Annotated in this window: 51 protein-coding genes and 1 pseudogene (2 of these 52 only partly in view); 34 read left to right on the top strand and 18 right to left on the bottom strand. The window is 60.9% G+C overall.

Annotated elements, in window-relative coordinates:
- A protein-coding gene (locus tag D109_RS0103015) for an FMN-dependent NADH-azoreductase (protein WP_017475620.1) crosses the window boundary here: on the bottom strand, positions 1 to 37 show its 5' end (the start). It extends 575 nt beyond the left edge of the window; only the first 37 of its 612 coding nucleotides appear in the window; it begins with the start codon at positions 35 to 37; its stop codon lies beyond the left edge, outside the window.
- Between the two features lie 120 nt (positions 38 to 157).
- A complete protein-coding gene (locus tag D109_RS0103010; protein ID WP_017475619.1) occupies positions 158 to 1,096 on the bottom strand; it encodes an AraC family transcriptional regulator in 939 nt (312 codons plus the stop codon).
- 157 nt (positions 1,097 to 1,253) lie between these two features.
- On the opposite strand from D109_RS0103010, the gene D109_RS0103005 reads away from it, so the two are divergent.
- Both D109_RS0103005 and D109_RS0103000 read left to right on the top strand, forming a co-directional pair.
- A complete protein-coding gene (locus tag D109_RS0103005; RefSeq protein ID WP_017475618.1) occupies positions 1,254 to 2,162 on the top strand; it encodes a LysR substrate-binding domain-containing protein in 909 nt (302 codons plus the stop codon).
- The gene (locus D109_RS0103000; RefSeq protein ID WP_026077748.1) at positions 2,159 to 2,521 is read left to right on the top strand and encodes an MmcQ/YjbR family DNA-binding protein; all 363 of its coding nucleotides are present in this window, start codon (positions 2,159 to 2,161) and stop codon (positions 2,519 to 2,521) included. The genes D109_RS0103005 and D109_RS0103000 overlap by 4 nt, the downstream gene beginning before the upstream one ends.
- On the opposite strand, the gene D109_RS0102995 is transcribed toward D109_RS0103000, so the two are convergent.
- Together D109_RS0102995 and D109_RS0102990 are read right to left on the bottom strand one after the other, a co-directional pair.
- Positions 2,504 to 2,887 (bottom strand): DUF1294 domain-containing protein, encoded by a 384-nt coding sequence (locus D109_RS0102995; protein WP_017475616.1) that lies wholly within the window; start codon positions 2,885 to 2,887, stop codon positions 2,504 to 2,506. The genes D109_RS0103000 and D109_RS0102995 overlap by 18 nt on opposite strands.
- The gene (locus D109_RS0102990) at positions 2,884 to 3,714 is read right to left on the bottom strand and encodes an undecaprenyl-diphosphate phosphatase (protein WP_017475615.1); all 831 of its coding nucleotides are present in this window, start codon (positions 3,712 to 3,714) and stop codon (positions 2,884 to 2,886) included. The genes D109_RS0102995 and D109_RS0102990 overlap by 4 nt, the downstream gene beginning before the upstream one ends.
- A gap of 229 nt (positions 3,715 to 3,943) precedes the next feature.
- Here D109_RS0102990 and D109_RS0102985 point away from each other — a divergent pair, with 229 nt between their 5' ends.
- From D109_RS0102985 to D109_RS0102970, 4 genes are all read left to right on the top strand, one after another.
- Complete coding sequence (locus tag D109_RS0102985) at positions 3,944 to 5,578, top strand: methyl-accepting chemotaxis protein (RefSeq protein WP_017475614.1); 1,635 nt, start codon at positions 3,944 to 3,946, stop codon at positions 5,576 to 5,578.
- A 176-nt stretch (positions 5,579 to 5,754) separates the two neighbouring features.
- The gene (gene pnuC, locus D109_RS0102980) at positions 5,755 to 6,318 is read left to right on the top strand and encodes a nicotinamide riboside transporter PnuC (RefSeq protein ID WP_017475613.1); all 564 of its coding nucleotides are present in this window, start codon (positions 5,755 to 5,757) and stop codon (positions 6,316 to 6,318) included.
- On the top strand, positions 6,315 to 6,836 hold the full coding sequence (locus tag D109_RS0102975) for an AAA family ATPase (RefSeq protein WP_017475612.1): 522 nt from the start codon (positions 6,315 to 6,317) through the stop codon (positions 6,834 to 6,836). The genes pnuC and D109_RS0102975 overlap by 4 nt, the downstream gene beginning before the upstream one ends.
- Positions 6,837 to 6,854: 18 nt before the next feature.
- Positions 6,855 to 8,015 (top strand): NAD(P)/FAD-dependent oxidoreductase, encoded by a 1,161-nt coding sequence (locus D109_RS0102970; protein ID WP_017475611.1) that lies wholly within the window; start codon positions 6,855 to 6,857, stop codon positions 8,013 to 8,015.
- Here D109_RS0102970 and ggt read toward each other — a convergent pair.
- Positions 8,009 to 9,733 (bottom strand): gamma-glutamyltransferase, encoded by a 1,725-nt coding sequence (gene ggt / locus D109_RS0102965; protein ID WP_017475610.1) that lies wholly within the window; start codon positions 9,731 to 9,733, stop codon positions 8,009 to 8,011. The genes D109_RS0102970 and ggt overlap by 7 nt on opposite strands.
- Before the next feature lie 153 nt (positions 9,734 to 9,886).
- On the opposite strand from ggt, the gene D109_RS0102960 reads away from it, so the two are divergent.
- Positions 9,887 to 10,543, top strand: coding sequence for a TetR/AcrR family transcriptional regulator (locus D109_RS0102960; protein ID WP_017475609.1), 657 nt, complete (start codon positions 9,887 to 9,889; stop codon positions 10,541 to 10,543).
- Between the two features lie 120 nt (positions 10,544 to 10,663).
- On the opposite strand, the gene D109_RS0102955 is transcribed toward D109_RS0102960, so the two are convergent.
- The 4 genes from D109_RS0102955 to D109_RS0102940 all read right to left on the bottom strand — a co-directional run bounded on the left by D109_RS0102955 (position 10,664) and on the right by D109_RS0102940 (position 16,625).
- Positions 10,664 to 14,200 (bottom strand): molybdopterin cofactor-binding domain-containing protein, encoded by a 3,537-nt coding sequence (locus D109_RS0102955; RefSeq protein WP_026077747.1) that lies wholly within the window; start codon positions 14,198 to 14,200, stop codon positions 10,664 to 10,666.
- A gap of 16 nt (positions 14,201 to 14,216) precedes the next feature.
- Complete coding sequence (locus tag D109_RS0102950; protein ID WP_017475607.1) at positions 14,217 to 14,693, bottom strand: (2Fe-2S)-binding protein; 477 nt, start codon at positions 14,691 to 14,693, stop codon at positions 14,217 to 14,219.
- Between the two features lie 255 nt (positions 14,694 to 14,948).
- Positions 14,949 to 15,383 (bottom strand): MarR family winged helix-turn-helix transcriptional regulator, encoded by a 435-nt coding sequence (locus tag D109_RS0102945; protein ID WP_017475606.1) that lies wholly within the window; start codon positions 15,381 to 15,383, stop codon positions 14,949 to 14,951.
- A gap of 189 nt (positions 15,384 to 15,572) precedes the next feature.
- Entirely contained in the window at positions 15,573 to 16,625 is a 1,053-nt protein-coding gene (locus D109_RS0102940) for a 2,5-dihydroxypyridine 5,6-dioxygenase (RefSeq protein WP_017475605.1), read from the bottom strand.
- Positions 16,626 to 16,933: 308 nt separating this feature from the next.
- Between D109_RS0102940 and D109_RS0102935 the strand changes: the two genes are divergently transcribed.
- From D109_RS0102935 to D109_RS0102865, 15 genes are all read left to right on the top strand, one after another.
- Positions 16,934 to 18,067 carry an FAD-dependent monooxygenase gene (locus D109_RS0102935; RefSeq protein WP_017475604.1) on the top strand — a complete coding sequence of 378 codons (1,134 nt, stop codon included), beginning with the start codon at positions 16,934 to 16,936 and terminating at the stop codon, positions 18,065 to 18,067.
- On the top strand, positions 18,064 to 18,873 hold the full coding sequence (locus D109_RS0102930) for an alpha/beta fold hydrolase (protein WP_017475603.1): 810 nt from the start codon (positions 18,064 to 18,066) through the stop codon (positions 18,871 to 18,873). Before D109_RS0102935 ends, D109_RS0102930 begins: the two co-directional genes overlap by 4 nt.
- 11 nt (positions 18,874 to 18,884) lie before the next feature.
- A complete protein-coding gene (locus D109_RS0102925; RefSeq protein ID WP_017475602.1) occupies positions 18,885 to 19,637 on the top strand; it encodes an Asp/Glu racemase in 753 nt (250 codons plus the stop codon).
- 137 nt (positions 19,638 to 19,774) lie between these two features.
- Complete coding sequence (locus tag D109_RS0102920) at positions 19,775 to 20,407, top strand: N-carbamoylsarcosine amidohydrolase (protein WP_003215327.1); 633 nt, start codon at positions 19,775 to 19,777, stop codon at positions 20,405 to 20,407.
- A 290-nt stretch (positions 20,408 to 20,697) separates the two neighbouring features.
- Positions 20,698 to 22,008, top strand: coding sequence for an MFS transporter (locus tag D109_RS0102915; protein WP_017475601.1), 1,311 nt, complete (start codon positions 20,698 to 20,700; stop codon positions 22,006 to 22,008).
- Between the two features lie 132 nt (positions 22,009 to 22,140).
- On the top strand, positions 22,141 to 26,778 hold the full coding sequence (locus tag D109_RS0102910; RefSeq protein ID WP_017475600.1) for a hypothetical protein: 4,638 nt from the start codon (positions 22,141 to 22,143) through the stop codon (positions 26,776 to 26,778).
- Between the two features lie 103 nt (positions 26,779 to 26,881).
- Complete coding sequence (locus tag D109_RS0102905; protein WP_017475599.1) at positions 26,882 to 28,165, top strand: glycosyltransferase; 1,284 nt, start codon at positions 26,882 to 26,884, stop codon at positions 28,163 to 28,165.
- Between the two features lie 72 nt (positions 28,166 to 28,237).
- A complete protein-coding gene (locus tag D109_RS0102900; protein ID WP_017475598.1) occupies positions 28,238 to 29,143 on the top strand; it encodes an AraC family transcriptional regulator in 906 nt (301 codons plus the stop codon).
- A 295-nt stretch (positions 29,144 to 29,438) separates the two neighbouring features.
- The gene (locus D109_RS0102895) at positions 29,439 to 30,749 is read left to right on the top strand and encodes a sugar ABC transporter substrate-binding protein (protein ID WP_017475597.1); all 1,311 of its coding nucleotides are present in this window, start codon (positions 29,439 to 29,441) and stop codon (positions 30,747 to 30,749) included.
- A gap of 176 nt (positions 30,750 to 30,925) precedes the next feature.
- A complete protein-coding gene (locus tag D109_RS0102890; RefSeq protein WP_017475596.1) occupies positions 30,926 to 31,852 on the top strand; it encodes a carbohydrate ABC transporter permease in 927 nt (308 codons plus the stop codon).
- A 10-nt stretch (positions 31,853 to 31,862) separates the two neighbouring features.
- Positions 31,863 to 32,693, top strand: coding sequence for a carbohydrate ABC transporter permease (locus tag D109_RS0102885; protein WP_003215312.1), 831 nt, complete (start codon positions 31,863 to 31,865; stop codon positions 32,691 to 32,693).
- Between the two features lie 37 nt (positions 32,694 to 32,730).
- Positions 32,731 to 33,834 carry an ABC transporter ATP-binding protein gene (locus D109_RS0102880; RefSeq protein WP_017475595.1) on the top strand — a complete coding sequence of 368 codons (1,104 nt, stop codon included), beginning with the start codon at positions 32,731 to 32,733 and terminating at the stop codon, positions 33,832 to 33,834.
- Between the two features lie 18 nt (positions 33,835 to 33,852).
- Complete coding sequence (locus D109_RS0102875) at positions 33,853 to 35,334, top strand: mannitol dehydrogenase family protein (protein WP_017475594.1); 1,482 nt, start codon at positions 33,853 to 33,855, stop codon at positions 35,332 to 35,334.
- 147 nt (positions 35,335 to 35,481) lie between these two features.
- Positions 35,482 to 36,963, top strand: a complete 1,482-nt coding sequence (xylB, locus tag D109_RS0102870; RefSeq protein ID WP_017475593.1) for a xylulokinase — start codon at positions 35,482 to 35,484, stop codon at positions 36,961 to 36,963.
- 12 nt (positions 36,964 to 36,975) lie between these two features.
- Complete coding sequence (locus D109_RS0102865; RefSeq protein ID WP_017475592.1) at positions 36,976 to 37,914, top strand: carbohydrate kinase; 939 nt, start codon at positions 36,976 to 36,978, stop codon at positions 37,912 to 37,914.
- A gap of 127 nt (positions 37,915 to 38,041) precedes the next feature.
- Here D109_RS0102865 and aqpZ read toward each other — a convergent pair whose 3' ends face one another.
- Entirely contained in the window at positions 38,042 to 38,734 is a 693-nt protein-coding gene (gene aqpZ, locus D109_RS0102860; protein WP_017475591.1) for an aquaporin Z, read from the bottom strand.
- Positions 38,735 to 39,014: 280 nt separating this feature from the next.
- Here aqpZ and D109_RS0102855 point away from each other — a divergent pair, with 280 nt between their 5' ends.
- Positions 39,015 to 39,275: a DUF2790 domain-containing protein gene (locus D109_RS0102855; protein ID WP_026077746.1), complete on the top strand. Its 261-nt coding sequence runs from the start codon at positions 39,015 to 39,017 to the stop codon at positions 39,273 to 39,275.
- Between the two features lie 90 nt (positions 39,276 to 39,365).
- Here the strand turns inward: D109_RS0102855 and D109_RS0102850 are convergent, their stop codons facing one another.
- Positions 39,366 to 39,635 (bottom strand): DUF1652 domain-containing protein, encoded by a 270-nt coding sequence (locus D109_RS0102850; RefSeq protein WP_017475589.1) that lies wholly within the window; start codon positions 39,633 to 39,635, stop codon positions 39,366 to 39,368.
- Positions 39,636 to 40,166: 531 nt separating this feature from the next.
- Positions 40,167 to 41,165: pseudogene (gene ilvA, locus D109_RS01000000131680) on the bottom strand (threonine ammonia-lyase, biosynthetic); the annotation flags it as partial.
- A 258-nt stretch (positions 41,166 to 41,423) separates the two neighbouring features.
- Between ilvA and D109_RS0102840 the strand changes: the two are divergent.
- Positions 41,424 to 41,627 carry a ParD-like family protein gene (locus tag D109_RS0102840; protein ID WP_017475587.1) on the top strand — a complete coding sequence of 68 codons (204 nt, stop codon included), beginning with the start codon at positions 41,424 to 41,426 and terminating at the stop codon, positions 41,625 to 41,627.
- Positions 41,624 to 42,379 carry a type I methionyl aminopeptidase gene (map, locus tag D109_RS0102835; protein ID WP_017475586.1) on the top strand — a complete coding sequence of 252 codons (756 nt, stop codon included), beginning with the start codon at positions 41,624 to 41,626 and terminating at the stop codon, positions 42,377 to 42,379. Before D109_RS0102840 ends, map begins: the two co-directional genes overlap by 4 nt.
- Before the next feature lie 135 nt (positions 42,380 to 42,514).
- Here the strand turns inward: map and D109_RS0102830 are convergent, their stop codons facing one another.
- On the bottom strand, positions 42,515 to 43,456 hold the full coding sequence (locus tag D109_RS0102830; protein WP_017475585.1) for a magnesium transporter CorA family protein: 942 nt from the start codon (positions 43,454 to 43,456) through the stop codon (positions 42,515 to 42,517).
- 6 nt (positions 43,457 to 43,462) lie between these two features.
- Positions 43,463 to 45,049, bottom strand: a complete 1,587-nt coding sequence (locus D109_RS0102825; RefSeq protein ID WP_026077745.1) for a RimK family protein — start codon at positions 45,047 to 45,049, stop codon at positions 43,463 to 43,465.
- Positions 45,050 to 45,143: 94 nt separating this feature from the next.
- Between D109_RS0102825 and D109_RS0102820 the strand changes: the two genes are divergently transcribed.
- Positions 45,144 to 46,244, top strand: a complete 1,101-nt coding sequence (locus tag D109_RS0102820) for a GNAT family N-acetyltransferase/peptidase C39 family protein (RefSeq protein WP_026077744.1) — start codon at positions 45,144 to 45,146, stop codon at positions 46,242 to 46,244.
- Here D109_RS0102820 and sfnG read toward each other — a convergent pair.
- Entirely contained in the window at positions 46,228 to 47,319 is a 1,092-nt protein-coding gene (gene sfnG / locus D109_RS0102815) for a dimethylsulfone monooxygenase SfnG (RefSeq protein ID WP_017475582.1), read from the bottom strand. The two genes, D109_RS0102820 and sfnG, sit on opposite strands and share 17 nt — an antisense overlap.
- A 263-nt stretch (positions 47,320 to 47,582) precedes the next feature.
- Between sfnG and D109_RS0102810 the strand changes: the two genes are divergently transcribed.
- Positions 47,583 to 48,818 carry an acyl-CoA dehydrogenase family protein gene (locus D109_RS0102810; protein ID WP_017475581.1) on the top strand — a complete coding sequence of 412 codons (1,236 nt, stop codon included), beginning with the start codon at positions 47,583 to 47,585 and terminating at the stop codon, positions 48,816 to 48,818.
- Here the strand turns inward: D109_RS0102810 and D109_RS0102805 are convergent.
- Positions 48,815 to 49,600 (bottom strand): sulfite exporter TauE/SafE family protein, encoded by a 786-nt coding sequence (locus D109_RS0102805; protein WP_017475580.1) that lies wholly within the window; start codon positions 49,598 to 49,600, stop codon positions 48,815 to 48,817. The genes D109_RS0102810 and D109_RS0102805 overlap by 4 nt on opposite strands.
- An 82-nt stretch (positions 49,601 to 49,682) precedes the next feature.
- A complete protein-coding gene (locus D109_RS0102800; protein WP_017475579.1) occupies positions 49,683 to 50,462 on the bottom strand; it encodes a class I SAM-dependent methyltransferase in 780 nt (259 codons plus the stop codon).
- A gap of 136 nt (positions 50,463 to 50,598) precedes the next feature.
- Between D109_RS0102800 and D109_RS0102795 the strand changes: the two genes are divergently transcribed.
- The 5 genes from D109_RS0102795 to D109_RS0102775 all read left to right on the top strand — a co-directional run bounded on the left by D109_RS0102795 (position 50,599) and on the right by D109_RS0102775 (position 54,408).
- A complete protein-coding gene (locus tag D109_RS0102795; protein ID WP_017475578.1) occupies positions 50,599 to 51,120 on the top strand; it encodes a DUF3455 domain-containing protein in 522 nt (173 codons plus the stop codon).
- 70 nt (positions 51,121 to 51,190) lie between these two features.
- Complete coding sequence (locus D109_RS0102790; RefSeq protein WP_017475577.1) at positions 51,191 to 51,718, top strand: sigma-70 family RNA polymerase sigma factor; 528 nt, start codon at positions 51,191 to 51,193, stop codon at positions 51,716 to 51,718.
- Positions 51,715 to 52,398: an anti-sigma factor domain-containing protein gene (locus D109_RS0102785; protein WP_017475576.1), complete on the top strand. Its 684-nt coding sequence runs from the start codon at positions 51,715 to 51,717 to the stop codon at positions 52,396 to 52,398. The genes D109_RS0102790 and D109_RS0102785 overlap by 4 nt, the downstream gene beginning before the upstream one ends.
- 114 nt (positions 52,399 to 52,512) lie before the next feature.
- A complete protein-coding gene (locus D109_RS0102780) occupies positions 52,513 to 53,766 on the top strand; it encodes a chloride channel protein (RefSeq protein ID WP_017475575.1) in 1,254 nt (417 codons plus the stop codon).
- Between the two features lie 87 nt (positions 53,767 to 53,853).
- Entirely contained in the window at positions 53,854 to 54,408 is a 555-nt protein-coding gene (locus tag D109_RS0102775; protein ID WP_017475574.1) for a UPF0149 family protein, read from the top strand.
- 147 nt (positions 54,409 to 54,555) lie between these two features.
- Here the strand turns inward: D109_RS0102775 and D109_RS0102770 are convergent, their stop codons facing one another.
- Positions 54,556 to 55,185 (bottom strand): lytic polysaccharide monooxygenase auxiliary activity family 9 protein, encoded by a 630-nt coding sequence (locus tag D109_RS0102770; RefSeq protein WP_017475573.1) that lies wholly within the window; start codon positions 55,183 to 55,185, stop codon positions 54,556 to 54,558.
- A 351-nt stretch (positions 55,186 to 55,536) separates the two neighbouring features.
- On the opposite strand from D109_RS0102770, the gene D109_RS0102765 reads away from it, so the two are divergent.
- Positions 55,537 to 56,337: an isocitrate lyase/phosphoenolpyruvate mutase family protein gene (locus D109_RS0102765; RefSeq protein WP_017475572.1), complete on the top strand. Its 801-nt coding sequence runs from the start codon at positions 55,537 to 55,539 to the stop codon at positions 56,335 to 56,337.
- Between the two features lie 100 nt (positions 56,338 to 56,437).
- Positions 56,438 to 57,531, top strand: the 5' portion of a protein-coding gene (gene aroA / locus D109_RS0102760; protein WP_017475571.1) for a 3-phosphoshikimate 1-carboxyvinyltransferase. Its footprint extends 163 nt past the window's final position; only the first 1,094 of its 1,257 coding nucleotides appear in the window; it begins with the start codon at positions 56,438 to 56,440; its stop codon lies beyond the right edge, outside the window.

The following is a 57,531-nucleotide window of genomic DNA, read 5'->3' as shown; positions in this document are numbered from 1 at the left end:
CGCCGAGGATGCTGGAATCGATATGCAACAGTTTCATGGTTCATCTCCAAGTAAGCATCGCCTTTGGCGACGGAATGGAACTAAGCCTACAGATGAATCCAATCAACGATTAGTCGGGCAGAATGCGATTGTTTGTCCCACTGACAGGACAGTGATCCTAATGTGACGAGACATAGATCGACCCGCTCGTGGGCGCCGGCAACGCGTAGGTACGCTTCATCCAGCCAATCTCTTCATGGGGCGTGCGGCCAAAAAACCGCTTGAACTCGCGGCTGAACTGCGAAGCGCTCTCATACCCGACCCTGGCGCAGGCCGTGGCGGCGCTGATGTCACTCCTCAGCATCAGTAACCGCGCCTGGTGCAAGCGTGTCGACTTCAGGTACTGCATCGGCGAGGTGTCGGTCACCGTACGAAAGTGCGCATGAAAACTCGGCACGCTCATCATTGCTTCCCTGGCCAACGTTTCCACGTCAAGGCGCTGCGCATAACACGCGTGGATCTTGCGAATCGCCCGGGCCACCTTGCCAAACTGCCCCTGGAGATTCAGTGCAGCCCGCATCGAACCGCCCTGCTCGCCCGTGATGATGCGGTAGTAGATTTCCCGCATCAGGGTCGGCCCGAGCACCCGCGCGTCCACTGGCACACTCATCGCCTCCAGAAAGCGCAGCAACGACTCACTGAGCTTGTCATCCATCGGCGAGGCGTACATGCCCTTGGGCCTGGCGTCGGGCTGCGGGGCCAACGCGTCGAGCTCCAGCATCAGCTCGGCGGCCAGGTTGAAATCCAGGCGCAAATACACCGCGAGCATCGGCTCTGCTTCACTGGCCTCGGTTTCCATGGTGAAGGGTACCGGCACCGACACCACCAGGTAGTGCTGGGCGTCGTAAACGTAGACGTCCTCGCCCAGGTAACCACGCTTGCGGCCCTGGCATACGATCACAATACCCGGGTCGTAAAGCACCGGAACCCGCGCCAGGGGCCGATTGGAGCGCAGGAAACGCACGTCATCCAGCGGCGTCAGGTTGTAACCCTCCACGGGCGCCAACTGTCCCATCAGCTCGACGATTCGGCGGGTACGTGGATGTTCGAGGCTCATTGGAATGCACTGTTCGGGGAAAACCAAAAGGTAACCCGTCGGTGCTTCACTGGCCAGGCAACCGTAGGCGCAAGCTTGCTCACCGCTGTATTTTGGGGTGGATTTGCCGACGTCAGGCGCGGATAGTTCGTCCCATTGACAGGACAATAGGCCGACCATGCAAGATCTGAATGACCTCTACTATTTCGCCAAGGTAGTGGAAGCCGGCGGTTTCGCCGCCGCCGGACGGCTGCTGGGGATTCCCAAGTCGCGGCTGTCGCGGCGCATCGCCGAACTGGAGGAGCGCCTCGGCGCCCGCTTGCTGCAACGCACCACCCGCCAACTGACCCTGACCGCCGTGGGTGAACGCTACCTGCGCCACTGCCAGGCGATGTTGCTGGAGGCGGAAATGGCCGATGAGGCGGTGGCCAGCATGTCCAGCGAACCCCGCGGCCGGCTGCGGGTCAGCAGCCCGGTGGGCCTGGCTCACCAATTCCTGCAGACCGTGGTGGCGGATTTTCTCACCGCCAACCCGCTGGTGCAGTTGGAGATGAGCCTGGTCAACCGCCGCGTCGACCTGGTGGCCGAAGGCATTGATGTGGCCTTGCGCGTGCGTGAGCTCGGGGATGAAGACCCGCTGCTGGTGACCAAGCGCCTGCGCCAGGCCCAGACGGCGATTGTCGCCAGCCCCGGTTTTGTGCGTGAGCGGCAAATCAACAGCCTGGAAGACCTCAAGCAATTGCCCGTGCTGGGCGCCCTGGAAGCAGACCGCATGGTGCACTTCCGCATGCTCAGTCCGGAGGGCAACAGCCACGACCTGGTCATGGAAGCACGGTTGGGCATCGACGATTTCCTGGTTCGCAAAGCCTGCGCCCTCGCCGGCCTGGGGTTTACCGTGCTGCCCATGATGTATTGCGAGGAAGAATTGGCCAGCGGCCAGTTGGTGCAGTTGTTGCCCGAATGGTCATTGCCGGGCGGCTGGTTGCAGGCGGTCTACCCACATCGGCGCGGCGTGTTGCCGGCCGTGCGGGCCTGGATCGACCATCTGGATAACGCCTTCAAGGAATGTGGAGACCGTTTGTTATGAGAATGACCGAAGCACAAGTCACCGAGTTTTGCCTGGGCTTGCCCGGTGCGCGGGAAGACTACAAATGGGGCGGCGTGCGGGTATTTTCGATTGCCGGCAACAAGATGTTTGCCTTGCAGAACCTGCGGGGTGACTCGCTGGCGTTCAAGGTCGACAAGGAGCTGTTCCTGGGCCATGTGGATCGCCCGGGCATCCACCCGGCGCCGTACCTGGCACGAGCGCAGTGGATCATCATGAACACGCCCTACCCGCTGGGCGCCGAAGAACTGCGTGGCCTGTTGCAACGTTCTCACCAGTTGGTGGTGAGCAAGCTGCCCAAGCGCACGCAGATCGGTTTGTTGCTAGAAGATCGAGAGTAGCGTGCCACCCAGGAACAACTGATCAATCCAGAACACCTGGTGCAGCAACACGATCAACCAGAACACCACCTGATAAGACACTTTGCGCGTCTTGTGGCGGAATACCTGCTGGGCAATCAACGCCCCCGGCCAACCGCCTGCCAGCTCAACGGCGTGCAGGACATTTTCCGGGGTGCGCCAGCTGTCTTCGCGGGCCTTGCGCTTGTCGCTCCAGTACAGCAGGAACGCCAGCACGCTGACCACGCCATAGGCCACCAGCGGGATCAGCGAAACCCCGCGATACCACAGCAGCGCCGAACCAAACAGCGGCGCGGCGCACAACAGTGCAAACACCAACGCCTTGAAGCGCGGATGCTGGAGGGTCATGGCTTGACGGCCGACCAGTCGATCCAGCCGAACTGCCAGGTGGCCAGGATCACCAGGCCGAAGGCGATCCGGTACCAGGCAAACGCCGCGTAGCTGTGGCTGGCGATGAACTTGAGCAGCGCCTTGACCGCGATCATCGCAAAGATGAACGAGGTGACGAACCCGATGGCAAACACAGGAAGGTCATCCGGCTGGAACAGGTGACGGTACTTGTAGCCCGAATACACCGCCGCACCGACCATGGTGGGCATCGCCAGGAAGAACGAGAACTCGGTGGCGGTCTTGCGTGACAAGCCGAACAACAGACCACCGATGATGGTGGCACCGGAGCGCGAGGTGCCCGGGATCATCGCCAGGCACTGGGCGAAGCCGACCTTGATGGCGTCCTTCCAGGTGATGTCGTCGACGGTTTCGGCGTGCACTTCATGCTGGCGGCGCTCGGCCCACAACATGATGACGCCGCCCACCACCAACGCCGCCGCAACGGTGATTGGGTTGAACAGGTAATGCTTGATCAGGTCGGCGAAAATCACCCCCAGCACCACTGCCGGCAACACGGCGATGATCAGGTTGCCGGTGAAGCGCTGGGCATTGCGCTGGGTCGGCAAGCCGATGACCACATCCAGGATCTTGCGTCGAAACTCCCACACCACCGCCAGGATCGCGCCCAGCTGGATGATGATATTGAACGCTTCAAAGCGCTCGCCACCGAAGTTGATCAGGTCGGCGACGATAATCTGGTGCCCGGTACTGGAGATCGGCAAAAACTCCGTCAGCCCTTCTACAACCCCGAGTATCAGTGCCTGTACGGCGGTCCAAAGATCCATCGATTCCCCCAAAGGTCATGCCCACGGCATGCCTCGTTGATATTTTTTAGACGTTCACTAACGAAGAGTGCGCTGCAAGCACAGCGCAAATAATCAAGGCCGAACTGCGAAAATTCCGTGAAAAATCAGGCAGGACTCAGGTTTTTTGATTCTGGGCCGAAAGCCTATCAGACAAGCCGGAAAAGTCGATGCAGCACCCAAAATTATAAGAACACGGAGTGACAGGACCATGAACAGTTTGCGCAATATGTCTATCAGCCGGCGACTCTGGCTGATCCTGATCGTCGCCGTGCTGATGCTGCTAACCCTCGGCCTGCTTATGCTCAGGCAGATTCATGGCGACCTGTACCAGGCCAAGAGCGAGCAGACCCAGCGTGTGGTGCAAACCGCCAGCGGGATCCTGACTTATTATCACAGCCTCGAAACCAGTGGCGTCCTGACCCGTGAAGCGGCGCAGAAGCAAGCCTTGAGCGCGGTACGTGGCCTGCGCTACGGGAAGGATGATTACTTCTGGATCAATGACCTCACCCCCGTGATGATCATGCACGCGGCCAACCCCAAGCTCGACGGCCAGAACCTGTCGGCCATCCGCGACCCGGACGGTTTTGCGGTGTTCAACGAGTTCGTGATCCTGGCCAAGGCCAAAGGCGCCGGGATGGTGAATTACCGCTGGCCCAAGCCCGGGGCGGATGCGCCGGTGGCCAAGACCTCGTATATCCAGCTGTTTGAACCCTGGGGCTGGATCATCGGCTCCGGCGTGTATGTCGATGACGTGCAAGGCGAGTTCCGGGGCCAGGTGTGGAAAGCCTCAATGGTCGGCCTGGTGATTGCCGTGATCATGGCCCTGCTGGTGGTGCTGATTGCCCGCAGCATCGTGCGTCCGCTGCAACAGGCGGTGAATGCGATGGCCAATATCGCCAGTGGCGAAAGCGACCTGACCCGCACCCTCGACACCCACGGCCAGGACGAAGTCACCCAATTGTCCCGCCACTTCAACGGCTTTACCGCCAAGTTGCGGCAAGTAGTCGGCCAGTTGCAGACCTGCGCCAACGCGCTGGGCCAGTCGTCCACCGAGCTGGGCAGCAACGCCAGCGACGCCCATGACCGCAGCCAGCAGCAATCGCAGCAAATGGAACTGGTGGCAACCGCGATCAACGAAGTCACCTATGGTGTGCAGGATGTGGCCAAGAACGCCGAGCACGCCGCCAGTGAAATGCGCGATGCCCAGGTGCAGGCCGAACAGGGCCAGCTCAATATCGACGGCAGCCTGCAACGAATCGACCAGCTCTCCAGCACCATCAGCCAGGCGGTGGAGGTGATCCGCACCCTGTCGACTGAAAGCACGCAGATTGGCGGGGTACTGGAAGTGATCCGTTCCATCGCCGACCAGACCAACCTGCTGGCCCTCAACGCCGCCATCGAAGCAGCCCGTGCCGGGGAGCAAGGCCGTGGGTTTGCGGTGGTGGCCGATGAAGTGCGGCTGCTGGCCCAGCGTACGCAAAAATCCACCGCTGAGATCCAGGCCATGATCGAGCGCCTGCAAGGCCATTCGGAAGCGGCGGTCAAGGTCATCAGCGACAGCCACCAGGCGTCGCAACTGACCATTGAACAAGCGGGCCAGGCCGGCGCAAGCCTCACTGCCATCGGGCAAGCGCTGCGCAATCTCAATGGTTTGAACGCCTCGATTGCCAGCGCCACGTTGCAGCAGGCGCATGTGGTGGAAGACATCAATCAGAACGTCACCCAGGCGGCCGGTTTGTCCCACAGCACGGCACTGGCGGCGCAGCAGTCCAGCGCGGCGAGTGCACACTTGAAGGTCCTGAGCGAACAGCTCGACAGCCTTCTACACCAATTCAAGGTCTAACCCAGGACTAGATCGTTCCCACGCTCCGCGTGGGAACGCATCCTGTGACGCTCTGCGTCACCATTGCGCAGAGCGTCCGTAACTGCATTCCCACCCAGAGCGTGGCAACGATCTACCCCCGCGCCCACCACTCTGGTTACAATCACCGCCCTCTTCGACTCCCCCAAGGAACCGCCATGTCCGGGCTTGAACTGTTTGCCGCCGCCCTGGGGGTGATCGCTGTGTGGTTGACGGTTAAACAGAATCCGTGGTGCTGGCCCATCGGCCTGGTGATGGTGCTGCTGTACACCTGGATCTTCTTCGATGTGAAGCTCTACTCCGACATGCTCCTGCAAGTCATCTACGCGGCCCTGCAGCTCTACGGCTGGTGGCAGTGGACCCGCGCCGGCGAGGTCAAGCAAGGCCGGCAAGTCACCAGCCTGGGCCTGCAACCGATCCTCCAAGGCCTGGCCGTGGGTGCCCTGGGCAGCCTGTTGCTGGGCGCCGCCATGGCCCACTGGACCGACGCCGCCCAACCCTGGCTGGACGCGGCCCTGACTGGCTTCAGCCTGGTGGCGCAAATGTGGATGGCGCAAAAACGCGTGCAGTGCTGGCCGTTGTGGATCACCGTGGATGTGATCTTTGTCGGCCTGTTCCTCTATAAAGGCCTGTACCTCACCGCCGCGCTCTATGCCTTGTTCACCGTGATCGCCGTTCAAGGCTGGCGCGAATGGCGCGCCGACCCGGCGTTGCACGCATGAAAGTCGTGGTATTGGCCGGCCCGGAATCCAGCGGTAAAAGCTGGCTGGCCACGCAGTTGCAGGCGTATTTTGGCGGGGTGATGGTGGGCGAATACGTGCGCCATTTCATCGACCATCACCAGCGCGATACCAGCCTGGCCGATATCCCGGCCATCGCCCGTGGCCAACTGGCCTGGGAAGACGCCGCCCGCGCCGCGCAGCCCGCGTTGCTGATCCTGGACACCAATCTGCTGACCAACAAGCTGTGGAGCCAGACCCTGTTTGGCGACTGCCCGGCCTGGCTCGACAGCGAACTGCTCGCCCGCCACTACGACCTGCACCTGCTGCTGTCGCCGGAGGACGTGGAATGGACCGCCGATGGCCAGCGCTGCCAGCCGGAGTTTGCCGACCGCCTGGCGTTTTTCCAGGCCAGCCTTGACTGGCTGGAGCAACATCATCAGCCGTTACGGATCATTCGTGGGGATTGGCAAGCACGCCAGGACCAGGCCTTTTCAGCTGTGGCACAACTGCTGGATTAACCGGCGAGGACAGTGTTCATGAACCGCTCGTTACGCATTGCCATTGTCGGTGGCGGCCCCGCCGGGCTGACCCTGGCGCGGATTCTCAAGGTCAACGGTTTTGCCATCAGCGTGTTCGAGCGCGAGCGCGGACCGCTGGAACGCCCTCAGGGCGGCACCCTGGATTTACATGTGGGATCCGGCCAGCTGGCGCTCAAAAAAGCCGGCCTTGAAGATGCCTTCCGCACCATCGCCCGTTATGAAGACCAAGGCTCGCGCCTGATGGACAAACACGCGCAACTGCTGTTTGAAGACCCCAGTCCAGCCGCCGGCGACCGTCCGGAAGTCGACCGCACCGCCTTGCGGCAAGTCCTCCTGGATTCGTTGCCTGCTGATTGCGTGAAATGGGACGTCAACGTCAGCGAGATCCGCCAGGCCGGCGACACGTGCTGGACCGTGCATCAGGGCGACACCGTCCACGGCCCGTTTGACCTGGTCGTCGGTGCCGACGGTGCCTGGTCGAAAGTGCGCCCCTTGCTGTCGCGCTATCAACCGCAATACAGCGGGCTGACGTTTATCGAGTTCGGGATTGATGACGTCGACCGCCGCCACCCGGCTCTCGCCAGACTCGTCGGCAAAGGCAAGCTGGACGTTTCCGGAGACGCCAGGTTGCTGGTCGTGCAGCGCAATGCCAATGCGCACCTGCGCGGCTATGCGATCTTCCGCGTCCCTACCGACTGGGCAGCGCAACAACTCGACTGGTCGACGCCACACGCGACCCGCCAATCGCTGCTGGCGCAGTTCGAAGGTTGGCACCCGGACATCCTGGCGCTGCTGCACGCCTCAGACGAGCGCTTTGTGTCCCGGGCCATTTACGCGCTGCCCGTCGGGCATCATTGGGCACACCGCCCAGGCCTGACCCTGATCGGCGATGCCGCACACCTGATGTCACCGTTTGGTGGCGAAGGCGTCAATGCGGCGATGCTCGATGCTGCGGAGTTGGCTCGGCATTTGATTGAGAACACCTCATGCTCCGCGGCGGTGAAAGCCTATGAAGCCGAGATGTTCGAGCGCATTGAACCCATCGCCCGTGACAGCGCCGAAGCGGCCGCCACCCAACTCTCCCATGATGATATCGCCCTCTCCCTGGCGCACTTTCGCAGCCACCAGGAAGAGTACGACGGGTTGACGCCTCAGTAGCCCAACGACAAACCGGTGTTGCGCCGTGGGTCGTTGGCCCCGTAGAAGCGGTTGTTGCCCACTGGCTTGCCATCCAGGGACGGCGCGCCTACCAGGATCGCCGCCAGGTGGTTGGCGTCCTGCGGGCCGGCAAACTTGTGGCCCCAGCCTTCGAGGATTTTCTGGGTGTCCGGGCTCAGGGCAAAGCGCTCGATATTGGTCGACTCCGGCAGCCATTGCTGGTGGAAACGCGGCGCGTCCACGGCTTCCTGAATGTTCATCTTGTAGTCGATCACATTGAGGATGGTCAGCAAGGTGGCCGTGATGATGCGGCTGCCACCCGGCGTCCCCACCACCATCACCGCCTTGCCATCCTTGGTGACGATGGTCGGGCTCATGGACGACAGCGGCGTCTTGCCCGGGGCGATGGCGTTGGCTTCGCCCTGGACCAGGCCGTACATGTTCGGCACGCCGATCTTGGAGGTGAAGTCGTCCATTTCATCGTTGAGGATCACCCCGGTCTTGCTCGCCATCACGCCGGCGCCGAACCAGTCGTTGAGGGTGTAAGTCACCGAGACCGCGTTGCCCCACTTGTCGACGATGGAGTAGTGGGTGGTGTTATTGCCTTCGTGGGGCGAAACTCCGGGTTTGATGTCCTGGGAGATCCCGGCTTTCTGTGGGTCGATGGCAGCGCGCAGTTTGGCGGCGTAGTCCTTGTCCAGCAGGTGCTCCACCGGGTTCTGCACGAAGTCCGGGTCGCCGAGGTAGCTGTTGCGGTCGACGTAGGCGTGGCGCATGGCTTCGATCTGGTAGTGCAGGCCCTGGGCCGAGTGATAGCCAAGATCGGCCATCGGGTAGCCTTCAAGGATGTTCATGATTTCGCAGATGACCACCCCACCGGAGCTGGGTGGTGGCGCGGACACCACGTGATAGCCACGGTAGTCACACTCGATGGGTGCCAGTTCGCGGGTCTTGTATTTGTCCAGGTCGGCCTGGGTGATGATGCCTTTGCCCGACTGGCTGGAGTCGACAATGGCCTTGGCTACCCAGCCCTTGTAGAAGCCGTCGGTGCCCTTGGCGGAGATTTCCCGCAGGGTTTTCGCCAGGTCTTTCTGCACCAGCTTCTGGCCCACCAGCATCGGCTCGCCACCGTGCAGGAAGATGCCGCGCAGGTCTTTGTCTTTCTTGAATTCGTCGGTAGCGGTGTGCAGCAGGTCGACATCGCCCTGCTCCAGGGCAAACCCGTCTTCAGCCAGCTTGATCGCCGGGGCGATCACCTGGGCACGCTTGAGGGTGCCGTATTTGCTCAACGCCAGTTCCATACCCGATACGGTGCCGGGTACGCCGACTGCAAGGTGGCCCTTGGAACTGAGGTCCGGAACGACGTTGCCATCCTTGTCCAGGTACATGTCGGCAGTCGCCGCCAGCGGGGCTTTTTCGCGGAAATCGAGGAACGTCTTGCGTCCGTCGGCCAGTTGCACAGTCATGAAGCCTCCGCCGCCCAGGTTGCCGGCCGCCGGGTAGACCACGGCCAGGGCGTAGCCCACCGCCACCGCCGCATCCACGGCATTGCCACCGGCCTTGAGCACGTCCACGCCCACATGGGTGGCGAGATGCTGGGCCGTGACCACCATGCCATTTTCGCCAGCCACCGGGGCCTGGGAGGCCGCCTGTACACCGCTGACGGTCAGCACCAACGCGGTGGCAATCAAAGTTCGGGTAAACGGTTGGTATTTCATCCCTGCATACTCTGTTTATTAGAAGAACTAGAAAGTAATACGTTTCGGATCCAGGCCCCAGTGTTTTGCCGCGTTTGTGACAGAGCCTGTCGGTAACGGAATAATGCCCATGCTATATTCCGGGCCTTTACGCTGCGCAGCAGAGGCTTTTCGATGGTGATCAAGAAGACCGGTATCCGCGCCCAGCAGGCCGACCAGACCCGCGCGCGGATTCTCCAGGCGGCGGTCAAGGTCTTCACCCGCGACGGCTATTCCGGCGGCCGCGTCGAAAGCATCTCGCGGGAGGCCGACTCCAACGACCGCATGTTGTATTACTACTTCGGCAGCAAGGAGCATCTGTTTGTGTGTGTGCTGGAGCACACCTACGAGCAGTTCAATAAAGCCGAAAGCAAACTCAAGCTCGACCTGAGTGCGCCGGTGCAAGCGTTGCAGGCGTTGGTGGGGTTTATCTGGAATTACTACGTCAAGCATCCCGAGTTTGTGGCGATCCTGAGTATCGAGAACCTGCACAAGGGCAAGCATGCGAAGCAGTCCGGGGAGCTGCGGCGGTTGTCCGGGGAGGCGGTTGGGGTGTTGCGGCCGATCATTGAAGCAGGTCAGGCCCAGGGGCTGTTTCGTGAGGATGTGGACATCAAGCATGTGTACTTGATGATTGCTTCGTTGTGCTACTTCTATAACTCCAACCAGCACACGCTGAGTTCGTTTCTGGGGGAGGATCTGGCGGACAAGGGACAGCAGCGAGATTGGCTGGGGTTTATCAGTGATCTGGTGTTGCGTGGTGTATGCCTGACACCGCCCATCCAACGGTAGAACCTAGATCTAAATGTGAGAGCGGGCTTGCTCGCGAATGCGGTGTATCAATCAGTACATTTGGCGACTGACGGACCGCTTTCGCGAGCAAGCCCGCTCCCACATTCTTGACCGTGTGAATCAATGGGTGCCCGGGTTGGCTCTTAGGTGAGCGACTTTTTGCTCCAAGCTGTCCCATTGCGGTGCATTGGGTGCAAAGCGCCCGCGTAGGTAGGCGGCCAGCTCTGCCACTTGGGTATTGGACAGACTGTCCTTGAAAGCCGGCATGTAACCCAGGTCCTTGGTCGCCGGAGTACTGATCCCTTGCAAAATCACTTTGATCAGATTGTCCGGTTGATCACTGTGCACGTTGGTATTGGTCGCCAGTGACGGGCTGACCCCGAACAGCTTCGGCCCCTGCCCGTCGGCATGGCAGGCCTTGCACGAGCCTTCGAATACCCGCCGCCCGTTGGCATTGGGCATCGTCGCCGTCGCCACGACCTGCGCTTCGGCCTCTGCGCTGTCATTCAGTGAAGCCAGGTACACCGCCATCGCACGGATGTCGGTCTTGGGCAATTTCGCCAGTTCGGTCACCACCGGCCCCATCGGCCCTGTCGCTACGCCGTGGGCATCGGAATAACCGGTGCTCAGATAGGTGAACAATTGGTCCTCGGTCCACGGCGTCGGCGCCTTGGACAAGCCATTCAACGCCGGCGCGTCCCAACCATCCACCACGCCGCCCGCGAGGAACGCTTTGCCGCCCTTCTCCGCCCCCATCAGGTTGCGCGGCGAGTGGCACGCCGCGCAGTGCCCCAAACCGTTGACCAGATAGGCGCCGCGATTCCATTGCTCACTTCTTTGGGGCTGCACGCTGATTTCCCCTCGGCGCAAAAACAGTGCATTCCAGCCGGCCATCAACGGCCGGATATTGAATGGAAAACTCATCGCATTCGGCACCGGCGCCTGGCTCACCGGCGCCTGGGACATCAGGTAGGCGTACAGCGCCTGCATGTCCGCATCGTTGATATTGCGAAACGCGGTATAGGGAAACGCCGGGTACAGGTTGCGCCCGTCACGGCCGATGCCGTCGCGCATCGCCCGCTCGAACGCCGGGTACGACCAGCCGCCAATCCCGGTCTTCTCATCCGGGGTGATGTTGCTGCTGTACAGCGTGCCGAACGGCGTGTGCATGGCCAGCCCGCCGGCATTGGTGGCGCCACCCGGCGCGGTGTGGCACACCGCGCAATCCCCCACGGCGGCCAGCAAACGCCCGCGCTCCAGGGTGGCCTTGGACCAGGTGCCGGCGCTGGGCGGCGCGATCGGGGCGATTTCGCTGTGAAACGGCCACGCGGTGGCGGCCATGCCCAGCACCGCGCCAAACGCCGCGAACAGCGAGCCGAACAACCATTTGCGGCGCTTCTCCGGGGACTTCGCCGGCTCGCCCAATGTGCCTGCATTCAGCGCCGCCAATACCCGCTCGGGAGTAATCGGCAGCTCGCGAAAACGAATCCCGGTGGCGTCGTAGATCGCGTTGGCAATCGCTGCCGCGCTGGGCACCGAGGCGGATTCACCGGCGCCCATCGGTGGCTGGTCCTGGCGCGGCATCATCAGCACGTCGATCTGCGGCACTTCAGGGAAGGTCAGGATCGGATAACCGCCCCACTCCTTGCTCGCCACCGTGGACTCTTCAAAGGTCACGCGCTCCTTGAGCACGCGGCTGGTGGACTGGATCACATTGCCGTGGATCTGATGCTGCACCCCCGCCGGGTTGATCATCATCCCCGAGTCGTGCCCGATCACCACCCGGGTCACCGAGACATCGCCGGTCTGTTTGTCGATGGCCACATCCGCCACCCACGCCGCCCACGCCGCGCCGAAGCCGGGGAACTTGCTGTGGATATAGCGCGCGTAGGCAAAGCCCCGGCCTCGCAGCAGGTGGTCTTCGTTGGCGGTTTGCATCGGCGCGGTGCGCGGTGCCCAGTTGGCCCGCTCGGCCGTGGATTTCACCAGGTCGATGGCGCGCTCGTCCTTCAGGTAACGCAGGCGGTATTCCACCGGATCCACGCCGGCGGCGAACGCCAATTCGTCGATATAGGATTCATGGGCGAAGGTGTTGGGCAACGCCGACACGCCGCGCATCCACGAGGCGCGGACGATCGGCGCCATGTCGTTGATGGTGACGCGCATGTGGTCGATGTCATAGGGCGGAATCGAGGTGCGGTCGCCCATTTCGAACATCGCCGCCACGGGCTCGACCCGGCCAGTCAGCAGCAGCGCAAGGGTGGGCGCGCCGTTGGACGGGTAGCTGGTTTCAAAGTCATAGGCGGCGATGCTGCCGTCGGCGTTCAGGCCGCCGTCGACCTCCATCAGTTGCGCGGTGCCCTTGGGCTCCCACAGGTGTTCTTGCTCACGGGTTAGTTGCACCCGCACCGGTTTGCCCACGGCACGGGACAGTAGCAAGGCGTCGGCGCACACGTCATCGGCGCAGTTGCGGCCGTAGCAGCCGGCGGCCTCCATGCGGATCACGTCGATGGACTCTTCCGGGCATTCCAGCAACCAGGCCAGATCAGCCCGCAGCAAGTGCGGGTTCTGGCTGCCGGACCAGACCCGACTGACCCCGGACTGATAATCCGCCACGCCGCAGGATGGGCCAATGGAACCGTGCATCTGGTACGGCCACAGGTAGGTGCGCGGCATGCGCTGGCTGGCGGCGGCCAGGGCTGCGTCGACGTTGCCCTGGTCGAGCACGGTTCGGCGTACCCGTGGGTTATCGCGAATCGCCTGCTCCACGTCGCTCATGTCCGGCAGCTGGTTATTCCAGGGTTTCCAGTGCACCCGCAGTTCCTGGGCGGCCTTGATGGCCTGTTCTTCACGCAAGGCGACCACACCGACAAAATCACGGATCACCACCACGGCGACAATGCCCGGGATATGGGCAATGGATGATTCGTCGACGCTCAACAAGCTTTTGCCGACAAAGTCGCCGCAATCCAGCCCCGCATACGGCGGGCGGATTACCCGGCCGTGGAGCATGTCGGGCACGCGCATGTCGTGGACGTAGGTCAGCTCTCCGGTGGCTTTGCCTGGGATATCCACCCGGGCCGCGCCCTTGCCCACCAGGCGGTAATCAGCGGTGGCTTTAAGCGGTGCATCGCCGCTGATGCGCAGTTCGTCGTGCTCCCCCGTGACCAGTTCGCCATAGGTGGTGGTGCGTCCGTCTCCGGCGGTAATCACGCCCGCGTCGACCTTCAGGCTCTGTGCACTGACCGACCAACGTTGCGCCGCCCGCATCAGCAGGAAACGCCGGGCTTCGGCGGCGGCGTTGCGCAACGGGATTGCGGAGATCTGCAACGTTGCGCTGGCAATGGTCGCGCCCTGGTTCGGCGCCCGTTCGGTGTCGCCCAGCACCATGCGCACCTGCTCCATGGTCAGGTCCAGTTCTTCGGCGACGATCTGCGCCAGGGAAGTGCGAATGCCGGTGCCCAGGTCCACATGCCCGTTGAAGGCATACACCAGCCCGTCATCGTTCACCGCGATAAACAGCCCCAGTTCCTTGGGTTTCACCGTCGGTGTACCGCCCTTGGCCACTGGCCCCGAGGGCGGCAGCACATCGTCGACGATCAGCAGGACGCCGGCCTTGGCCAGCCATTGGTCGCGGGAAGGGATTGCGTCAGTCATGGTCATCGATCCACGTTCAAGGCGTTTGGCGGGCGGCTCGCAGCACCGCGCGGAGGATTTCGATATGGGTGCCGCAGCGGCAGAGATTGCCCGACAGCTCAGTGCGCACTTCGGCTTCGCTGGGGTTGGGATTACGGTCGAGCAAGGCCTTGGCGGTCATGATCATGCCGTTGAGGCAGTAGCCGCACTGGGCGGCCTGCTCGTCGATAAAGGCCTGCTGCACCGGGTGCGGGGTTTCTCGGGTACCGAGGCCTTCGAGGGTGACGATGTCGCGGCCCACGGCGCCCGACAGTGGGAAGACGCAGGAGCGTGCAGCCACGCCGTCGATGATTACCGTGCAGGCGCCGCACTCCCCCAGGCCGCAGCCGTATTTGGGGCCGTTGAGTTGCAGGTCATTGCGAAGGATCAGCAACAGCGGGGTGTCGGCCATTGCGCTGACTTCGCGGGGGTGGCCGTTGACCTCAAGCGTTACCGTGATGTTCTGGCTGATCATTCGCTTCGCCCGTTGGTTTTGGTGAAGTGCCCACTACATCAAGCAGTCAAAAAAAAGCGTCGCGTACCTGGGGTCTCGCGACACACTTGAATGGTGAAGTGGTTACTACATCAACGTAGAGCAAAAACGGTGCCAGAAGATGGATGAATACCTGTGGCGAGGGAGCTTGCTCCCGCTGGACTGCGCAGCAGGCCCATCGTTTGGGGTCGCTTCGCAACCCAGCGGGAGCAAGCTCCCTCGCCACAGGGAATCGGGTCAGTTTTGGGGGTCGTCGATCATTTTGCGTAGCAGGAACAGTACGGCGACGCGTTCGGCGGGGTTGAGGTTGCTCAGGGTCAGTTCGGTGATGGTAGCGGCGCAAGGCACGGTTTGCTGCACCAGGGCGGCGCCGGAGTCGGACAGGTTGACCACGACTTTGCGTTTGTCCTGGGGATCGGGTTCGAGGGTGATCAGTTCGCGGGCCTTGAGGCGTTCGACGATGCCGCGGATGGTCGCCTGGTCGACGGCGGTGGCCTTGACCAGTTCGGTGAGCGAACTTGCACCGTGATCGCGCAGGGCGCACAGGGTGACGAACTGCACGGCGGTGAGCTGGGAGTCGCCGACATTCTGCTGGAAGATCGCCAGGTGGCGCTGGTAGGCCTTGCGCAACAGGTGGCCGACTTGCTCGGAGAAAACGTAGGAATCAGGCACGGCGGGCTCGGGAAGGCGGTGGTCGATGGGGTGGCATGATGGCGGGGTTGTGGAAATGACTCAAGGATCTCATTGCCGGAACGCAGTTGAAATGTGGGAGCGGGCTTGCTCGCGAATACGGTGTGTCAGGTGGCGCATGTGTGACTGACATACCGCATTCGCGAGCAAGCCCGCTCCCACATTGGATTTTTAGTGGGCCAGGGAGGCCTTGGGGGCTACGACGTCGCCGGCGATGACCACGGCTTGGTCATCGAGGTAGACATCGCAATTGCGCAGCGGGATGTCCATGTGGCACGGGGTCTTGCGGGTGCCGCCAACTTCGGTGTTCGGGCCGGTGGAGAACAGGAAGTTGCCGTAGAACGCCCGGGCGTCCATGCACATGCCGTCGTTCTTGTCATGCAGGCCCATCGCGGTCCATTGCGCCCGTGGCTGCAGGCCCCAGCCGATGTGGGAGATGCCGTACACCTCGGGGTCGTTGAAGTATTTCATGTAGTCGCGCAGGTATTCGGCTTCGAAACCGCCGTGGATTTTGGTGATGAAACCCTTCTCGATCTCCAGGGTGATTTTCTCCCGAGTGTAGGTCTTGAACGGCAGTAGGATGTCGCCGATGTCCAGCACCAGCACGCCTTCGGCGGTTTCTTCGTTGGGCCAGGAGAACAGGAAGCCGCTGGGCCAGTGATCCCAGCGTCCCGGCTCGTCAGCAAAACCATATTCGGTAACGGACGGGTATTGCCCCAGCGCTGCACGGAAATCACTGCCGGCGCGGGATTTGACGTGGATCGAGCGGGCCTTTTTCAGCAGCGCTTCAGCGGCCAGCACCCGCACTTTGTCTTCTTCGGTGGGCAGCATGCGCGCCAGTACTTCCGGGGGTTCTACCGCCAGCAGGATGCGTGTGCCGGTCTTGAGGATCTGTTCCTGCTCCGGCGAGTGCAGCAGCATCATGGTGTCGACGATCAGGTCCGCCGCTTCCAGCGCCCGCTGGGCCGCGATATTCCCGGTCAGCGCGGTGTCGCCGCAGTAGGCGGTCATGTCATTGCCCATCGCCCGGGGATGGTTGAACGATGGCAACTCCACCGCATACACCTTGGCCCCCAGGCGCTGCGCCGCATCCATCGCGGCGCGCACGGTGCGTGGGTCGGAGTAATGGCTCTTGAGCACGGCGACGCTCTGGGTCGGGTCGACCTTCGAGAGCTTCAACACGTGTTCAAACATCTGGGTCAGTTCGCAATCACTTACCGGCATTTCCTGTCTCCTCAACTGTTGCACCAAGATCTGGCAGCGCGCTTCACTCCAGTGCATTTTTATAGCGTATACGCCAATTAAACACGATAAGAACTGATTTCAGCATGGACTGCAAGCACCACGCCGAAACGTTACGACTCCACACAACACCAATGAAATATGGCGATTTACGGTTACATGGGATCGATATGGCCAAAAAAATAATTTTTCAGGCGTGGGCTTTTCATTTGAAAAAATGAGCGTATACACTTTAAAAACCTTGCGGACTGACGCCGCCGGCCATCATTCGAAAAAGAGGACCACGCCCCATGGGAAGCACACAAAAAATCGCAATCGTCGGCGCCGGCCTTGGCGGTGCCGCCGCTGCCACCCTGTTGCAACAAGCGGGGTTTGACGTGGATATCTACGAGCAGGCGCCGGAGTTTTCCCGTCTCGGTGCCGGGATACACATGGGCCCCAACATCATGAAAATCTTCCGGCGCATGGGCATTGAAAAGCAGCTGGACCTGATGGGCTCGCACCCCGAGCACTGGTTCAGCCGCGACGGTGAGACCGGTGATTACCTGTCCCGCATTCCTCTCACCGGCTACGGCGCGTCCTACATCACCGTGCACCGTGGCGACTTGCACGCGCTGCAGATGTCCACCCTCAAGCCCGGCACCCTGCACTTCAACAAACGCCTGGAAACCCTCGAGGAAACCGACACCCAGGTGCGCCTGACCTTCGCCGACGGCGAGGTGACCTACGCCGACATCGTGATCGGTGCCGACGGCATCAACTCGCGTATTCGCGAAGAACTGCTGGGCGCGGAAAAACCGCTGTACAGCGGCTGGGTCGCCCACCGCGCGCTGATCCCGGGCGATCAACTGGCCAAGTACGACCTCAAGTTTGAAGACTGCATCAAGTGGTGGACCGAGGACCGGCACATGATGGTCTACTACACCACCGGCAAGCGCGACGAGTACTACTACGTCACCGGCGTGCCGCACCCGGAATGGGACTTCCAGGGCGCCTTCGTCGACAGCAGCCGCGAAGAGATGTTCGACGCCTTCAAGGGCTACCACCCCACCGTCCAGGCCCTGATCGAATCCACCGAAAGCGTGACCAAATGGCCGTTGCGCAACCGCAACCCGCTGCCGCTGTGGAGCCGCGGCCGCCTGGTATTGCTGGGGGATGCCTGCCATCCGATGAAGCCGCACATGGCCCAGGGCGCCGGCATGGCCATCGAAGACGCCGCGATGCTCACACGCTGCCTGCAGGAAACCGGCATCAGTGACTACCGCACCGCCTTCGAACTGTATGAAGCCAACCGCAAGGAACGGGCGTCACGGGTACAGGCCGTGTCCAACGCCAACACCTGGCTGCGCACCCAGGAAGATCCGGACTGGGTCTACGGCTATGACCTCTACGCCCAGCAACTGAAATCGGGGGTGGCCGCGTGAGCAGCTTTCTCTACGGCGGCAACGTCCAGGCCAACGGCATTCGCCAGCATTACCTGCGCTATGGCGGCAAGGGTCCGGTGCTGATCCTGATTCCCGGCATCACTAGCCCGGCGATTACCTGGGGTTTTGTTGCGGAACGCCTGGGCCTGCATTTCGATACGTATGTGCTGGATGTGCGCGGGCGTGGCCTGTCATCCACCGGCCCGGAACTGGACTACAGCGCCGACACCTGCGCCGATGACATCGGCGCCTTTGCCGATGCCCTCAAGCTCGACAGCTATCACCTGGTAGGCCATTCCATGGGCGCGCGATTTGCCGTGCGCAGCGCGGTGCGCCATCCACGAGGGGTCAACCGTGTGGTGCTGATCGACCCGCCGGTGTCCGGCCCCGGTCGCCGTGAATACCCGAGCAAACTGCCGTGGTACGTCGATTCAATTCGCCAGTCGCTGGTGGGCATGGACGCTGAAGCAATGCGCGCCTTCTGCGCCACCTGGACCGACGAACAACTGCAACTGCGCGCCGAATGGCTGCACACCTGCTACGAGCCGGCCATCGTTCGCGCCTTCAACGACTTCCATACCGTCGATTTCCATCAGGATCTGCCGCACCTGAAGGCCCCTGCCCTGTTAATTGTTGCCGGACGCGGCGGTGTTATTCAGCCGGAAGATGTCGCGCAAGTCCGGCAGTTACAGCCAGGCCTGCAGGTCGCCCATGTGCCGAATGCCGGACACATGATCCCTTGGGACGACCTTGAGGGTTTTTTCAGCGCCTTCGGCGACTTCCTCGGCCAGCCCCTGACTGCATAATGGAGACCACCATGCTCAAGCCTTACCGCATCGGCCAGATCGTGCCGAGTTCCAACACCACCATGGAAACCGAGATCCCGGCGATGCTTAACGCCCGCCAGGCGATCCGTCCGGAACGTTTCACCTTTCACTCCAGCCGCATGCGCATGAAGCAAGTGCGCAAGGAAGAGCTGGCCGCGATGGACGGCGAGTCCGACCGTTGCGCCATCGAGCTGTCCGACGCCAAGGTCGACGTGCTGGGCTACGCCTGCCTGGTGGCGATCATGGCCATGGGGTTGGGTTACCACCGTAACTCCGAGCAACGCCTGCGCAAGGCCACCGCCGACAACGACGCCAACGCCCCGGTGATCACCAGTGCCGGCGCTTTGATCGAAGGCCTGAAAGTGATGGGCGCCAAGCGCATCGCCATTGTCGCGCCGTACATGAAACCCCTCACTGAGCTGGTGGTGAACTACATCCGCGAAGAAGGCTTTGACGTGGTGGACTGGCGCGCCCTGGAGATTCCCGACAACCTCGAAGTGGCCCGCCACGACCCGGCCAACCTGCCGGCCATCGTCGACGGGATGAACCTGGAAGGCGTCGACGTGATCGTGCTGTCGGCCTGCGTACAAATGCAGTCGCTGCCGGTAGTGGCCAAGGTCGAAGCGCAAACCGGCCTGCCGGTACTCACCGCCGCCATCGCCACCACCTACGCCATGCTCAAGGCCCTGGACCTGGAACCCATCGTCCCCGGCGCCGGCGCCCTACTCTCCGGCGCCTACTAAAAACGCTTTTGTGGCGAGGGAGCTTGCTCCCGCTGGGGTGCGAAGCGCCCCCAAAAAACAGGCCTGCTACGCAGTCCAACGGGAGCAAGCTCCCTGGCCACAAGGTATGTGCACTGTCCATTACCGAGGACTGAAAGATGAGCGAACAATCCGCCGACGCCAACTACCAGGGCGTCTGGGGCAACCGAATCGGCTTCGGCAAAAAATCCGCCCTGCTGATGATCGACTTCATGCAGGGCTATACCACCGAAGGCGCCCCGCTGTTTGCCCCCGAAGTGCGCATCGCCGTGGCCGAAAGCGTCGAGCTGCTGGCCTGCGCCAGGCGTCACGGAATCAGCGTGGTGCACACCAATATCCGCTACCATCCCGGCCATTTCGCCGACGGCGGTATCTGGGTCAAAAAGGCCCCGGTGATGAAAGACATGGTGGAGGGCAATCCCCTCGCCGCCTTTTGCACCGAGGTCTTGCCCCTGGCCAATGAAGTGGTGATCACCAAACAATACGCCAGTGCGTTTTTCGGCAGCAGCCTGGCCCCGATGCTGCACGCCCAGGGCATCGACACCGTTGTGCTCGCCGGCTGCTCCACCAGCGGCTGCATCCGCGCCACGGCGGTGGATGCGGTGCAACATGGCTTTCGCACCATCGTCGTGCGCGAATGCGTCGGCGACCGTCACCCGGCGCCCCATGAGGCGAACTTGTTTGATATCGACAGCAAGTACGGCGACGTGGTCAGCAAGCAGGAGGCCATGAGCAAGTTCAAGGAGCAATAACGCGCCAACAGGAACCACGACAAAGAGCGTGGTCCGGAAAAAACTGAGCGCCCACGCTGGAATGCAGTCGAATGTGGGAGCGGGCTTGCTCGCGAAAGCGGTGTATCAGGTGTAGTCCATGCAACTGACACACCGCTTTCGCGAGCAAGCCCGCTCCCACACTTGATCACCTCCAACAGGGCCACCTCAGTCTTCTGACACTGCCTTTGGACGTCGCTTTCACAGCACTCCGAAGTGCTGAAAAAAAGCGGCTGTATAAAAACCATAAGTCACCGCCAGGAGACACCCCAATGCCCATTGCGAATGCAACGCCCGCGACTACGGTCGCCGATCCGGTCAACACGCTCTACCACAAGATCACCTGGAAGCTGATTCCGTTCCTGTGTTTCTGCTACCTCGCGGCCTACCTGGACCGCATCAATATCGGCTTCGCCAAACTGCAGATGCTCGACCAGTTGCACTTCAGCGAAACCGCGTTCGGCCTCGGCGCCGGGCTGTTTTTTGTCGGCTATATCCTCTTCGAAGTGCCGAGCAACCTGATCCTGGAAAGGGTCGGCGCGAAGATCTGGATCGCCCGCATCATGATCACCTGGGGCCTGCTCTCGGCCTGCACCATGCTGGTCACCTCCACCACCCAGTTCTACATCCTGCGGTTCCTGCTGGGCGCCGCCGAAGCCGGGTTCCTGCCGGGCGTGCTGTATTACCTCACCACCTGGTTTCCCACCCATCGCCGGGGGCGGATCATCGCCCTGTTCATGATCGGCCTGCCGCTGTCCAGCGTGATCGGCGGCCCGTTGTCCGGCTGGATCATGGGCCACTTCGACAACATGGGTGGCCTGCGCGGCTGGCAGTGGCTGTTCCTGATCGAAGCGGTGCCCAGCGTGCTGCTCGGCGTGTGGACCTTCTGGGCATTGCCCAATACCTATCAGCAAGCCAAGTGGCTGTCGCCGGAAGAAAAGACCCTGCTGGAAAGCGAGCTGCGCAAGGACGACGCCGACGGTGCCGACAGCAAGCACAGCTTCCGCGACGGGTTCTTCAACCTCAAGGTATGGATGCTCGGCGGTATCGACTTCTCGATCCTGCTCAGCGCCTATGCCATGGGGTTCTGGATGCCGACCTTTATCCGCAACGCCGGCATCACCGACACCTTCCACATCGGCATCCTCACCGCCTTGCCCAGCGTGGCGGCGCTGCTGGGCATGCTGCTGATCGGCGCCAGCTCCGATAAACACCGCGAACGCCGCTGGCACATCATCGTGCCGTTTTTCATCGGCGCGGCGGCGATGGCCACCAGCACCTTCTTCACCCATAACGTGGTCGCCACTGTGGCCTTGTTTGCGATTGCCTCCGCGGCAATCATCGGTGCGGTGCCGGTGTTTTTCAGCCTGCCGGCGACCTTTCTCAAGGGCACCGCCGCGGCCACCGGGTTTGCCCTGGCCTGCTCACTGGCGAACATTGCAGGCCTGGTGAGCAACTCGTTGATGGGGGTGGCGATCGACGTCACCGGCAGCAGTGCAGGCGCCTTATGGTTTTTCGCCGGCTGCCTGATTCTCAGCAGCTTCCTGGTGATCGCCTTGCCGGCGAAACTGGTCAACCGTTAACGCAACACACAGTCGCAATATGCGTCATTGCAGGCTGGAATCAACCAACCGGGTTTCACTACATAGTCAACACCACCGAGCGTTAACCGCAATCAGTGGATATGCCTATAACCCTATTCGGAAGTTCCATCAATGACGCTTTCAACCAGCAACCTGACCAACGCCGGGGCCCCGGCGATCACACCGCCCTCTGCCAACCCAACCCCACCCGTTGCCAGCCTTCCACCAGTGAACCTGCCCGCTGGCAACACCCGTGCCGAGGGCGACCGGGTGCTGGCGCGAAACCTGTGCGACGCCTCAAAGAGCGGCTTCAAGTTCGACCGAAAAATCACCGTCCCACCGAACTCGACCATGGGCCAGTGGCAAGCGCAACTGAACAGTGCACTGAAGAATCCGGATTTTCGCAACTGGCTGGCAACCCAAGGCATTCATCCGCGGTCGATCACGATTTACCCGGATGTAGGCCAACTGAGGGTGAACAACGACCAAAAAGTCTTCACGCTGGACGATCTATCCGGCTGGCGCCACGTCGCCGGCCCGATTCTGGCTGCCGGGAAGATCTTCGCTGGCGGCAACAATATGAGTGTTCAAGGGGACACTATTGAAAATGACCAAGTGCCGTACTGGATGGTCGCGAACTTCTACAGGCAGGGCACTGATCGGACCAGCATCGCGGAGTTGGCGAGCACTTACACCTTTGCCCCTCTCCCGCAAAGCGTTGCCGCATCCCGTAGCGAAGAGGCCTTGCAAACTCAGCGTGCGGTGGTGGGGGATATCAACGACCGCGATGCCCTTTGGCAAAAGATAGCTGTCAGGGTCTACTTGCCCCCGCAGTTGAGTGGCTTCGTGGTCGACCCAAACTCCTCGCACCAGCCCAAGGGATTTACTCGCGCCGAGGATTTCATCACAAGCAAAGGTTGGAGACTGCCGACCACAGACGAGGGATTCGCCAACCTGATGAAGGTATTGCGCGCACCTGTTCCACAAAGCCCGCCGCTGGGGGATCTCTGGGGTTTTCTATCCACACCGGTGCCCTTGAACACCGCACAAAAAAATCAACTGCGCGCCCTTGCACGAGCGTCAAAAGCCCCCGGCCAGGCAACCCTGCTTAGCACCCTCGCCAGGCCTGGAAACACCGGGTCACCCCGGGAACAGCTCTTACAGCTGCTCGATCAGCCCGCAGCCCAGGCGCTGGGGGAAAAGCTGGAGGCAGCACTGGGCGTGCTGCCTACCCCCACCAGTCGCCGTGAACTGTTGCTGGCAGCCATGGTGCTGCAGCTGGACGCCGATGCCGGCGACCCCCGTAACCAGGTGGCGGGATACCAAGTTGATCATCCCAGTAACTGGGGGAAGAAACCGGCGGAGATTGTTCGCGCTGTCGGCGACCGTCTACATGAAAGGGTTGGTGTGCAACCCGAGCACAAAGATGTCGCCGCCTACCTGATGTTGTCTCACATAGCGCCGGCACTTCTGGTCGAGGGCTTGCCCGCCGAACTGGGATACCAAACCCTTGAGTGGCCGGCATTCGCCCACGCCGTGTCAAAAATCGAGCACCTGACGCCTGGCGCAAGCACCACCATGAGCTACTCGCAGATCCTCGACTTCGCAACACGAGATCCGATTACCGACGATGAAGAACAGTTGGACCGATACACCCAGCGCGTGTCAATCATCGATTGGGCGGTAACCAACGGCTACTTGTCGAAAAAAGACCATGGCATTTACTTGGCGGACGAAATCAACGCCGCGAAAGCCGCCTACCAAAAGGTGTTTTCGGACCTGGCCTTTGCTGGTAAGCATTTGCTCAAGCCCTTGCCCACCCGCAGGCAAGTGGCGCTCGATGATTTGAAACGCGTGTTTGAACCACAGTACGGCAAAGATTCAATCGATTTTAACGCGCCCAAATTACAAAGTATCGACGGTAGCCAGAATCACTTTTTCAGCCTACTCGAAGCCCACATGGACGGCTTGCTGGTCAAAGGGGAATGGAAGAGCATCAACAAAGGCGTGCTCGACCTCCAAAAACTTGAGCCAGATTTTCACCTGCTCAGAAGCATGCCAGGCCACTTCAAGTCTGAATCCAATGAACATCATGAAAAGCTTCAGCAGTCCCAGACCATTCTGGTCAAACACCTCCTCTCGCAATTGCCTGACGCGGATCGGCAGCACCTCCAACTCGGCACACAGAAGTTTTACTGGCTGAGAAAGGCTATGAGCGGCACGTCACATATGGTCACCACGAATCGGGATGGGCTCGAAAATGCCAAAGGACGCCATGGCATCATTATTCGATCAGAACACGACAAAGACGTGCGCTACTACGAAGTGTTCCCCGGTCTGAACAAAATCGTCGTACGCACCGACCTGCCGGACCACCTGAATGTAGGAAGCAATATCAAGCCCTTCTCCAACTTTGAATCCAACGAGAGCCAGCGCTTCGACTGGAACGCCTATCGCAATGGCACCGAACCTGTGCGCGGAGCAGAGTCGGACCTGATCATTGAAGAACTGACCCCCGAGACGACCTGGACTCCCCAACCCAACGAGAAGGCTCCCGCCCTGTCTTACTCAAACAGCAAGACCGAGTATCTGGCCTCTGTCGCCGCGAAACAGCATTTTGTTTTGCCCCTCGACCTGTACACCCGTATCAACAGCGGCGAAAGCGCCATCCAGCAGCAGAGGCGCTACGCCGAGGCCGGTGCGGCCGCCACACTGAATCTCATCCCTTTTGCCAACACCATAAAACATGCCATTGAAGGCAACGCCGCAGAAGCGATCGGCAGCTTTTTGATCGATGCGACCACCCTGGTGCTGCCCGCTCCCAAAGGCCTGGGGTCAGCCCTGCGCCATGGCGCCAAATCGCTGAACACCTTGAGAGTGATGCTGAGCAAAGCCACACCCTATACCGACGACCTGGTGGGATTGGTGGCGGGGTCCGGCAAAAACGCCAAGTCGTTTTATTCGACCATTCCGCCCTTCGGGCATAAATTTTCCGTGTCCAAAACCTTGCACAAGGAAGCCAACGTCGCCAAAGGCACGATGAGATCGATCCGTGACAGCACTGAAAGAACTGCGGTGCTGGCGAAATACGAGGGGGATAAATGGTATGCGGTCAACCCCAACTCCGGCACAGCCTACGGCACGCCGCTGCAGGACTTTCGCAGCGACACTTCGGTCCCCCTGCTGCGGGAAACCTTGCCTGACGGCACAAGGGTGCAGTTTTCAGAAAAGACCCTTTCCAAAGATACTTACATCATTAACCGGTCAAATGGCTACGATCTGGTTGAGGGCGATAAGGTTTACCGCTACGACCCTGCCCATCCTGATCGATTAACCGACCTGAAATCGGCCGAGCATTATAAGGAACTGGATAACTTCGAAGCTTATTGCCCCGCGCCATCCACGGGAGGACGAGTCAGGCGCGGCTTCAATGATCTTTGCTTTCCAAAAATCATTAAACAGAAACTGTCCAACCCGGCGCAGGTATCCCAAGCGCTGGAACACCAACGTTTATTCCCCGCGCCGATCAGATATAACGGCACTCGAACCGTGGTCTACGAGGGCCGTCTTTTTAATGTTGTGGACGATAAACTGATACCCCACCCTTTCACGACCCCCATACAGTACAAGCCGGCCATATCGGGAACCATTGTCAATGACAAGTTCTTCGGGTTCCCCGATAGCAACTTCTCGAACGAGCTAAATGCTGATAGCCGAGTTATCAAATTTGATGCCATCTCTGACATCAGTAATGACAAGCGCGAATTAAGAGGACTGATCGTACCCTCAGGGGGTAAAAAATACCTTGTCGTAGAAGTTGATCCGGGGCGGTTCTATTGTCGCGATCTTGATCGTGATACGGACCTGTTTACCAAAATAGAATTTGGAAAGAGCCCTAACGACCACCTGATTTACGGCTACGAAAACATCAAAGCAAAATATCTATCAAAGCATTCAACGTCAGCTGCCGACTTTATAAGCTTGCCTCCCATCGATTCCATTTACATAAGCCTGAAGAGCAAGGGATACTCCCTTGATAAGATGAATAAATTGAAGGCCGGCGTCGCGACCATGACACCTGAAAGGCAACGTGAATTCATATTTAATATGTGGAATAAAGGGAGCGTTCGCGACATTGAGATAGCGTTGGCGTCTGTGCGTCTTCCCACGTTAAAGAAACCGGCAGACTTCAACACATTGACCATCCCAGAGAAAAATGGTTTTTTTGCTCGCGAAGCCAAAAATGAAGTGGACAAACAAATTGCCACCACCGGCGTAGGCCCCGCCAACTTGCATTTAACTGGCGACATTGCGGACGCACAAAGGGTCAAAACTTCCAAATCGCTCACGGCATGGCTATATGAGAAATTTGACCCATCGAATGATGCTTTCTTTAATACCATCCTCAAAACGGGCGCAGGAAACTGCGACCATATGGCCCATACCGCGGCAAAAATCATTCAAATGAATGGGGGTAAAGCACGGGTTATGGGGATGCCTGATAAACATGCGTTTACCGTTGTAGGAGATATCAGTCCTAATGTAAAAACGGTTGATTTCTCGGAACCTGCCTGGAAGGACATATGGATTTCTGACCCATGGGCAGAAATAGAATGCCCAGCGCCCGAATACATGAAGAAATTCAAGGATAAAATGCTCGAGTGGAAAGCAAAAGGCCAGGCTATTCGCGGCAATGACGGTGTCTGGATCAATGCCGATGACCCAGCTTGGCTAAAAGGCACTATCGACGCAGTCAAAACCTTTGATTGAGAGAATCACACCAGCCAGGATGCGCGCAATATCGCAGCAGTGCCTGCATACGCCTGGCTGTGATTAAATCGGGGCTTTTTGCGCCTACAGGAACATTTTGCTCATGAGTCCATCCGCCACCCACGTCTTGGTCATCGGCTACGTCTGGCCAGAACCCCGTTCTTCGGCGGCGGGTGGGCACATGATGCAGATCCTCGACAGCTTCCTGGCCCGAGGCTGGGCAGTGACCTTCGCCAGCCCCGCCGCTGCCGGCGAGCACAAGGCCGACCTGCCCACCCTCGGCATTCGCGAATGTGCGATTGAATTGAACAACAGCAGCTTCGATGACTTTATCCGGGAACTGTCCCCGGACATCGTGCTGTTCGACCGTTTCATGATGGAAGAACAGTTCGGCTGGCGCGTAGAGAAATGCTGCCCGAATGCCCTTCGCGTACTGGAAAGCTCGGACCTGCAAAGCCTGCGGGACGCCCGTCAACAGCGCCTCAAGGACTTCCTGAAGACGCAACCGGAGGCTGACGACTTCAGCCCTTTGTTCAGCCCGGACCTCGCCGCCGAATTCGCTTACATGGCCGACACCGACCTCGCCAAGCGGGAGATCGCCGCGATCTACCGCTGCGACATCAGCCTGATGATCTCCGATGTGGAGATCCGGTTGCTGACCAAACACTTCAAAGTGCCCGCCGCCCTGCTCCACTGGTGCCCGTTGATGGTCGACCCGCCAGCCGTTGACTTCGCCCCGTTTGAAGACCGAGCGCACTTTTTGAGTATCGGTAACTTCCGCCACGCGCCGAACTGGGATGCGGTGTTATGGATGAAAAACAGCGTTTGGCCGCGGATCCGCCAGCAACTGCCCGGCGCACAGTTGCATGTGTATGGCGCCTACACACCGCCCAAGGCCACGGCGCTGCATAACCCCGCGCAGGGTTTTCATGTGATGGACTGGGCCGAAGACGCTTTGCAGGTGATGACCGCCGCGCGCATTTGCCTGGCGCCTCTCCGCTTTGGTGCCGGTATCAAGGGCAAACTGGTGGACGCCATGCTCTGCGGCACGCCAAGTGTCACCACGCCGGTTGGCGCCGAAGCCATGGGCGAGCCCTGGCCCGGCGCGATTGAACAGAGCGCAAGCGCACTGGCTGACGCAGCAGTGGCACTGTATCAGGACCGCGAACGCTGGACTCGCGCCCAGGAAAATGGCCGCCCATTACTCGCCGGGCGCTATGCCCGGCAAGTCCACGGCCCGGCCTTGACCGACTGCCTGGAACACTGCCGCAACCACCTGGCCGAACACCGCCGCCACAACTTTACCGGCAGCATGTTGCGCCACCATCTGCACAAAAGTACCCAGTACATGTCCCAGTGGATCGAGGCAAAAAACCGTAACCTTTAACCGCTTGACCCTGGCGAGGTTGCGTACAAGGGGGCATTATCTTGAGTGCAATCACAATAAAGCGACGGCAGCATGACCCGAGCAACGCGAATCACCGACCCTTCCTACGAGTTGATGGACGATCACAACGGTCTGTCCATCATCTATCGCCAACATGGCTTCCCGTGCCCGTTGGTGCGCTGGCATTTTCACAAGGAATACGAGCTGCACCTGATCGTCGCCAGCTCCGGCAAGGTGTTCATCGGCGACTACATCGGCAACTTCTACCCGGAAAGCCTGTTCCTCACCGGCCCCAACCTGCCTCACAACTGGATCAGCCAAGTCGCCGAGGACGAAGTGGTGCCCAAGCGCGACATGCTGGTGAACTTCACCGATGAACTGCTGGAAAACGGCAGCCACATCTTCACCGAACTCAAGACCCTCGCACCGCTGCTGGAGCGCGCGCAGTACGGCATCGAATTTCGCTGCAAGAAGACCATCGCCCAGGCCATGACCCTGATGCAGCGCATCGAAGACGCCCAGGGCATGGCGCGCCTGGGGCACTTTTTCATCCTGATGGAGGTGCTCAGTGCCTGCGAGGATTACCAACTGCTCTCCGGCGTGACCACCCCGCAACTGGCGGACGAACACAGCATCGACCGCACCAACCGCGCGGTGGACTACATCTTTGCCCACTACGCGCGGGAGTTGTCCCTGGAAGAAGTGGCCGAATACCTCGGGATGAAGCCCACCTACTTCTCCCGCGTATTCAAACAAGCCACCGGTCGCACCTTCATCGAATTCGTTAATCGGCTGCGCATCAGCAAGTCCTGTGAACTGCTGGCCGATGGCGACAAGGCCGTGACCGATGTGTGTTTTGAGTCGGGTTTCAACAACATTTCCAACTTCAACCGCCGCTTCCAGCAGCTCAAGGGCATGACCCCGTCCCACTACCGGCGTTTGGCCGTGCAGCGCCTCACCGAGCAAAACCTCGCTTAATCATTCAACGCCCCCTGTAGGAGCGAGCTTGCTCGCGAAAGTATTCCAGGCGCATCGCTGCGGTGGATGTACCTTTTTCGCGAGCAAGCTCGCTCCTACAGTAACCGTGTCCGCAGTAAACCGTTTCAGCGCTTTTCAGATTCAGTGCAAAAAAGTATCAGTAAAAGTGCTCCCAAGGATTTGTCAGCACGCCAATTGAAGGCTGTAATCAACGCACACTCTTCCAGCTGTCGTGGAAGACACAACAACAATAACTGTCCTTCTGTAGCCCCTGGGCGCAGAAATGGAGTGCGCGATGAAGTTCACAGCTAAAGCTCTGCTTGCCTGTACCTGCATGACCCTCAGCGCCGTCAGTCTTGGCGCGCAAACCCTGACCATTGCCACCGTCAACAACAGCGACATGATTCGCATGCAAAAGCTCTCGAAAACCTTCGAGACCGAGCATCCGGAGATCAAGCTGAACTGGGTGGTACTCGAAGAAAACGTCCTGCGCCAACGCCTCACTACCGACATCGCCACCCAGGGCGGGCAGTTCGATGTGTTGACCATCGGCATGTACGAAGCTGCACTCTGGGGCGCCAAAGGCTGGCTGGAACCGATGAAGGACCTGCCTGCTTCCTACGACCTGGACGACGTTTTCCCGTCCGTGCGTGACGGCCTTTCCGTCAAGGGCTCGCTGTACGCCCTGCCGTTCTACGCCGAAAGCTCCATCACCTATTACCGCACCGACCTGTTCAAGGACGCCGGGCTGACCATGCCCGAGCGCCCCACCTGGACCCAGATCGGTGAATTCGCCGCGAAGCTCACCAACAGGGACAAGGAACAGTACGGCCTGTGCCTGCGGGGCAAAGCCGGTTGGGGCGAGAACATGGCGCTGATCACCACCCTGGCCAACGGCTACGGTGCACGCTGGTTCGATGAAAAGTGGCAGCCTGAATTCAACGGGCCTGAGTGGAAAGACGCGCTGAACTTCTACGTCGACAACATGAAGAAGTCCGGCCCGCCGGGCGCCTCCAGCAACGGTTTCAACGAAAACCTGGCGCTGTTCAACAGCGGCAAGTGCGCGATCTGGGTCGACGCCAGCGTCGCCGGCTCGTTCGTGACCGACAAGACCCAAAGCAAGGTGGCTGACCACGTCGGCTTCACCTTTGCCCCCCACGAAAAAACCGAGAAAGGGACTTCGTGGCTGTACTCCTGGTCCCTCGGGATTCCAACCAGTTCCAAAGCCAAGGACGCCGCCAAGGTCTTCACCACCTGGGCCACCTCCAAGGAATACAGCCAGTTGGTCGCCAAGACCGACGGGATTGCCAACGTACCGCCAGGTACCCGCAAGTCGACCTACAGCGACGAATACATGAAGGCCGCGCCGTTTGCCAAGGTGACGCTGGAATCGCTGAAAGTCGCCGACCCGAAAGACCCGTCGGCCAAGCCGGTGCCGTATGTGGGCATCCAGCTGGTGACCATTCCTGAATTCCAGGCGATTGGTACCCAGGTCGGCAAGTTCTTCTCCAGCGCACTGACCGGTGGTTCCACTGCCGAAAAAGCCCTGGCGGATGCACAGACCTTCACCGAACGCGAAATGAAGCGGGCTGGTTATCCCAAGTAAAGCGGGCACACCCCACTGAATGTGGGAACCCGCTTTATGTGGGAGCCGGGCTTGCCCGCGATGCAGACAACTCGGTCTGTCAGTTGCACCGAGGTGACTTCATCGCAGGCAAGCCAGCTCCCACATGGCCGCGCTTCGACTCTCGCTCTGCATGTACCTGACTGGTCCTGATCACCATGAATACCACCACTGCCCAAGTGCAAACCGCTTCGCCGGACAAGCCGCGTAAAAGCCGCTTGATCAACCCCGGCTGGTTCCTCGTCAGCCCCTCGGTGGCCTTGTTGCTGCTGTGGATGATCGTGCCGCTGGGCATGACCCTGTACTTCTCGCTGATTCGCTACAACCTGCTCTACCCCGGCGAAAACCAGTTCGTGGGGCTTGAGAACTTCACCTACTTCATCACCGACTCGGGCTTCTTGCCCGGCGCCACCAACACCCTGTTGCTGGTGGGCAGCGTCTTGCTGATCAGCGTGGTGTTTGGCGTACTGATCAGCGCCCTGCTGGAAGCCAGCGAGTTCTTCGGCCGCGGCCTGGTGCGGGTGTTGCTGATTTCGCCGTTCTTCATCATGCCCACCGTCGGTGCGCTGATCTGGAAGAACCTGATTTTCCATCCGGTGTCGGGGATCCTCGCCTACGTGTGGAAGCTGTTCGGCGCCCAGCCGGTGGACTGGCTGGCCCATTACCCGCTGCTGTCGATCATTATCATCGTGTCCTGGCAGTGGCTGCCCTTCGCGATCCTGCTGCTGATGACCGCCATGCAGTCCCTCGACCAGGAACAAAAGGAAGCCGCGCGGCTGGACGGTGCCGGCGCCATCGCGATTTTCTGGCACCTGACCCTGCCGCACCTGGCGCGCCCGATTGCCGTGGTGGTGATGATCGAAACCATCTTCCTGCTCTCGGTGTTCGCGGAAATCTTCACCACCACCAACGGCGGCCCCGGCTACGCCTCGACCAACCTCGCCTACCTGATCTACAACCAGGCGCTGGTGCAGTTCGATGTGGGCATGGCCTCGGCCGGCGGCTTGATTGCCGTGGTCATCGCCAATATCGCGGCGATCATCCTGGTGCGGATGATCGGCAAAAACCTGACTGACAAGCCTTGAGGGCCGCGCCATGACGCTTCAACAATCCCGCCGCCTGCAAAGCGTGCTGCTCGGCACCCTGGCCTGGGCCATCGCGATCCTGATTTTCTTCCCGATCTTCTGGATGGTGCTGACCAGCTTCAAGACCGAAATCGACGCGTTCGCCACGCCGCCGCAGTTCATCTTCACGCCGACGCTGGAGAACTACCTGCACATCAACGAGCGCAGCAACTACTTCAGCTACGCCTGGAACTCGGTGCTGATCTCCTTCAGCGCCACCGCGTTGTGCCTGCTGATCTCGGTACCGGCCGCCTACTCCATGGCCTTCTACGAGACCAAGCGCACCAAGGGCACGCTGCTGTGGATGCTCTCCACCAAGATGCTGCCGCCGGTGGGCGTGCTGATGCCGATCTACCTGCTGGCCAAGAGCTTCGGCCTGCTGGACACGCGCATTGCGCTGATCATCATCTACACCCTGATCAACCTGCCGATTGTGGTCTGGATGGTTTACACCTACTTCAAGGACATCCCCAAGGACATCCTCGAAGCCGCCCGCCTGGACGGCGCCACCCTGTGGCAGGAAATGGTCCGGGTGCTGCTGCCGATCGCCAAGGGCGGGCTGGCTTCCACGGTGTTGCTGTCGCTGATCCTGTGCTGGAACGAGGCGTTCTGGTCGCTGAACCTGACCTCGTCCAACGCTGCGCCGCTCACCGCGCTGATCGCCTCCTACTCCAGCCCCGAAGGCTTGTTCTGGGCCAAATTGTCTGCCGTGTCGACCCTGGCCTGTGCGCCGATCCTGATCTTTGGCTGGATCAGCCAGAAACAGCTGGTCCGCGGTTTGTCCTTCGGCGCCGTGAAGTAACGGCTCCTTTAAACATATTTAGAAGCGGAGGCCCATCATGGCCAACCTGAAAATCAAGAATCTGCAAAAAGGCTTCGAAGGTTTCTCCATCATCAAGGGCATCGACCTTGAAGTGAACGACAAGGAATTCGTGGTGTTCGTCGGCCCGTCGGGCTGCGGCAAATCCACCCTGCTGCGCTTGATTGCGGGCCTGGAAGAAGTCACCGAAGGCACCATCGAGCTGGATGGCCGCGACATCACTGAGGTCACTCCGGCCAAGCGCGACCTGGCGATGGTGTTCCAGACCTACGCCCTGTACCCGCACATGAGCGTGCGCAAAAACATGTCGTTTGCCCTGGACCTGGCCGGCGTCGACAAGAAGATTGTCGAGAGCAAGGTCAACGAAGCGGCGCGCATCCTGGAGCTGGGCCCTTTGCTTGAGCGCAAGCCCAAGCAGTTGTCCGGCGGCCAGCGTCAGCGTGTCGCCATCGGCCGCGCGATTGTGCGTAACCCGAAGATCTTCCTGTTCGATGAACCCCTGTCCAACCTCGATGCCGCCCTGCGGGTGCAGATGCGCCTGGAGCTGTCGCGCCTGCATAAAGAACTGCAAGCCACCATGATCTACGTGACCCACGACCAGGTCGAAGCCATGACCCTGGCCGACAAGGTGGTGGTACTCAACAGCGGCCGCGTGGAACAGGTGGGCTCGCCGCTGGAGCTGTATCACCAGCCGGCCAACCTGTTTGTCGCGGGCTTTTTGGGCACGCCGAAAATGGGCTTCCTCAAAGGCAAGGTCAGCCGCGTGGATGCCCAGAGCTGCGAAGTCGAGCTGGACGCCGGCGGCCGCATCAGCCTGCCCCTGAGCAGCGCCACCTTGAGCGTTGGCAGCGCGGTGACCTTGGGCATTCGTCCGGAACACCTGGAAATCGCCGCCCCTGGCCAGGCCACCCTGACCGTCACCGCCGACGTCGGCGAGCGCCTGGGCAGCGACACTTTCTGCCACGTCATCACCGCCAGCAAGGAGCCGTTGACCCTGCGGATCCGTGGCGACATGGCCAGCCAGTATGGCGAAACCCTGCAGCTGTACCTGGACCCGACCCAATGCCATCTGTTCGACGCTGACGGTGTTGCCGTGGCCCGTCCACTGCGCGCCGCCGCCTGATTTCGCGAGAATTTCCCGATGAAACTGAACAAGCAAAACCTCACGCAACTGGCGCCTGAAGTGCAACTGCCGGCCTATGCGATTGCGAATACCAGCCAGGGCATCGCGCACATCGGCGTCGGCGGCTTCCACCGCGCGCACCAGGCGTATTACACCGACGCCTTGATGAATACCGGCGTGGGCCTGGACTGGAGCATTTGCGGCGTGGGCCTGCGGGCTGAAGACCGCAAGGCCCGGGACGACCTGGCCGGCCAGGACTACCTGTTTACCCTGTATGAACTGGGGGACACCGACGACACCGAAGTGCGCGTCATCGGTTCCATCAGCGACATGCTGCTGGCCGAAGACGGTGCCCAGGCGCTGATCGACAAGCTGGCCAGCCCAGAGATTCGGATTGTCTCGCTGACCATCACCGAAGGCGGCTACTGCATCGACGACAGCAACGGCGAGTTCATGGCCCACCTGCCGCAGATCCAGCATGACCTGGCCAACCCGGGCTCGCCGAAAACCGTGTTCGGCTTTATCTGCGCGGCGTTGACCCAGCGCCGGGCAGACGGTGTTCCGGCGTTTACCGTGATGTCCTGCGATAACCTGCCCCACAACGGCGCCGTGACCCGCAAGGCGTTGCTGGCCTTTGCCGCGTTGCATGACGCTGAGCTGCATGAGTGGATCAAGGCCCACGTGAGTTTCCCGAATGCCATGGTCGACCGCATCACGCCGATGACCAGCACTGCGCACCGCCTGCAGCTGCATGACGAGCACGGCATTGACGACGCCTGGCCGGTGGTCTGCGAGCCGTTTGTGCAGTGGGTGCTGGAAGACAAGTTCGTCAATGGCCGCCCGGCATGGGAAACGGTGGGCGTGCAGTTCACCGATGACGTGACGCCGTATGAAGAAATGAAGATCGGCCTGCTCAACGGCAGCCACCTGGCGCTGACGTACCTGGGCTTCCTGAAGGGCTATCGCTTCGTCCACGAGACCATGAACGACCCATTGTTTGTGGCCTATATGCGCGCCTACATGGACCTGGACGTCACGCCCAACCTGGCACCGGTGCCGGGTATCGACCTGACCGAATACAAGCAGACCCTGGTTGACCGCTTCTCCAACCAGGCGATTGCCGACCAGCTGGAACGTGTGTGTTCCGATGGCTCGTCGAAGTTTCCCAAGTTCACCGTACCGACCATCAACCGCCTGATTGCCGACGGGCGCGAGACCGAGCGTGCCGCGCTGGTGGTGGCCGCGTGGGCGCTGTACTTGAAAGGCGTGGACGAGAATGGGGTGATCTACCGGATTCCGGACCCTCGCGCCGAGTTTTGCCAGGGGCTGGTGACCGAAGACGCGTTGATCAGCAAGCGGCTGCTGGGGGTGGAAGAGATTTTTGGTACGGCTATTCCCAACTCGCCTGCGTTTGTGGCAGCGTTTGAGCGGTGTTTCGAGAGCCTGCAGGATGTGGGTGTGAGCAAAACGCTGAAGCGGCTGCTCGCCAATCTCAACTGACGGAACCGAATCAAAAATGTGGGAGCGGGCTTGCTCGCGAAAGCGGTGGATCAGTCAATATTTGCGTTGACTGACACACCGTATTCGCGAGCAAGCCCGCTCCCACATTGACCGAGTTCTCCATAACAATAGGCTGAGCGACCTACCATGACCCAGCAAAACCTCTATCTCGGCATCGACTGCGGCACCCAGGGCACCAAGGCCATCGTGCTGGACGCCAGCAGCGGCAAAGTCCTGGGCCTGGGCGCCGCCAGCCACACGCTGATCAGCGGCGCCAATGGCCGCCGCGAACAGCACACCCAGGAGTGGCTGGACGCCTTTACCGAAGCCACTCACCGCGCCTTGCAACAGGCCGGCGTGGACGGCCAGGACATCCTCGCCATCGGCGTTTCCGGCCAGCAGCACGGCCTGGTATTGCTGGATGACCAAGGCCAGGTGCTGCGCCCGGCCAAGCTGTGGTGCGACACCGAAACCGCACCGGAAAACGATCGCCTGTTGCAACACCTGGGCGGTGAAAGCGGCTCCCTGGAACGCCTCGGCGTGGCCATCGCGCCGGGTTACACCGTGTCCAAACTGCTGTGGACCCGCGAACAGCACCCGCAGATTTTTGCCCGCATCGCGCATATCCTGCTGCCCCACGACTACCTCAACTACTGGCTCACCGGCCGCGCCTGCGCCGAATACGGCGATGCCTCCGGTACCGGTTATTTCAACGTGCGCACCCGTGAATGGGACCTGACACTGTTACGCCACATCGATCCCGACGGGCGCCTGAAAGCTGCGCTGCCCGAGTTGATCGAGGCCAACCAGCCAGTGGGCACCATCCTGCCCGCCATCGCCGAGCGCCTGGGCATCAACCCGAATGCGCAAGTCTCCAGCGGCGGCGGCGACAACATGATGGGCGCCATCGGCACCGGCAATATCGCCCCCGGCGTGATCACCATGAGCCTGGGCTCATCCGGCACTGTGTATGCCTTTGCCGATCAGGCCAACGTCAGCCCGCAGGCGTCGGTCGCGACCTTCTGTTCATCCAGCGGCGGCTGGCTGCCGCTGATCTGCACCATGAACCTGACCAACGCCACCGGGGTCATCCGCGAGCTGTTCGACCTGGATCTGGCAGCGTTCAACGGGTTGGTGGCAGAGGCACCGATTGGCGCCGACGGCGTGAGCATGCTGCCGTTCCTCAACGGCGAGCGGGTGCCCGCCCTGCCCCACGCCACCGGCAGCCTGCACGGTTTGACCATGACCAACCTGACCCGCGCCAACCTGTGCCGCGCCGTGGTCGAAGGCACCACCTTCGGCTTGCGCTACGGCCTGGACCTGTTGCGCCAGACCGGCCTGCAAAGCCAGAGCATCCGTCTGATCGGTGGCGGTTCGAAAAGTCCGGTGTGGCGGCAGATGGTCGCGGATATCATGAACACCGAAGTGGTCTGCACCGAACAAAGCGAAGCGGCGGCCCTGGGCGCGGCGATCCAGGCGGCGTGGTGCCAGTCCGGTGAGAGCCTGGCGCAGCTGTGCCAGCGTTGCGTGAGCGTCGACGCAGCCAGCCGCACGGTGCCGGATGCCGGCAGCGTCAGTGCCTACCAGCAGGCTTATGAGCGTTATCAACAGCACGTGGCATCCCTTTAAGAGCGAACGAATATGTATTTGGTATGTGGCGAAGCGCTGTTTGATTTTTTCAGCGAGGACGATGCCAGCGGCAAGGCATCCAGGGTCAATTACAAGGCGATTGCCGGCGGCTCGCCGTTCAACGTCGCAGTAGGTTTGCGTCGACTGGGAATCGATGCGGGCTTTTTTGCCGGCCTCTCCGACGACTACCTGGGCCGACGCCTGTTGCAGGTGCTCAAGGATGAAGGCGTGGGCGAGGAGTACCTCGTGGAGTTCGCCGCGCCGACCACGCTGGCAATGGTCGCCGTGGGTGCCAATGGCTCACCGCAATACAGCTTTCGCGGTGAAGGCTGCGCCGACCGCCAGTTGCAACTTGAGCATCTGCCCGCGTTGGGCGACGAAGTGCGTGGCGTACACATCGGCTCGTTCTCACTGGTGGTGCAGCCGATTGCCGACACGCTGCTGGCCCTGGTACGCCGGGAAAGTGGCAAGCGCCTGATCAGCCTCGACCCCAACGTACGCCTGAACCCCGAGCCGAACATCGAGCTGTGGCGCGCCCGCGTGGCCGAACTGGTCAAGCATGCCGACCTGATCAAGGTCAGTGACGAAGACCTGCACCTGCTCTACCCCGGCCAAACCCCGGAAAGTGTCCTGCAAGGCTGGTTGCAACACCGTTGCCAACTGGTGTTCCTGACCCGTGGCGGCGACGGCGCGACGGTGTTCAGCCGCCAGCACGGCAGCTGGTCGGCGCCAGCGGTCAAGGTGGTCATGGCGGACACGGTCGGGGCTGGTGATACGTTCCAGGCCGCGCTGATTGCCTGGCTGACCGAGCAGCAACTGGACTCGGTGGAGGGCCTGCAACAGCTGTCCCGCGAACAGATCAGCAGCATGCTCACCTTCGCTATCCGCGCGGCGGCACTCACCTGCAGCAAGACCGGGCCGGACCTGCCCTATCGTCGTCAGTTGGACTGACAAATACGCGGCAAAAATCAATATGCCACTATGTAAGCCACGTATTACGTGGCTTACAGCCCTGCTACGGGCGGGTTACGCTGGAGGGTTTCAGCGGTAACGCGGGGGGACGCGTGAGCGGGTAGATTCACGCCTCCCTGGGGCAAGTGACCCCTCGAGCAACGACGGCGCCCACCACCGCTCCTGCTATCGGTGCCAGCCAGAATAGCCACAGTTGCATCAGGTATTCCTCGCCGGCAAACAATGCCGGCCCGGTGCTACGTGCCGGGTTGACCGAGGTGTTGGTGACGGGGATGGCGACCAGGTGAATGAGGGTCAGTGCCAAGCCAATCGCGATCGGCGCGAACCCCGCCGCCAAACCCTGACCGGTGACGCGCATGATGATGAACACAAAAAAGAATGTCGCTACGGCTTCAACCACCACTGCCGCCAGCAGGCTGTATTGCCCCGGGCTCAACTGACCATAGCCGTTGGCGGCGAAAGCGCCTATTTCGAAGTCCGGGCGGCCGCTGGCAATCAGCGCCAGCACGGCGGCGGCGACAATCGCACCGGCAACCTGAGCAATGATGTAGGGCACCACATCTACCCCAGAGACCCGGCGTCCCACCCACAGGCCGATGGTCACCGCCGGGTTGAAGTGCGCACCGGAAATACCGCCCACCGCGTAGGCCATGGTCAGCACCGTCAAGCCAAAGGCCAGGGCTACACCGGCAAAACCGATCCCAATTTCCGGAAACGCCGCTGCCAGTATCGCGCTGCCGCAGCCACCGAAGGTCAGCCAGAACGTTCCCAGAAACTCTGCTGCGATTTTCTTTTGCACACTCAACTCCGCCCTTTTACATACGCCATCCGGTGGATGGATCCACGGGCGACGGTAGCAAGCACGAATACCCGGCCCGTATCGGACTATTCCGGATGATGTGAGTGATCTTGCGGACACGCTGAAGATGAAGCTTTTGTCAGTAAAGCCTCAATTAATCCATGGTTAATCCTCTCGGCCGAAAGTTGATTCGACCGCACTCGCACGGCTGCAGCCGTTGCCCAGGGCGGCCGCGGCTCATCACGTTGATGAGCCTGCGAACGACTTGCGGAGAAACACCATGAAACTGCGTACGTTAATGCTCGGTGCTGCACTGGCCCTGACGGCTGTAACGGGGATGGCGCAGGCTGACACAGCACCTGTCGTCACGCCTTATCACTACGGCGAGAAGATGGATGTGCAGAAGGTACTTGCCATGCACGAAACCGATACCAATGAATGCAAAGTGATCAAGGCCGATATCAAGTTTGTGGACAGCCAAGGGAAAGTCCAGGACGTGGGCTATCGCAAACTGTCAGACGCCTGCGACTGGCAGAATTGACCCAATGTACGATGTGATTACGGTAATGGCATAGGGCCTGGTATTGATCCAGGCCCGCTGGTCTTCGCTGAGTGAAACTCAGCCGTCCGTTTAATAGTAAGGACGCGCGCCGGCTCGTTTGAGGGCCGGGGCATGGGTGTGCTTGAGGTCTTCGCGCAACTCAGTAATCAAGTTGCAGATCGCCCGACTGCTGTCGAGTTTGTTGGCGCAAATGCCGGTGACCACCAGGTCGACCCGGTCATGGTCGATCTCATGATAGACCTTCACCGTCAGCGAGGCGTCTGACGCCTTGGTGACTTCACAGCGCTTAGGCAGAAAACTTCCTTCAATAATGCCGCGTAATTCCAGATCCGAAAGCATGGCCGACCTCTCCTTTTATGAGATTGCCAATCGATTGTTATCAATATTCGTAATTCATACTGCTGGCGAACGCGGTGACACGCTCGTCGTTTGCGCCTGACCAGCCTTGGCAGACGGCTTCACTTACCCAGCCTACTAGGCTCGCTTGAGATGCGTTGGATCCTTTCCTCATAAGCGACCACATTACTTATATAAGTTACGTGGCAGACCGCTATTACCCCATCCGTTCGGGGTATTAACCGCTGTGTTTATTGCTCATTCAGAGTTGTAACAGGATCTTATAAAGCATTAAACGTGCCGCCGGACGCACAGCTGCGCGCGCCATGAAAATCGGGGCTTTCGGAAAATAATACGCCCGCTGGTTCATGCGTCTTGCAACGAGCCTGCGTTGGCGTCATGCAAATTGAAAGACGGCTCGTTATAAGTGCCCGCAAAAAACTTTCCCCACCTTAATAGCGGCGATCCAAACGGGTGAATGTAACTAAATTAAACATTCGTTAGATTAAACGTTTAACCTGCCTGGGCGGCCACTCGTTCAGCAACATGCCGCAAACTATCGAAGTTGATATTGGCCCCCGAGTTGATCGCCACCCATGTTTGCCCCTGGATGCCGGTCTTTGCCACATGCTTGCGGATACCCGCCACCGCCAGGGCACCTGAAGGCTCAGTAATTGATCGCGTATCGTCGTAGATCAGCTTGATGGCACTGCACAGTTCGTCATTGCTGACGGTGATCACTTCATCCACATGGTGCCGACAGACTTCAAAACCGTAGGCGCCGATCTGGGCCACGGCCGTGCCATCGGCAAAGCTGTCGACACTCGGCAGCACCACTCGACTCCCCGCGCGCAAGGCTGCCAGCAGGCAACTGGAGCCTTCGGGCTCGACGCCGATGATGCGCACTTCGGGGCGCAGGTATTTCACGTAGGCGGCGATACCGGCGATCAACCCGCCGCCGCCCACCGGGACGAAGATCGCGTCCAGCGGCCCTTGCTGTTGGCGCAGCACTTCCATCCCCACCGTGCCCTGCCCGGCAATCACATCCGGGTCGTCAAAGGGCGAGACAAAGGTACTGCCCGTGGCCTCGGCCAGTTGCAACGCATGGGCCAGGGCAAACGGAAAGCTCGCCCCATGCAACACCGCCTCGCCGCCTCGGGAGCGCACCCCCAACACCTTCAGTTCGGGGGTGCTGCAGGGCATGACGATCGTCGCCCTGATCCCCAGCTCCCGCGCCGCCAATGCCACGCCCTGGGCATGATTGCCCGCCGACGCGGTAATCACGCCCCGGGCCTTTTGCGCGGCACTGAGCTGCACCAACTTGTTGTAGGCGCCACGGATCTTGAAGGAAAAGGTCGGTTGCAGGTCTTCGCGCTTGAGCAGGATCTGATTGCCCAGCAATGCCGACAGCGCCGGCGCCACCTGTAACGGCGTGCGCACCGCCAGGTCGTAGACCGGGGCGGCCAGGATTTTCTTCACGTAGTGCTCAAGCAATCCCGAATCTTGGGGCTGGCTCGCCGGGCAGGTACTCATGGATGTCTCCTGGGTGTTTACAAGGCCCTGGAGACGGAAAAACAAAACCCGCCTCTAGGGCGGGTTTGGGTGCAGCCGTGCGCTATCCCGCCAAATGAGGAATGGCGGTAATAATGCTTGGCTGGCAACGAAAGGTTTGAAATCTCATGAATCAAAATTAACCGGCGCCATCGGGCAAGTCAATGACGAAACGCCAAGCTTTACGCGTGGCATACGAAACGTATACGCTTTGTATATCAATTCTAAACAGTGAAGCTCATGGGCATCGTCAAGATCACCGACCAATTGCACGAACAACTCCGTCTGGCCAGCGCCACCATGGACCGTTCCATCAACGCTCAGGCCGAGTTCTGGATCAAGATCGGCCTGCTCGCCGAGCTCAATCCACACCTGGCCTATAACGACCTGATCAACAAACTGTTGCTGGACAAACCCGACCTGATCCGGGGGCGCGCGCAATGATCAAGACGGCGGAACAACTCGAGGTGATGCGCGAATCCGGCCGTCTGTTGGCCCAGGTGTTTACCATGCTTGACGGCTTTGTCGCCGCCGGCCAGTCGACCCTGGAGATCGACAGCGCCGTCGAAGCCTTCATCCGCAATGACCTGCAATCGCGCCCGGCGAGCCTGGGGCAATACGACTACCCCTTCTGCATCAACACCTCCATCAACGAGGTGGTGTGCCATGGCATGCCCAGCGCCAAGGACGTGCTCAAGGACGGCGACATCGTCAACATCGACATCACCCTGGAAAAAGGCGGCTATATCGCCGACTCCAGCAAGATGTACATGATCGGCAACGTCGCGCCCAAGGCCCGGCGCCTGGTGGAAATGACCTTTGAAGCCATGTGGGCCGGCATCCGCCAGGTCAAGCCCGGCGCGCGCCTGGGGGATATCGGCTACGCCATCCAGAGCCATGCCCAGAGCAACGGCTATAGCGTTGTGCGTGAATATTGCGGCCATGGCATTGGCCGCGAGATGCACGAAGACCCGCAGATCCTGCACTTCGGCCGCCCCGGTACCGGAATGGAACTGCGCGAAGGCATGGTGTTCACCATTGAGCCAATGCTCAACCAGGGCAGCGCCAAGGTGCGCAGCTTGAAGGATGGCTGGACGGTGGTGACGCGGGATAACAGCTTGTCGGCGCAGTGGGAACATACCGTGGCGGTGACGCGGGATGGGTTTGAGGTGTTGACGTTACAGCCGGACGTCTGAATGGCGCATATCCCCTGTGGGAGCGGGCTTGCTCGCGAAAGCGCTGTGACAGTCGCCATCTACAGCGACTGATCCAACGCTTTCGCGAGCAAGCCCGCTCCCACATTTAGACCTCAGTGATATTCAAGATCTTAGTCAAACTGCTTTGTCGCCACTCCCCGCAATCCGCTTCAACCCCAACACCATCAACCCCGCTCCCAGCCCCATCGCCGTCATGAACAATGGGTACGAAATCCACCACGGCGTCCCCGCCGTCATCATGCTGAATTCCGACATACCGCCCACGCTCGCAATCAGGTTCAGCGGCAGGAACACCACGTTGATCAACGTCAGCTTGCGCAGCAGGTTGTTCATGCTGTTGTTCATCAGGTTGCCCCGGGCATCGATCAGCCCGGAGAACACGTTGGAGTAAATCTCCGCCTGCTTGTAGCACTGGTTGTTTTCGATGATCAGGTCATCGATCAGGCCCAGGGTCTCGGCACTGAAATGCTCCTTTTCCCCATGGTTGCGCAGGCGCGTCAGCACCGCGCCGTTGCTGTGCAGGGCGTTGATGTAATAGATCAGGCTTTCGCTGAGGTTGAACATCTGCATCAGGTGGCGATTGCTCATCGATGCATTGAACTGCTGCTGCAATTCCCGGGCGACCATCTTGATCACCTTCAGGTGACCGAGGTAGTGATGGATGTTGTTGAGCAGCAAGTCCAGCAACACATCCAGTGGCGTGCGTAGCGGCCGGCGTGAACCCAGCCCGGAGAGTTGGCTGTCGTCGGTGGCGATCACCAGCAACTGGTCTCCGGAGAACAGCAGGCCGCAGGACGCCACTTCAAACACCAGGTTGCCGCCACCGGAATAGTTCTCCGGACGCTTCCAGATCAGGAACAGGTTATCGGGGTGGAACTCGATGCGCGACACTTCGTCCGGGTCCAGCGCCGAGGCCAGGGCGTGTTCATCGAGCTTGTAGCAGTCGCGCAGGTACTTGCGCTCGTGGGGGTCAGGGTTGCTGAACAGCAAGACATCCCCGCCGTCCCCCAGGCTGTTGTACAACTTGCCATCGGTTAATTCAAAGCGCTGGATCATCGCGCGTCACCACACCTGGCCTTGACGCTTCAACTCCAGGCGTCGTACGAACTCTTCCAGTACCAGGGAATACAAGTCGTCTTGCAGGTAGGCATCTTCGATACCGGCGTCCATGTTGGGGTTGTCGTTGACCTCGATCACCACCACCTTGTCGCCGGATTGCTTGAGGTCGACGCCGTACAGGCCGTCGCCGATCAGGTTGGCGGTTTTTACCGCCAGTTCCACCACCGCCTTGGGGGCTTCGTGGACCGCCAGGGTGCGGCACTCGCCGTTGATGTCCTGGCCGATGGCCTTGTGGTTGTAGATCTGCCAATGGCCCTTGGACATGAAGTACTGGCAGGCAAAGATCGGTTTGCGGTTGAGTACGCCGATGCGCCAGTCGTACTCGGTGTAGAAAAATTCCTGGGCCAGCAGCAACACAGAATGCTCGAACAATTCGGCGGTGGCGGTCAGCAGCGCTTGCTGGCTTTCGACCTTGATCACGCCGCGGGAGAAACACCCGTCGGGAATCTTCAGCACCAGCGGGAAGCCGAGGCGCTCCCCCACCCGTTCGAAATCTTCGGGTCGCTCCTTGTAGAGAATTTCGGTGGCGGGCATGCCCAGTTGATGACTTTTCAGCAGGTCGGTGAGGTAGACCTTGTTGGTGCAGCGCAGGATCGACGCCGGGTCGTCCATCACCACCAGCCCTTCGCTCTCGGCTTTTTTGGCGAAGCGGTAGGTGTGGTTATCGACGCTGGTGGTCTCGCGGATCAGCAAGGCGTCGTATTCGGCCAAGCGGGCGTAGTCCTTGCGTTCGATCAGTTCCACATCGATGCCCAGCCCCTTGCCCACCCGTACGAAATTGTCGAGAGCGCGGGCGTTGGATGGCGGCAGTTGTTCCTGCGGGTCGTGCAAGATCGCCAGGTCATAGCGGGCCAACCGTCGGGAGCGTGGTTGACGCCAGATCTTGCGGCTGAAGTTATCCAGCGCATTGGCAAATTGATCTTCCTGGTCATCCCGCAACTTGTGCAATACCCCAGACTTGATGCCTTCGATGTGCCAGCCGTTATTCTTGCGAAACTCAACTAACAGGATTGGACAAGGGAAGGCTTCAAATAACTGGCGCGCCAAATCCTGCAAGGGTTCAATATTGGTTCGGCCAAAGTAAAGTGTCAGGGTAAAGCCTTCGGTATTGCTGTAGAGATGGTGACTCAAGGCTTTGTCGAGGGTTTTATCCAGGTCATCCAGGGCCAGGCCGTACAGGGACTTTTTCGTCAGTTCGCTGATGGTGCGCACCGACGGAATCACCTTGTGGCCCCGCGCCTCGGCCAGCAGCGAGCAGTAGTAGCCGTGCCCCAGGTACTTGTAGCTGCGGCACAGGTTGATCACCTGCACCCGCTTGCCCGTGTCGTTTTCCCGGGTTTGCTCAAGGTATTCCTGGGCGGTGACGATGTCTTCGCTGGGGAAGTACGACGCCCAGTCTTCCTTGCGCTCGACAATAATCACGACTTGACTTGCACTCTTGGGAGGGCTGGAAAAATAACCGCTGGAAGTTATTGTCGCCGCCACTGTTTGCTCGGATACTTCACGCCAATGACCTTGTACCGCTGACATATTGATTGATCCGCTTTAGAGAACTAGACCTTTTCTATTAAGCACGATCTTTTAGAGAAGTCCCGTTTCGTTACGTAACTTTTACGGCGGTCACATGGCTCTTTCCTTTCGCGTTGCAACACCCGATGACGTGCCTGCATTGGTGGCATTGGAACAGCACTGTTTCACCACGGACCGGCTCTCCACCCGCAGCTTCCAGTGGATGGTCAGCCGCGCCCACGGGCAATTGCTGGTGGCGGAAAAAGGTGACGATTTGCTGGGCTACGCCCTGGTGCTGTTCCACCGTGGCACCTCCTTGGCGCGCCTGTATTCCATCGCCATCGCCGAGTCCTCCCGGGGCCTGGGCTTGGGCAAGCAACTGCTGACGCGCATCGAAGCCTGTGCGGTGGAACATGACTGCGCCTACCTGCGCCTCGAAGTGCGCACCGACAACCCCGGCGCCATCGCCCTGTACGAGCGCAACGGCTATCGGCGCTTTGCCCTGGTCAACGACTACTACGAAGACCATGCCCCCGCCCTGCGCCTGGAGAAACGCATCCTCCAGCACCAGGACGCGCGCGCCTTGAGCGTGCCCTATTACCAGCAAACCACCGACTTCACCTGTGGCGCCGCCAGCCTGCTGATGGCCATGGGCGCCCTGGAACCTGCGCGGGTGGCCCAGCGCCGGGAAGAGCTGCAGATCTGGCGCGAAGCAACCACCGTGTTCATGACCGCCGGCCATGGCGGTTGCAGCCCCCAAGGCCTGGCACTCGCCGCCTGGCGCCGGGGCTTTCGGGTGCGCATGCAGGTCAACGTCAGCGGGCCGTTATTTCTCGACGGGGTGCGTGATCAGCATAAAAAAGACGTCATGCGTTTGGTGCATGACGCCTTCGAGGAAGAGTTGGCCTTAAGCGACGTAGAACAAGTGCTCGGCGGCCCGCTGGATCTACCCCAGGTGCTGCGCGACGGCGGGCAGCCACTGGTGTTGATCAGCAGCTACCGGCTGACCCGCTCCAAATCGCCCCATTGGGTGATCGTCACCGACTGCGACGAAGACTTCGTGTACCTGCACGACCCGGACGTGGATCACAGCCAGCATCGCCAACCCATGGACTGCCAGCACCTGCCGGTCAGCCACGGGGAGTTCGAGCGAATGTGCCGGTTCGGCAATAACAAATTGCGGGCGGCGGTGGTGGTGTTCAGGCGACTTGCTTGATCCCGGCCTTGGCTTCCAGCTCGCGCACCAGCGGCAGCACGCGCTGGCCGAAATACTCGACTTCTTCCTGGAAGTGCAGGAAGCCCGCCAGCACCAGATCCACGCCGACCGCTTTCAAGGCGACGATGCGCTCGGCAATCTGTTGCGGGGTACCGATCAGGTTGGTCTTGAAGCCGTCGTTGTATTGCACCAGGTCCTCAAAGGTCGACTTGGCCCAGTTGCCCTCACCTTCCGGTGATGCCTTGCCCGCCTGCTTTGCCGCATCGCCAAATGCGTTGACGGCTTCCGGGTCGGCCTGCTCGATGATTTGCGCGAGCACGGCGCGGGCTTCTTCCTCGGTGTCGCGGGCAATCACAAACGCGTTGACGCCAACTTTCACCGAGTGGTGGTTGGCAGCGGCCTTGGCACGAATATCGTCCACCTGAGCCTTGATGCCTTCCGGGGTGTTGCCGTTGGTGAAGTACCAGTCTGACACCCGTGCGGCCATGTCCCGCGCGGCCCGTGAACTGCCGCCCTGGAAGATTTCCGGGTGCGGTTCGCCCAGTGGCTTGGGCTTGAGGCTGTAATTGTCGAAGCGGTAGAAATCACCGCGGAAGGTGAAGTTGTCCTGGGTCCAGATGCCTTTCAAAGCGCGGATAAATTCCTCGGAGCGGCGATAACGCTCGTCGTGCTCCAGCCAGTGTTCGCCGATGGCCTGGAACTCACCCTTGAACCAGCCGCTGACAATGTTGACGGCCACGCGGCCGTTGGTGAGTTGGTCGATGGTTGCCAGTTGCTTGGCCGCCAGCGCAGGTTGCCAAGGGCCGGGCAGGATCGCCGCAATCACCTTGAGTTTGGTGGTGGCCGCCAGCAACGCATGGCTGAACGCAACAGACTCATGCTGGTATTCGGCGCCATAGCCGGCGGTGAAGCGAATCTGCGTGAGGGCATATTCGAAGCCGGCTTCCTCGGCCAACTGCGCCAGTTTGCGGTTGTAGTCGATGCCCCAGTGGGTGCGCTGTTCGATCTTGCTGACCACCAGCCCTCCGCTGACGTTGGGCACCCAGTAGGCAAATTTGACGGCTTGCTGACTCATCGGACTGTACCTCGCGGATTGACATGTGCAAGGTAGGGAGCAGCAAGTGTGCCAGTGCCGGTGAGAGGCCCGGACCAAGGGGCCTGGCGCGTTGAAATGGGCAAAAGGCGACTTGCGGGAAAGTGTCACGGATTGCACTGGTTTGTCGTTTTGCTGTTGCCGCAGCAACAGTTGAATCTGCCCCGCGCCCGCAAACAGGGCCATTGGCACCCGGCATGGACCGTGCAATAGCTCCACTGTCCAACTGCCCAGGAGCCGTCCCCATGACCGAACAGCACGTGATCAATCCACTGTCCACCGGCGTCGATTACCATACCCTGGCCGAACGCTTCCGGCCGATTTTCCAGCGCATCGCCGAGGGTGCCGTAGAACGCGAACAAACCCGCGCCCTACCCTACGAGCCGATCCAGTGGCTCAAGCAAGCCGGCTTTGGCGCCGTGCGGGTGCCCGTGGAATACGGCGGCGGCGGCGCCTCCCTGCCCCAGCTGTTTGAACTGCTGATCGAGCTCGCCGAGGCCGACTCCAACGTGCCCCAGGCCCTGCGCGGGCACTTTGCGTTTGCCGAAGACCGCCTGAATGCCGCACCCGGCGCGGCGCGGGACATCTGGTTCAAACGCTTTGTCGACGGCGACATCGTCGGCTGCGCCTGGACCGAAATCGGCAGTGTGGCCATCGGCGATGTCGTCACTAAAGTCAGCCCCGACGGCGATAAATGGAAACTCAACGGTGAGAAGTTCTACAGCACCGGCAGCCTGTTTTCCGACTGGATCGACGTCTACGCCCAACGCAGCGACACCGGCGGCGACGTGATTGCCGCCACCCGCACCCGCCAGCCTGGGGTGGTGCAAAGCGATGACTGGGACGGCTTTGGCCAGCGCACCACCGGCAGCGGCACCTCGCGCTTTACCGACGCGGTGGTGGAGGCGGAAAACGTCATCGACTTTGCCACCCGCTTCAAATACCAGACCGCGTTCTACCAGTTGGTCCTGCTCGCCACCCTGGCCGGCATCGGCCGCGCGGCCCTCAAGGATGTGGCGCATCAGGTGCGCAGCCGCAAGCGGATCTACAGCCACGGCAATGCAGCCCATGTGAGCCAGGATACGCAGATTCAGCAAGTGGTGGGCGAAGTCGCGGCACTGGTGTACGCCGCCGAAGCCAGCGCACTGAAGGCAACCGTCCCGGCGCAGCGGGCCTACGTGGCAAGGTTCGGTGGGGATGATGCGGTGGAGCGCGAAGCCAATGTCGCCGCGGAAATCGAATCAGCCACGGCGCAGGTGGTAGTCTCGGAACTGATCCAGCGTGCCACCACTGAACTGTTCAACGCGCTGGGGGCGTCGGATGTGCGCCAGGGCAAAGCCCTTGATCGGCACTGGCGCAATGCACGCACGGTGTCGTCCCACAACCCGGTGATCTACAAGGCGCGGATTGTCGGCGACTGGGTAATCAATGGCGCCGAGCCGCCTTTTGTGTGGCAGATCGGCAATGGGCCGGCGCGTTAAAACGTCAGTTTGAAGCCGATCATCACCAGCATGAACGCCAGGCAAGGCCGCAATATCCCGTCCGGGACCTTGCCGGCCATGTGGCTGCCGACATAAATCCCCGGCAGCGAGCCCAGCAACAGGAAGCCCAGCAGGGTCCAGTCCATGTTGCCCATGCTCGCGTGGCCGAGGCCGGCGACCAGGGTCAGCGGTACGGCGTGGGCGATTTCGGTGCCCACCAGGCGCTTGGTGGCCAGGAACGGGTACAGGATAAACAGCGCCACGGTGCCCAGGGCGCCGGCGCCGATGGAGGTCAGGGCCACCATGGTGCCGAGGATCGCGCCGGTGACGATGGTCAGCGCGTTGAGGTTGCGCGGCGCCATTTTGTAGTCGTCGCCGGCATGCCGCTGGGCGAAGGCCAGCAGCTTGTTCTTGAACAGGATTGCCGTGGCCGTCAGCAGCAACACCACGCCCAGGGACTGCTTGATCACCGCGTTCAAGGCGGCGGGGTCGGTGTCCAGGTTCTTGAGGAACCACAAGGTCAGCAACACCGCAGGCACGCTGCCCAGGGTCAGCCAGCCGGTGATGGTCCAGTCGATGTTGCGATTCTTGCTGTGAACCAGCACCCCACCCGACTTGGTGATGGCGGCATACAACAGGTCGGTGCCCACGGCGGTGGCCGGGTTGATGCCGAACCAGAGCAGGATCGGCGTCATCAACGAGCCACCGCCGACACCGGTCATTCCCACGATAAATCCAACAATCAGGCCAGCAATCGAGAAACCAAAATTACCTACATCCATTACCACTACCTGCGGCCTTATAAAATTCTGGCCGCAGCATAGCGATTTTTCTTATAACGACTTATATCAATACGATCTGACTTTATGCTTTTTTCGTCAGTCGCTGGCTGCGATAGGCCTGGGTTTGGTACGGGAATGCGACAGTCTCACGGCCACGCAAGGCCGGATGGGTGTTGATCAGCGACTGCAACTGCTCGGTGACCAGCGCCTTTTCCGCCTCCGGCAATGCCGCGATAAAGCTCACGGAGAGGAAGCGATCCATGATCACTTCCTGAGGGCTGCCCACGTGGCTGTAGGGGAAGCAGGTCATCTCGGGGGCGGAAAAATACTCGCCGGTAAACGCCTCGCGCCAACGTCCGGTGTGAAAGCGCGGGGTGTCACCCTCGTAAGGCGTGATGATTTCGGTGATCGCCGCGACCCAGTCCACCGACTCGTCCCGCACGTTCCAGATCAACCCCAGGCGACCGTCCGGCTTGAGCACCCGGTGAATTTCAGCCAGGGCCGCTTCCGTGGAAAACCAGTGGAACGCTTGGGCACACACCAGCGCATCGGCGGTTGCCGCCTCAAGCGGAATGGCTTCGGCGGTGCCCGACAGCAGGCGCACGTTCGGCAGCAGTTTTCTCAACTGCGCGCCCATCGCCTCCACCGGCTCGACCGCAATCAATGTCGGCGCCACGGTACTGAGCAAACGGGTGAACTTGCCGGTGCCGGCGCCCAGGTCGATGACTGTGGAGTGGGAATTGATGTGCAGGGCGTCGGTCAGCCAGCCCGTGAGTTGCCGTGGATAGTCCGGTCGGCCTTGGGCGTAGGTGACGGCCTGAGTAGAGAAACCCTGTTGAGCAGACGTGTGAACACCGGTCATTGCCAATCTCTCCTCTGGTAGTGCGGGGGCCATAGTGTGCGCCCTTACCGATTTATTTTCTAATCGCTGCATCCGTTTGCACGTGCCGTGGGTAGTACCGGTAGCAGCGCCTTGCTGCCCTTAAGGAGAGACACCGATGAACGCCAAAGCCCTGTTCTGCGTGACCTGCCTGTTTGCCGCTGCACCGACCGCCTTTGCCCAGACCGGTTTACCCGACAGCATCAAAGTGCCGGACGGTCACAAGGTGGCGATGGAAACCACTGGAGTCGGTGAAATCACTTATGAATGCCGGGACAAGGCCAACGCTGCCGGCCAGACCGAATGGTTTTTTGTCGGGCCCAAGGCCGTGCTCAATGACCGCAGTGGCCAGCAGGTCGGCAGCTACTTCGGCCCGCCAGCCACCTGGCAGGCCAAGGACGGTTCGAAAGTCACCGGCACCCAGTTGGCGGTGGCGCCGTCCAGCCCCGGCAACCTGCCCTATCAACTGGTCAAGGCCAACCCCGCCGAAGGCAAGGGCGCGATGAGTGGCGTCGCCTACATTCAGCGGGTCGCCCTCAAGGGTGGCGTGGCGCCCAGCACCGAATGCACTGCGGCCAACAAGGGCCAGCAGGCAGTGGTGAAGTACCAGGCCGACTACATTTTCTGGGCGGCCAATTAACCAAACTCGGCTACGCTGCTGCCAAAGCGCCCCGGGCTCACCGCCGGGGCCTCCACCTGGAAACCTGTCTTTGCCTGAAGCCGATTTTGACTATGAAGCCTGCCTGTTGGCCTGCGCCCGTGGCGAACAACCGGCCTTGCGCGGGCTGTACCAACAGGAAAGCTCCCGGCTGCTGGGAGTGGCCTTGCGCATCGTGCGCGACAAGGCCGTGGCCGAAGACATCGTGCATGACGCCTTTATCAAGGTCTGGAAGGGTGCCGCCAGCTTTGACCCGCACAAAGGCTCGGCCCGCGGCTGGGTGTACAGCGTGACCCGGCATCTGGCGCTGAATGCTGTGCGCAGCAGTGGCCGCGAAGTGCCCCTCAGCGAAGAGCATGAACGCGCAGAACACACCGACACCTTCGACTATCAGGCGCGCTCGGGGCGCATCTACAGCTGCCTCGAACAACTCGACCCGGCCCGCCGCAATTGCATCCTGCATGCGTATGTAGACGGTTATTCCCACAGCGAAATCGCGCAAAAACTCGGTACCCCGCTGGGCACCGTGAAAGCGTGGATCAAACGCAGCCTCGCGGCATTGCGTGAGTGCATGGCATGAACAGCATCGACGAACTGGCCAGCGAATATGTGCTGGGCACCTTGCCCGCCGAGCAGCGTGCCGAGGTGGAACAGCGCCTGGCAACTGACACCGCGTTACGCGCAGCGGTGGACGCCTGGGAGCAGCACCTGTTGCCATTGACCGAACAGGCCCCGCCCGCAACGCCTTCTGTGTATTTATGGCGACGCATCGAACGCAGCCTGGGGCATTCGGCCACTCACGGTTCGCCCGTCTCGTGGTGGAACCGGCTGGCCCTGTGGCGTGGGCTGGCCGGTGCCGGCATCGTGGCAAGCCTGGTATTGGCGACGCTGCTCCTGACCCGTACGGCGGTCATCCACCCGACCGCTTATGTGGTGGTGCTGGTGGCCCCGCAGAACCAGGCGCCGGGCTGGGTGATCCAGGCGAGCAATACTCAGGAAATCCAGCTGATTCCACTGGGCGTGATGGAAGTACCGGCAGACAAGACCTTGCAGTTCTGGACCAAGGGCGAAGACTGGCAAGGCCCGGTGTCGCTGGGTTTGGTCAAGCCTGGGCAGACGTTGTCTGTGCCGCTGGACAAACTCCCGCCACTGGCGCCGAACCAGCTGTTTGAGCTGACCCTGGAAAACCCGGGTGGCTCGAAAACCGGCAAGCCGACAGGTCCGATTCAGGCAATTGGCCGGGCGGTTAAAGTAATCTGAACGTAATGCAATGTTGTGGAAGGCCAGTTCGTGCACTGGCATTACATCTCGGGGCTATGGCGTCACCATTGCGCTATAGAATCGGGCTCGAAAACCCGGCTCCCTGGACCCTTCATGCCCTCAAAAACCCGTTCGCTGCTGATTCTCGCCCTCGTCGTCATCTTCACCGGCATCGGCGCCGGCCTGGGCGGCATGCTCCTCGCCTTGCTGTTGCACGGCATCCAGCATCTGGCTTACGGCTACAGCCTCGACAGCCTGATCAGCCATGAAACCTTTCTGCTCGGCGTCAGCGCCGCCGCCCCCGAACGCCGGGTGTTGGTGCTGATCACCTGCGGCCTGGTGGCCGGCGTGGGTTGGTGGTTGATCTACCGCTATGGCCGCCCGTTGGTGAGCATCAAGCAAGCGGTCTCGGCCGAGGCGCCGATCATGCCGCCCAAGACCACCCTCGCCCACGCCGTGCTGCAAATCATCACCGTGGCCCTCGGCTCGCCCTTGGGCCGTGAAGTGGCGCCACGGGAAGTCGGCGCGCTGGCCGCCACCTGGTTGTCACAACGGGCGCGCCTGGCGCCGGACCTGCATCGGCTGATCGTCGCCTGCGGCGCGGGTGCCGGGCTGGCGGCGGTGTACAACGTGCCGTTGGGCGGCGCGGTGTTTGTGCTCGAAGTGTTGGTGGGCGTGTTCAGTTGGCCGGCGGCGGTGATTGCCTTGGCCACCTCGGCTATCGGCGCGTCAGTGGCCTGGATCGGCCTGGGGGCAGAGGCGCAATACGTGGTGCCGCACTTTGTGCTCAGCCCTGGCTTGATCGCCTGGGCGCTGGCCTGCGGGCCGGTGTTTGGGTTGGCCGCCTATGGGTTCACCCGCCTGACCGGCGCAGCCCGCAGCAACGCCGCCCGTGGCTGGCGGCTGCCGGTGCTGTCGTTGATCAACTTCACCATCATCGGTGGCCTGGCGATTTTCCTGCCGCAAATCCTCGGCAACGGCAAAGGCCCGGCGCAGTTGGGCTTCGACAACGAGCTGACCATCGCCCTGGCCGCCGTGCTGCTGGTGGTCAAGGTACTGATCACCGCCAGCAGCCTGCGCGCCGGTGCCGAAGGCGGCCTGCTGACCCCGGCGCTGGCCAACGGCGCGTTGCTCGCGATCATCCTCGGTGGCGCGTGGAACCTGCTGTGGCCCGGCGTACCGCTGGGGGCGTTCGCGATCATTGGTGCGGCGGCATTCCTGGCATCGAGCATGAGCATGCCGTTGACGGCGATTGTGCTGGTGGCGGAATTCACCCGCATCGACCATGACTTCCTGGTGCCGATCATTCTCGCGGTGGCGGGTTCGATGTGCATGAGCAAACTGTGCGTCCTGTGGGAAAGGCGTTGAAGAAGCTGGATTAAAACCCCGACACGCGCCATCCTCCGCGCTTTAAGCCGCCCCACCAGCGGCGTTCTACGCACAAAGGATATGCCCATGCACGACCAACCCCTCGCCCCCGCCGATTTCGAATTCATCGACGAAACCCTGCTCAAGTACGGCGACGACCATTCGGTGCTGAACCTGGCCGAGCTTGACGGCTACTTCACCGCGCTGGTTTCAAGCCCCACGCAGGTGGAGGTTGCCGAATGGTTTCCCGGTATCTTTGGTGGGCAGAACCCGGATTGGGAAAGCCCGGAAGAAGCCGGGCAGTTTCTTGAACTGTGCGTGCGCCATATGAACGCCATTGCCACGCAACTGGCGACCGATGCCCAAGGTTTCAAAGCGCGCTTCGAAGAAACCGAGCACCAGGACCAGCCACTGACCCTGGCGGAAGAATGGTGCTTTGGCTATATCCGTGGCGCCGCCATTGGCAACTGGCCAGAGCTGCCCGCCGAACAGGCCGGGCAACTGGAGAAGATTTCCTGGTGCGCCGAGCAGGACAACTTCGAACTGCCGGCAGACCTGGATGTTGATGCCCATCAACAACGGGTAGCCACTATCGAACCGGCCGCCCGCGCGTTGCACGACTACTGGTTGGCCCAGCGCTGATTGAGCGTGTGCTGAATGCAACACCTGTGGCGAGGGAGCTTGCTCCCGCTGGGGTGCGAAGCGCCCCTGATTTTCAGGGCTGCTCCGCAGCCCAGCGGGAGCAAGCTCCCTCGCCACATTTTGTTTTGCCTCCAGGTTCAGTTGCCGCTAGTTGAAATCGACGTCAAACGCCTGATAGAACGCATTGCCGGTGTTGGCCACGATCCACATCAACACCAGCACATGCCGGCCCTTCTTGCCCTTGGGCAATGTCACCTGATGTTCAACCTTGGCCTTCAGTTCCGCCGAGTGCTGGTAATACGGCACCTGGGTATAGAAGTCCTCGAAGAAAGGCTTGGGCTCCAGCTGAGCGCGGCTGATGCGCTGCTTGGGGTCCCAGCCGTCCTTGGTGATCAACCAGCGATAGCCACGGGTGACGTGCGCGGCGGTGTAAGCCCACTGCACCTTGAACACCTGGCCGGCTTCAACATTCAGTAACGGCCAGTTAAACGGGGTGTTGAGCTTTTTACCCATTTCTTCGTCGGTGAAGTTCACGCAGTCGCGGGCATCGGTCTTGCCGCCGCTGAGGATGTGCCCGTCGGCGGGGGGCGTGACGCTCTGATCGTCGGTTTCGTAAGGCGCCGGAAACGGGCCGGCGTTGAGGGCCGGGAAGTTCTTGCCGCCTTCCATTTCGTTGACTTGCCAGCCTTCCAGCAGCCCGCGTTCTACCGCCACCGAGCCACGGCTGGCGGGTGTCACGACGCGACCATGCTTGAGTTGGGTCTGGGGTTTGTTCATTTCAGTCACTCCTTGATTGAAGACCTCCCGTCATGGGAAGCGCCCTGAACTTAGCCCACCCGGCCGGGTTGTCTACCGGACGGTTCTGTCAGACAAATCGCGTCACGCCCTTGTTTTGCGGAGTTTTCGCAGCGGTCCTGCACCGGGTCTGTCGTCGGTCCTACCCTGCAACAGGCGATCGGACTACAGCGGCCGTCCGTGAACACTGGGCTTGAGGCCGTCATCGTTCGCTCAATCGACATCAACGTCGGAAATGTCGACCAGTGTTGGTTTAACGATTGCGATGCCGGGTCGATTCTTGATATGACAGGCGCCTTCAACAGCAAAGCCCACCCAAAGGACTGACCCGCCATGACTGCCCACGCCAGCGCTTTCCACGCCTTGCACCACGCTCAATTGTTGATCCTGCCCAACGTCGCCGATGCCGGCGGTGCGCGCCTGGTGGCACAACTGGGCAGCCAGGCCGTCGCCACCAGCAGCGCGGCCGTTGCCTGGACCCACGGCTACAAGGATGGCAATCAGCTGCCGCTGCCGCTGCTGGTCAGCACCGTGCAATCCATCGCCCGGGTGATTGACGTGCCGCTGAGCGTGGACATCGAGGCCGGTTATTCCGACGACCCGGAGCACGTGGGCCGGGTGATCAAGGCCGTAATCGACGCGGGCGCCGTCGGCGTCAATATCGAGGACGGTGCCGGCACCCCTGAACTGCTGGCCCGCAAGATCGAGGTTGCCCGTCGTGTGGCGGACAGCTGTGGTGTGAAGCTGTTTATCAACGCCCGCAGCGATGTGTATCTGAAAGGGTTGGCCCCAGAGCCACAGCGCCTTGAGGAAATGCTCAAGCGTGCGGCGCTTTATCAAAGTGCAGGCGCCGACGGGCTGTTCGCCGCCGGTATCCACCTGGAACAGGAGATCCGGCAGCTTTGCCAGGCGACCACCCTGCCCGTCAACGTACTGGCCTGGGCCGGGCTGCCCGAACCGGAGACGCTGCAAGCCCTGGGCGTGCGTCGGCTGACGGCGGGCTCAAGTATCGCCGAGTTCCTGTATGGCGCCATGCACAGCCTGGCCGAAGACTTCCTGCGAACCGGGAAGCTCGATACCCATGAACTGAAGGCGTTCACCTACGGCGACTTGAATGGTCGCATGGCGCCATAACCGGTGAGTCCCAACGATCCCTGCTCGACAACGGTGGCGTGTTTGGCCGATTATTCGTGTCCGCCAAACGCCACCCGCCTTGAAGCAGGAGCCTTGTACCTTGAGTTCGCAGAAAACCGTGACCGTTACACCGCCCAACTTTCCATTGAACGGCAAGGTAGCGCCCCCCGGCTCCAAATCCATTACCAACCGTGCCCTGCTGCTGGCGGCCCTGGCCAAGGGCACCAGCCGCTTGAGCGGCGCGTTGAAAAGCGATGACACCCGCCACATGTCGGTAGCCCTGCGGCAGATGGGCGTGGTGATCGATGAACCGGATGACACCACGTTCGTCGTCACCAGCGTAGGCAAGCTGCAATTGCCGGCGCAGCCGCTGTTCCTCGGCAACGCCGGCACGGCGATGCGCTTTCTCACCGCCGCCGTGGCCACCGTGCAAGGCACCGTGGTGCTGGACGGCGACGCCTACATGCAAAAACGCCCGATCGGCCCGCTGCTGGCGACCCTCGGCCAGAATGGCATCAAGGTCGACAGCCCTACCGGTTGCCCACCCGTGACCGTCCATGGCACTGGTCGCGTGCAAGCCAAGCGTTTCGAGATCGACGGCGGCCTGTCGAGCCAGTACGTGTCGGCGCTGTTGATGCTGGCGGCGTGCGGCGAAGCGCCGATTGAAGTGGCCCTGACCGGCAAGGACATTGGCGCCCGTGGCTACGTCGACCTGACCCTGGACTGCATGCGCGCCTTCGGTGCCCAGGTGGACATCGTCAATGAAAGCACCTGGCGCGTGGCCGCGACCGGCTACACCGCCCACGACTACCTGATCGAGCCTGACGCTTCCGCCGCCACCTATTTGTGGGCTGCCGAAGTGTTGACCGGCGGCCGCATCGACCTCGGCGTCGCCCCGCAGGATTTCACCCAGCCCGATGCCAAGGCCCAGGCAGTGATCGCACAGTTCCCGCAGATGCAGCCGGTAGTCATCGGCTCGCAGATGCAGGACGCAATCCCCACCCTCGCCGTACTGGCCGCGTTCAACAACACGCCGGTGCGCTTCACGGAACTGGCCAACCTGCGGGTCAAGGAATGTGATCGGGTGCAGGCACTGCATGACGGCCTGAATGAAATCCGTCCGGGCCTGGCGACCATTGAAGGTGATGACTTGCTGGTGGCCAGCGATCCGGCCCTGGCGGGCACCACGTGCAA

The sequence above is a fragment of the Pseudomonas sp. PAMC 26793 genome (assembly GCF_000313235.1).
Taxonomy (GTDB): Bacteria; Pseudomonadota; Gammaproteobacteria; order Pseudomonadales; family Pseudomonadaceae; genus Aquipseudomonas; species Aquipseudomonas yamanorum.
The sequence above is the reverse complement of the archived record's forward strand: the minus strand, read 5'-3'. Positions and strand labels throughout refer to the sequence as shown.

Excerpts from the sequence above, each read along its gene's own strand:
- D109_RS0102915 (WP_017475601.1), top strand. The coding sequence starts at position 20,698 with ATGCCCATTGCGAATGCAACGCCCGCGACTACGGTCGCCGATCCGGTC.
- D109_RS0102995 (WP_017475616.1), bottom strand. The coding sequence starts at position 2,887 with ATGACCCTCCAGCATCCGCGCTTCAAGGCGTTGGTGTTTGCACTGTTG.
- map (WP_017475586.1), top strand. The coding sequence starts at position 41,624 with ATGATCAAGACGGCGGAACAACTCGAGGTGATGCGCGAATCCGGCCGT.
- xylB (WP_017475593.1), top strand. The coding sequence starts at position 35,482 with ATGACCCAGCAAAACCTCTATCTCGGCATCGACTGCGGCACCCAGGGC.
- D109_RS0102855 (WP_026077746.1), top strand. The coding sequence starts at position 39,015 with ATGAAACTGCGTACGTTAATGCTCGGTGCTGCACTGGCCCTGACGGCT.
- D109_RS0102805 (WP_017475580.1), bottom strand. The coding sequence starts at position 49,600 with ATGGATGTAGGTAATTTTGGTTTCTCGATTGCTGGCCTGATTGTTGGA.
- D109_RS0102780 (WP_017475575.1), top strand. The coding sequence starts at position 52,513 with ATGCCCTCAAAAACCCGTTCGCTGCTGATTCTCGCCCTCGTCGTCATC.
- D109_RS0102910 (WP_017475600.1), top strand. The coding sequence starts at position 22,141 with ATGACGCTTTCAACCAGCAACCTGACCAACGCCGGGGCCCCGGCGATC.
- D109_RS0102950 (WP_017475607.1), bottom strand. The coding sequence starts at position 14,693 with ATGATCAGCCAGAACATCACGGTAACGCTTGAGGTCAACGGCCACCCC.
- D109_RS0102875 (WP_017475594.1), top strand. The coding sequence starts at position 33,853 with ATGAAACTGAACAAGCAAAACCTCACGCAACTGGCGCCTGAAGTGCAA.
- D109_RS0102925 (WP_017475602.1), top strand. The coding sequence starts at position 18,885 with ATGCTCAAGCCTTACCGCATCGGCCAGATCGTGCCGAGTTCCAACACC.
- D109_RS0102900 (WP_017475598.1), top strand. The coding sequence starts at position 28,238 with ATGACCCGAGCAACGCGAATCACCGACCCTTCCTACGAGTTGATGGAC.
- D109_RS0102770 (WP_017475573.1), bottom strand. The coding sequence starts at position 55,185 with ATGAACAAACCCCAGACCCAACTCAAGCATGGTCGCGTCGTGACACCC.
- ggt (WP_017475610.1), bottom strand. The coding sequence starts at position 9,733 with ATGAAATACCAACCGTTTACCCGAACTTTGATTGCCACCGCGTTGGTG.
- D109_RS0102865 (WP_017475592.1), top strand. The coding sequence starts at position 36,976 with ATGTATTTGGTATGTGGCGAAGCGCTGTTTGATTTTTTCAGCGAGGAC.
- D109_RS0103005 (WP_017475618.1), top strand. The coding sequence starts at position 1,254 with ATGCAAGATCTGAATGACCTCTACTATTTCGCCAAGGTAGTGGAAGCC.
- D109_RS0102955 (WP_026077747.1), bottom strand. The coding sequence starts at position 14,200 with ATGACTGACGCAATCCCTTCCCGCGACCAATGGCTGGCCAAGGCCGGC.
- D109_RS0102895 (WP_017475597.1), top strand. The coding sequence starts at position 29,439 with ATGAAGTTCACAGCTAAAGCTCTGCTTGCCTGTACCTGCATGACCCTC.
- D109_RS0102795 (WP_017475578.1), top strand. The coding sequence starts at position 50,599 with ATGAACGCCAAAGCCCTGTTCTGCGTGACCTGCCTGTTTGCCGCTGCA.
- D109_RS0102940 (WP_017475605.1), bottom strand. The coding sequence starts at position 16,625 with ATGCCGGTAAGTGATTGCGAACTGACCCAGATGTTTGAACACGTGTTG.
- D109_RS0102985 (WP_017475614.1), top strand. The coding sequence starts at position 3,944 with ATGAACAGTTTGCGCAATATGTCTATCAGCCGGCGACTCTGGCTGATC.
- sfnG (WP_017475582.1), bottom strand. The coding sequence starts at position 47,319 with ATGAGTCAGCAAGCCGTCAAATTTGCCTACTGGGTGCCCAACGTCAGC.
- D109_RS0102920 (WP_003215327.1), top strand. The coding sequence starts at position 19,775 with ATGAGCGAACAATCCGCCGACGCCAACTACCAGGGCGTCTGGGGCAAC.
- D109_RS0102970 (WP_017475611.1), top strand. The coding sequence starts at position 6,855 with ATGAACCGCTCGTTACGCATTGCCATTGTCGGTGGCGGCCCCGCCGGG.
- D109_RS0102765 (WP_017475572.1), top strand. The coding sequence starts at position 55,537 with ATGACTGCCCACGCCAGCGCTTTCCACGCCTTGCACCACGCTCAATTG.
- pnuC (WP_017475613.1), top strand. The coding sequence starts at position 5,755 with ATGTCCGGGCTTGAACTGTTTGCCGCCGCCCTGGGGGTGATCGCTGTG.
- D109_RS0102800 (WP_017475579.1), bottom strand. The coding sequence starts at position 50,462 with ATGACCGGTGTTCACACGTCTGCTCAACAGGGTTTCTCTACTCAGGCC.
- D109_RS0103010 (WP_017475619.1), bottom strand. The coding sequence starts at position 1,096 with ATGAGCCTCGAACATCCACGTACCCGCCGAATCGTCGAGCTGATGGGA.
- D109_RS0102825 (WP_026077745.1), bottom strand. The coding sequence starts at position 45,049 with ATGTCAGCGGTACAAGGTCATTGGCGTGAAGTATCCGAGCAAACAGTG.
- D109_RS0103000 (WP_026077748.1), top strand. The coding sequence starts at position 2,159 with ATGAGAATGACCGAAGCACAAGTCACCGAGTTTTGCCTGGGCTTGCCC.
- D109_RS0102975 (WP_017475612.1), top strand. The coding sequence starts at position 6,315 with ATGAAAGTCGTGGTATTGGCCGGCCCGGAATCCAGCGGTAAAAGCTGG.
- D109_RS0102820 (WP_026077744.1), top strand. The coding sequence starts at position 45,144 with ATGGCTCTTTCCTTTCGCGTTGCAACACCCGATGACGTGCCTGCATTG.
- D109_RS0102935 (WP_017475604.1), top strand. The coding sequence starts at position 16,934 with ATGGGAAGCACACAAAAAATCGCAATCGTCGGCGCCGGCCTTGGCGGT.
- D109_RS0102880 (WP_017475595.1), top strand. The coding sequence starts at position 32,731 with ATGGCCAACCTGAAAATCAAGAATCTGCAAAAAGGCTTCGAAGGTTTC.
- D109_RS0102885 (WP_003215312.1), top strand. The coding sequence starts at position 31,863 with ATGACGCTTCAACAATCCCGCCGCCTGCAAAGCGTGCTGCTCGGCACC.
- D109_RS0102890 (WP_017475596.1), top strand. The coding sequence starts at position 30,926 with ATGAATACCACCACTGCCCAAGTGCAAACCGCTTCGCCGGACAAGCCG.
- D109_RS0102960 (WP_017475609.1), top strand. The coding sequence starts at position 9,887 with ATGGTGATCAAGAAGACCGGTATCCGCGCCCAGCAGGCCGACCAGACC.
- D109_RS0102990 (WP_017475615.1), bottom strand. The coding sequence starts at position 3,714 with ATGGATCTTTGGACCGCCGTACAGGCACTGATACTCGGGGTTGTAGAA.
- D109_RS0102785 (WP_017475576.1), top strand. The coding sequence starts at position 51,715 with ATGAACAGCATCGACGAACTGGCCAGCGAATATGTGCTGGGCACCTTG.
- D109_RS0102775 (WP_017475574.1), top strand. The coding sequence starts at position 53,854 with ATGCACGACCAACCCCTCGCCCCCGCCGATTTCGAATTCATCGACGAA.
- D109_RS0102830 (WP_017475585.1), bottom strand. The coding sequence starts at position 43,456 with ATGATCCAGCGCTTTGAATTAACCGATGGCAAGTTGTACAACAGCCTG.
- D109_RS0102840 (WP_017475587.1), top strand. The coding sequence starts at position 41,424 with ATGGGCATCGTCAAGATCACCGACCAATTGCACGAACAACTCCGTCTG.
- D109_RS0102850 (WP_017475589.1), bottom strand. The coding sequence starts at position 39,635 with ATGCTTTCGGATCTGGAATTACGCGGCATTATTGAAGGAAGTTTTCTG.
- D109_RS0102810 (WP_017475581.1), top strand. The coding sequence starts at position 47,583 with ATGACCGAACAGCACGTGATCAATCCACTGTCCACCGGCGTCGATTAC.
- D109_RS0102905 (WP_017475599.1), top strand. The coding sequence starts at position 26,882 with ATGAGTCCATCCGCCACCCACGTCTTGGTCATCGGCTACGTCTGGCCA.